Consider the following 57,671-nt stretch of genomic DNA (forward strand, 5'->3'; position numbering starts at 1 on the left):
AATTTAGAACGTTGTGTTGAAACCGATTCAATTGCTGTATTGATTTTTGTAATAGCATCACTTGCCACAGTAGTATCACTTACAGCGATACCATCTATTCCTAATTTTGCAGAATCCATACTACCAATTGTTAGTGTAATCGCTTGACCGGAGTTTGCACCGATATGGAATGTTTTATCTTTGAATGAGCCGTCTAATAAATTTTGCGTATTAAATTCCGTATTTGCGGCGATACGGTCAATCTCAGATGTTAGAGCAGTTAGTTCCTCTTGGATAGATGTACGGTCAGCTGTAACGTTTGTATCGTTTGCTGCTTGAACTGCTAGTTCACGCATACGTTGAAGGATTGAATGTGTTTCGTTTAGTGCACCTTCAGCTGTCTGGATCAAAGAGATACCGTCTTGCGCATTTTTTGCTGCCATATCCAAACCACGGATTTGACCACGCATTTTTTCAGAGATCGCTAGACCTGCAGCGTCATCCCCTGCACGGTTAATTTTATAACCTGAAGAAAGTTTTTCTAGGTTTTTTGAAGCATTTGCATTGTTGAAAGATAGTTGGCGGTGCGTATTGAGTGCCGCGATGTTGTGATTAATTCTCATGTTCAATTTCCTCCTTGAGTGTATGTAGTTCACATCCGTGTGAACCAAATATAGTTTGTTGTTTGCGGAGCAAAGTGCCGACCGAACACCCTACTACCACTTACATCCTTAATATCGGACTAGAGAGTGAAGTCTTTAGCTTTTAGTTAAAACTTTTTAGTTTTTCTTTGTAAGTTGTGAAAACAACGTCGCATCTAATGATGTTGCTTCCGCATTCGTTTCTGAAATAGAAAGTACGAGTTCGCCGCGTAAAATATCAACAGACTTTGGTGCCTCAATACCGATACGTACCGTGTCTCCTTTTACCTCGAGTACGCGGATTTCGATATCGTCACCGATTTTAATCGTTTCGTTTACTTTTCGGGAAAGTACGAGCATATTAGATGCCCCCTTTTTCGGCTGTTTGTGTACCGATTGGGTGGCGTAACGAGAACTTTTTGTCATTTAGGATCATCTGTCTGGCTTTTTTTGTTTTTGCCTGAAAAATGAGTGGTGCTTGTAAATTGATCGTAGATGAATCGAATGGTTCTTTTAGTGTGATAACGCTCAGTACGAAAATGTCCTGTTCACTTTCAATACTAAGTAAGTCAATTGTTGGTTCGTCGATGTCAAAGCTGTAGTCCTCTATAAGTGTATAAGGGTTAACGACGATGAATGCGGCTGTTGGTGTTTGTGTGGATTGTAAAACCCGAAATATATCATTACCTTCAATTGGTAAGAGTATAAATTGCTTGTCGTCCTCAAAGCCTGGGATACCTTTTGGGAAGTTCCAAGTTTGGTCGGGCTCGAATGTCAGTTTGCCGTGGAATTTTGTTTGAATTTGAATTTGCATTGGGTTCTCTCCTTTTTATCGTTGTTATTGCCAAAATAACATTAAGGATTCATTAGAAGTTTAGTTTATTCAAATAGTTCATTTGAATTTGATAGACTTCTTCCCGTGGCACATACTGAATCACGCCTCTTTTAAGAAGTTGATCTACCTTATTAACCTTCTTCTTTATAATGGCTTGTACTTTCGGGTTTTTAATTTCAAATGGAATTCCATTCAATGTATATGGATCTCCTATAAAACTCTTATGAATGATATACATGTTTTGAATTAACAAGTAACTATTATAATGATTTATTTCCACATTATGTATAAAGTCTGGTCGTTTATCCGCTAGGTTACTAATCTTCCCATTTTTATCGTCATCTTTTGTAATAGGGATACAAATGAGTCCCTCTGGAAAGTTCTTGTTTTCAATGATTAAAATCAACATGGGTCTGTCTGCTTTTATAGGTATTTTATATTCTTCCCAATTGAATATTTTGTAAAACTCTTCTTTAATCATATATATCCCAAAGTTTTCAATCATATTGTATCCCTCCATTCAAAAAGAAGAGGCAAGTAATTTGCCTCTTCCTCATCTTTTCAAGTCCGTTATTTATGCGTCGCATACGGATGAGCGACAAGTTTTCAAGTCCGGTATTTATGCGTCGCATACGGATGAGCGACAAGTTATCAAGTCCGTTATTTATGCGTCGCATACGGATGAGCGACAAGTATTAAATTCCGTTATTTATGCGTCTCATAAGGATGAGCGACAAGTTTTACTTACTTTTAATTGTACCATAAATTTAACAATTAGCAAGGAAGTACTTGTTGTTAGTATATGGATATTCAGACATATGAATTGAGCATCCACGCCATACAATCACCACTTCACATCAATTTGAATAGATGGATATTGTTCCATTACGCCAGTTACTTTGCCAGGTGTGTATTGGTGTATTGGTTTGTTAATTTGGACTTCGTTTATTGCTTTTTGTGGTGTTGCTTCTATATTGGTTGTTCCTGGCTGAATAGATACTTGCACTTTTTCATAGCCACCAACGAAACGAATGCCGATTGGTGCTGGGGGTGGTGTGGCATTTTGTTTGGAAATGGCCGGAATAACATTCCCTCCATCTTCAATACGCATCAGTTGTTGTCCTTCTTGTGCACGTCTGCCAATTCCCTCTATAACTCCTTGCAATCCTAATTGTGCATGTTCTTCAATTCGTCTACGCACGCTTTTCAAATCAATTTCTGCACGTGCTTCCGTTGTGTCGACAGATAGTTGTGGGTTCGTTGTGGAAATTTCCAAGATTGCGGCAGGTTGTTGTTGGTTTAAGGTTGCCCTTGGTTGTTCAATTTCTTGAATAGGTTTTTCAATTTGTAAACCTAATATACCGCGAGTTGTTTGAATTTGAAGTTGCGGGATGTTCACTGATATCACCCTTTGATAGTTAGTGAGTGGTGTAAAAATGCGGGAGCCAGGCACCGCCACAATTCGCGGTAGAACGCGAACGGAGTCAGTGACCTGGCACCCGCGACTGAATACTGTATTTCTGCTGATACTCAGATCTTCTTTTAACGTAAGAAGTCAACTAGTGACGGTTGAATGATGCGTGCACCGACGGAGAGTGCTGCACGGTGAATCGACTCTTCGGTAATCATGTCTGTAATTACTTTTTCATAGTCGATATCTTCGTTTTCAGACATTAGTTTTTTTGAAGATAATTCCATTGAAGATAATCGATCACCTGTCATTTCCGCACGATTTTGGCGCGCTCCAATATCCGCACGTATAGTTAGGATACCATCCATTTGAGTTTGAATCTCTCCAATGGCTGCATCAAAATCTTCACGTGTCGGATTAGTTGTTATATCTTCAAATAAATCATCAATATTTTTGAATAACTCATATCCTTTTGCATTCACTGTTAATGACACACCATTGAACACTTCGATTTCAATGTCAGCCGCATATCCTGGGGGTGTTGGATTTGCAGAATCTACAGGCAAATAATTACCAGCACTATCGAAAAGTGGCTCTGAAGTTTTGGTACCGCTGAAAATATATTTATCTCCGACTTTTGTATTAGCAATATCTTGAATCTGCATTCGGAGCTGCTCTAACTCACTTTGTAATTTCTCACGATCCTCTGGTGTCATTGTATCTGTCGATGCACTAACGACTAACTCATTTGCGCGATGCAATGCCGACCCCACTTTGTCTAGCGCGTCATCCGTATTATCCATCCAGTTAGTTACTTCGCCTAAGTTCCGTTGATACTGCATGACTTTATCGACTTGCATTCGATAACCCATCCCTTTCATGACGACGACGGGGTCGTCAGAAGGACGATTCACTTTTTTACCTGTTGTAATTTGTTCTTGTAGTTTCCCCATTTTATTGTAGCTATTGGAAAGATTCCGTAGCATATTATTGGAAAGCATTGATTGCGTAACACGCATTTAAGTTCCTCCTCTACCTACTAAAGGTGATTATCTACCCACGACGCCCATGCCGTTAATGATTTTATCTAGTGTCTCATCGACTACAGTAATCATACGGGCAGATGCATTATACGCTTGTTGAAATCGAATCATATCAGTCATTTCTTCATCGAGTGACACGGAACTAATTGAGGCGCGACGGTGTTCGACTGCACCAAGTAAGGTTGCTGTGTTTTTCACCATTTTGTTTGCTTCTAGTCCATTGACTCCCAATTCCCCGATGAGTCCTTGGAAGAAGGTTTCAACTGTTGCACCACCTAGACCACCGATGGATTGGAATTGAATATCGGCAAGTTTTTGCGCATTTCTACCGTTTCCTTCTTCTCCCTGCACCGAAGAAGCCGCAAGTTGAGATGGATCGTCTATGAGAGTCTGAGTTACTTTAATAGTGCCTGCTTTCAATCCTACAGTTGTATCAAAGAAATCCAAACCAGTAGCATTCCCAGGCGGCAACCCATGTCCGCTTTGATGAGTTGTATTAAATGCTGTCGCAAATTCCTCTGCCATTTTATCCAATTCGGTAAGCATGTCCGGATACATCCCCGTACTGCCATCTTTCCCATACGCATTCATCATAGACTTCAATGCGCCTTTATCTTGGAAAACGGCATGTCCCAATGATGTATTATGGTTTGGCGGATTTGGTGGTGTCGCCCCATTAATATCTGTCCATGATTTTGAAAGACCTACAATCGGAATGTTGGCGCCAGTCGCGGGGTCAAGTAAGGGATTTGGGCCAGTAGTTAGCTGTGCAAACTCTTTCCCTACAACTAAATCCTCTACCCCATTTGCAGTCTTCAATCTTACCGTAACCGTTCCTTCAGCAATCGCTAACGCATTCCCGCCAGATTTTGTATACTCCGTTTCAATTGGAACAATTAAAGAAAGTTCGTCAAGTAGTAAATCACGCGCATCATACAAATCGTTTGGCATATAGCCGTTTGGTTCGACTTTAGCGATTTGGTCATTCAATTCGGCGATTTGTTTTAAAATGGAGTTCACATCTTTTGTTGTAATTTCAATTTCTTTTCCTAAGTTCGTTTGGATTTCCGTTAAAGATTTATGCATATAATTGAAGGCGTCTGCAACAGCTTCTCCTCTTCGAATAACGACCGAACGTGCACCATTATTTTCTGGATTTGTTGCAAGATCTTGAAGTGACTGCCAAAACTCACTTAATGATTTTTGCAGACCCGAAGTGGAAGGTTCGTTTAACACATCCTCCATCTGAGCAACTGCTTTAGAAGTCGTATCCCAATACCCCAGCTTAGTAGATTCCTGTCTATACTGATGATCAACAAACGAATCCCTAATCCGCTGAATAGATCCCGCTTGAACACCCGTCCCAAGGAAACCAGGCATTGTCCCAGAGTTTAGACCGATGCCGGGAAAGCCTGCTGTTGCCTCCATATTGACGCGTTGGCGTGAGTAGCCGAGTGTGTTGGCGTTACTGATGTTATGTCCTGTTGTGTAAAGTGCGGATTGCTGTGTGAACAGGCCGCGTTTACTTGTTTCTAATCCCATAAATGATGAACGCATGGTGTTCCTCCTTAAGCTTGTGAGTCAAAAGAGACTTGCTCTTTTGATGCTTTTTTTCCGCTGATTTCGGTTTTTGAGTAGTTGGTCGTTTCTGGGCGTGGTCGGGCCATATCCAGCGACAGATTCACGAACTGAAGGGACTGGTAGGTCAGCTTCTGGTTCAAGTCGTTTTGCCATTTCAAGTCATGAATCGCGTGCAGGAGACGGTCCCTCGCCTCCACAAGGCTTTGCTTGTCCGCTTCTGGCGTGACATCGAGTAAGTCAGCGACAGTTGGATTCGCTGGTACTGATCGTCCTTGATCAGTTAAGTATTGCGCGACGTCTCGTTGACGTAGACCTTCCATTTGCATGATGCCTGCCAAATGGGCTTGCTCGTCTTTTAGCAATTGGTCGAGTCCTTCCATGTCCCCGCCTTTGATGGCTGCTGTCTTGTCGTATGCAATCCGTAATAGACTTCTATGCAGCTTTTCCAGATTGTCGAGTGACGTCAAGATTGTTGTAATGGACATTTTTTTGACCTGCTTTCATTCTTTTTTACGCTTTGTAGTAATTCACTAAGTTGGAAGCGAGTTGTTCAGCATCTATTTTGTATGTGCCTGATTCGATTTTCGCCTTTAGTTGCTCAACACGCTCATTGCGTTGGATGGTAACTGGTGAAACTTCGGACAGCTGCTTTGCTTCTGATGAAATTTCAAGTTTATCCGACTGCATCTTCGCTTTTTGTGCTAGCTGCTCTGTCTTCGCTTGGTTCGCTTTGTATGGATTGATTGCTGGAATGTTAATTTTCGAGATTTTCATATACTCTCGCTCCTTTCGTTTGGTGCTTCGCTTATGATTTTTGTAGTAGTCTATTCTTTATTTCGGCATAAGATCGTGAAGGTTTAGGGTCTTTCGTATGAAATACTAAAAATGCAGAACAGACGAGTGCCAGTCACCGGCTTTCTTTTTTATGGATTTCCCTTGGTCCCAGTGAGTATCTTTTTCGCAAGAGAATGGTAACAGGCACTCGGTACCACTTCAAACCAGTGTCCAGTTACCGACACCATTCGCGTCCTTCCGCGAATTGAGGCGGCAGCTGGCACATTCAACGGAGTGAAAATGCATTAGCGGCACCACGTTTAGAACTGCTCTGCAGAACAGGCGAGCGCTTCACTATCGTCTTGGTCTGCGGTCAGAAAGATAGGTTGCCTTTTCTTGGTCTACGATCGATTGCCTAAATTCTTTCACAGCCTCAAACTGGTTCAGGTCGTTTTGGATATCTGCCGTACAGCTGTCACACAGCTTCCCTTTAGTTGTCAACTTGCCACATTTATCACAAGGATAGCCTAGATTCGGGAACATTGCAGGCTGTAATCGTCCTCTTCGCACCCATTTATAGAGCAATGATTCAGTAACGCCTGTTTCTTCGACAATTCGTTCGACTGTCGCCGCACGGTTTTCCCGCTTTCTTAAGAAACGATATACCTCTTCATACTTTTTTTCTTCGTTCATGGCGCACTTCGCGCATACTTCGCGTATTCCTGTATAGTTAAAAAAATCTCCACATGATGGGCATTCTCTTAGTTCAGCCATTTTTTCCATCTCCTCTATCATTATGTTTAGGCCCGAATGAGTGTTATCGCTTCCACTCTTGTTGCACCCGCTTGCTTTAAAACAGTACCCGCGTGACGGAGCGTCGTACCCGTCGTGTAAATATCGTCTACTAGTATGTATGTGCTCGGTCGAATAATCGTTCCCTCTTTTATTGCAAATAAAGGTTTCATCGCAAGACGTTGCGCTTTCGTTTTTTCACCCATTGCCTCTGAATTAAGCTTGTCGAGTACATGCGTGTACGGAATACGTGCACTCTTCAATAGTTCATCGACCTGGGCGAAGGTTCGTTGAATCTTTTTTTCAGGGTGCATCGGAATGGGTACGATAATCGCATTTGTCGGTAGATGGCTGCGCAATTCATGCGAAAAGACGTCTGCTAGTTGAACGTCTTGCAGAAATTTAAATTGGTGTAAATAGTCATGCATCGCTTCGTTATAGCTATATAGCGATGTGACTTGGTCGAGCACGTCACACTTATCCTTATTATCGGCACGTTGGAACTTTTTTGAACAATCTTGGCAAATGTTAGATTGTTTGTGCAATCCGAGCAATGTTTGCCACGACGGTGCAGAGATGATGGATTGCGCACAAAGAAGGCATTCATTCATAGTTATTGACCTCCTTTGTTGAGCTGAATAATGTCATTCTTCGCTGCGTCCATGGCATACGTAATACCGTGATGGAAGAGCACAAAATCGCCTGTCGGACATTGTGCTGAACGTCCGACACGACCACCAATTTGAATGAGTGCACCTTTGTTAAAAATCTGCTGTTCCGCCCCAACGACGGCGACTTGGACGTTCGGAATCGTAATGCCACGTTCTAAAATAGTCGTTGTCAGCAGACCTGGTATTTCCTTGTCACGTAGCGCCTGAACATGCTTTTTACGGTCAGTGTGCGCAGCATGGACCGCGCGAATGCGTGTATCTAACTGCTGGAATAAAGGCTCCGCCTGTTCCATAAGTCCAATATGATGAAAAAAGATGAGGAACGGCTGTTGTTGCTCAAGTCGTTCCGTTGTCCAGGTGATGAGTTTTTTGGGTAGCTTATCTTTTTGAATATGCTTGCTGTAGTTCCATAGGGCATCGTAGCGCGGGACTGGTAATGGATGTCCGTGATAGCGATGGTTAATCGTAGAAATGTGACCTTTTTTCTTTATTTCCGCTAGTAGTTTATCAGACGGCGTTGCTGTGACGAAATGGATCGGAGCATGTCGTTTTGCGGCTTTTCGAACAGCTCTGCGCAAGGTTTCATCTGCCGTATAAGGAAAAGCATCGGCTTCGTCGACGAAGATGGCATCGAATGCGTGTCGGAAGCGATAGAGCTGATGCGTTGTGGCGAGTATGAGCTGTGGGGCTGCCGTTGTCGATTTTGCACCGCCATATAGTGCATCGATAGCCGTTTGCGGGAATGCTGCGCGCAGTCGTGGTTCGAGTTCGAGAATAACGTCGACACGTGGAGCTGCGATGCAAACACGTTTACCTTCTAGTAATAGTTTATGAATCGGTTCAAATAGCATTTCTGTTTTCCCCGATCCACAAACCGCGTGAATGAGATGCGGAATGCCTTTGCTGGAGCTTGCGGTGAGTTCGTCAGATGCTTGCTTTTGTCGTGGGGTCAGTGTGCCTTGCCAAGCGAGTGAGTGCGTTGTTGGATATGTTGTTCGTTCCCCGTTCCAAATGATGAGCTCGGTGCAGGATGAAACACGCCCCATTTTGAGACAGTGTCGGCAATAGGTACAGGGGCCTTGGCATTTTGCACAATTAAAGGTCGTGAAGCGTATTGGGTTATCGTTTTCACAGCGATTGCAGAAATGACGGGTACGTTTAGTGAGTGTCTTGGTGGATGTGGTGCCTGGAATGGTTTGGATATGCCCGGATGCGATATGCGCATCTATTACTTCGGATTGAAATGGGGTGTGCAGTCGCAGCCAAATACGACCAGCCAGAAAATCTCTGACTGCCGTGTCGAATGTAGTCGTCAAATGCAACACCTCCGGGCCTGCACGATGCAGGTTATGCAGCTGTTGCCACAGGACGTGGCGTTCTTAAGCTGCCTTCTATATTATACTTGTCGTTTCACCCAACCAAGTCCCATTGCACCTTCACCTAGATGAGTACCGATGACGGGTCCGAAATGGCTAATGGTAAATTGGACGTCTGGTAGTTGCTCCGTTAATTCGGTGAGCCAAGCTTCGGCTTCTTCGGGTTGATTCCCATGAATAATTACTGCTTCAAGTGGCAGAGAAGCCGCGTCTTCCGCTAGTAAATCTGCGATGCGCTTCATTGCTTTTTTACGTGTCCGGACCTTTTCGAAGGGGACAATCACTTTTTCGTGGAAATGAAGTAGCGGCTTAACTTGGAGTAATCCACCGATGAGTGCCTGCGCACTAGATAATCTACCGCCTCGCTGGAGATGTGTGAGATCGTCTACCATGAAATAGGCGCGTAATGTTTGTTTCATCGTCGCGAGTTCCGTAAGGATAGCATCCGGCGTTACACCTTGCTGGGCCAATTGCGCCGCACGCAATACGTAAAATCCTTGTGGGTAACACGAAATTTCCGAATCGAATGTGTGGACTTTAATCCCTTCCACCATCTGTCCCGCTTGTTCCGCCCCTGCGTATGTGCCGCTAATACCGCTCGATAAATGAATGGAAATGACTTCATCATGCGTCGCTTTTAACGACTCATATAATTCGACAAATTTTCCAATTGGCGGCTGGGATGTCTTCGGTAACGGACCATCGCCGCGTACTTTATCGTAAAAGTCGGTTGTCGTAAGATCGATTTCCTCCTCAAACGCTTCGCCGTCTAACGTTACCGTCAAAGGAATCATATGAATATCTAGTTCTTTTAATAGATGTGCAGGTAAATATGCCGTGCTATCAGTCACAATTGCTGTTTTCAATTTATTATCAACTCCTGCCTTCTATTCTACCTAAAATAAGGAGAAATGGGAATTGTGAAGTTTTTAGGAATAGGGAGGGGAACTGGGCTACCTTTTGGCCGAACTGAGCTACCTATCCCGAAACTCGACTACGGATTTGCTGAACTGGACTACCTCGGGGAAACTGGGCTACCTTTTGGTCGAACTGAGCTACCTATTCCGGAAACTCGACTACGAATTTGCTGAACTGGACTACCTCGGGGAAACTGGGCTACCTTTTGGTCGAACTGAGCTACCTATCCCGGATACTCGACTACGCATTTGGTGAACTGGACTACCTCGGGGGAACTGGGATACCTTTTGACCGAACTGAGCTACCTATTCCGGAAAGTCGACTACGAATTTAGAGAACTGGACTACCTCGGGGAAACTGGGCTACCCTTTGGCCGAACTGAGCTACCTTTTCCCGAAACTCGACTACGAATTTGCTGAACTGGACGACCTCGGGGAAACTGGGCTACCTTTTGGTCGAACTGAGCTACCTATCCCGGATACTCGACTACGCATTTGGTGAACTGGACTACCTCGGGGGACCTGGGATACCTTTTGACCGAACTGAGCTACCTCTTCCGGAAAGTCGACTACGAATTTAGAGACCTGGACTACCTCGGGGAAACTGGGCTACCCTTTGGCCGAACTGAGCTACCTTTTCCCGAAACTCGACTACGTATTTGCTGAACTGGACTACCTCGGGGGACCTGGGATACCTTTTGACCGAACTGAGCTACCTATCCCGGAAACTCGACTACGCATTTGGTGAACTGGACTACCTCGGGGGAACTGGGATACCTTTTGACCGAACTGAGCTACCTATTCCGGACAGTCGAGTACGAATTGAGAGAACTGGACTACCTGGGGGAAACTGGGCTACCTATGTACAGAACTGAGCTACCTAGTCCGGAAAGTCGACTACGAATTTACAGAACTGGACTACCTGGGGGAAACTGGGCTACCTATGTACAGAACTGAGCTACCTAGTCCGGAAAGTCGACTACGAATTTACAGAACTGGACTACCTGGGGGAAACTGGGCTACCTATGTACAGAACTGAGCTACCTAGTCCGGAAAGTCGACTACGAATTTACAGAACTGGACTACCTCGGGGAAACTGGGCTACCCTTTGGCCGAACTGAGCTACCTTTTCCCGAAACTCGACTACGAATTTGGAGAACTGGACTACCTCGGGGAAACTGGGCTACCTTTGGACAGAACTGAGCTACCTATTCTGGATACTCGACTACGAATCTCGTGAACTGGACTACCCTACACAAACCGCCCATCCTGATATTTCCAAGATGGGCGGTTATTTGTCAGTCTATATGTTGTACCCAACGGTGTGCTTCTAAGGAATAGGCGCTAAGCTGGGCTTTGTCGATGCCAATTTCTCCGGCGAGCTGTTCCATTCGCTCCCAGTCAAGACATTCGATTGCCTTGGCCAGTTGGAGCGATGCTGTGATTTCGGTTTGTTCACCTTTTAAAGTACGAACGACGATGTCAGTTAAGGGTATCAGTTCTAAAATATCATCCCAATTACGTTTCATGATGACATTGATGAGCGAAAACATCCCTGCGAGAAAATACTCTTCTGCATTGCTCTTTCCTTTGTGCTCGGCTAGAAGCTCACACATTTTCGCCCGCGTTAATGAATAGTCGACAAGGGCTTTAATACGCCCTTTCCCTACACCTTCACCCATTTCATGTAGCGCGAGGACGTGCATCCATTTTTTCGTTTCCCTTAAGCCGATAATTACGATGGCTTGTTTAATAGAACTAATACGTTTCGGCACTCCGAATGCAAGCGTGTTCATAAATCGCAGTAATTTGTAAGAGAGTGACACATCACGCATAATGAGGTCAGCCACTATGTCGATATCTGGTGATTTCATATTAAGCTGCTCGATAATTTGAAAGTGAAGACTAACATTTGTTGGAATTTCTATACCTGTAATGATTTCTGGTTCAGCAAAAAAATAGCCTTGAAATAGTTTGTAGCCTACTTTTTCAGCTTGTTTAAATTGTTGCTCTGTTTCAATCTTTTCAGCTAGTAGTATTATGTTGGGATATTTCTTTATAAAGGCTTCAATTTCTACACGTTCAGCCATCGTCGTATTGACAAAGTCCACCTTAACAATGTCTACAATTTCGAATAATTCCTTATGTACCATATATTGTTTTTGCAGGATAAAGTCATCTAAAGCTATCTTGAACCCATCTGCTTTCAATAATTTCATTTTAGTAAGAAGAGATGGTGTAATTTCGACATCCTCCAAAATTTCAATGACGACTTTTTCAGGCCTTAGGCTCGTAAAAATATCTTGTGCAAGCAGCTCACCCGAGAAGTTGATAAACGCCACACTTTTCTCTGCAACTCTTTCTATTCCAATCGAAAGAAACGTATTGACAAGCAACCCAATCGTCGCCTTGTCTGAATCAATCCCCGGAAAGAAATTATCTTTACTGTTTCTATACAGTAATTCATAGGCATAAATATCACCTTCCCGATTTAAAATCGGCTGCCTACCTACAAAAATATCTATTCCTGCCACTTACTCCACCTCACTTTCAGTAGTATATCAAATAAGTACCAATTTACCAAATTACCGAAAGAAGACTCTCACTTCAATCATGTAAAGGGTGTAGCCCAGTGATAAGCAGGAGATGAATTTCGGTTGGGCGATAGCTCAAAAGTAGCTTTAATAGAACGTGTATTCTATACCAGGATTAAAGTTCTTTTGAAAAGAGGTGGAAATCAATGATCATCAACAAAGCCTATAAATTCCGCATCTATCCAAACAAAGACCAACAAGTCCTTATTGCTAAAACAATCGGCTGCAGCCGCTTTGTCTTTAATCACTTCTTAGATAAATGGAATCACACCTATAAAGAAACAGGCAAAGGATTAGCATTTGGCACTTGTTCAGCTGGCCTTCCCTTGTTGAAAAACGAATTAGCTTGGTTAAAAGAAGTGGACAGCATCGCCCTTCAATCGTCTGTTCGTAACCTTGCAGACTCATTCGATCGTTTTTTTAAGAAGCAAAATAATCCACCCCGTTTTAAGTCAAAACGTAATCATGTCCAATCCTACACAACGAAACAGACAAACGGTAATATTGCTGTTATCGACAATGCCATCAAATTGCCTAAGCTGGGGCTTGTTAAACTTGCCAAAAGCCGTGAAATCTCAGGACGTATCTTGAATGCGACCATCAGGCGGAATCCGAGTGGGAAATATTTTGTTTCGATTCTTGTTGAAACAGCAGTTTGTGAGCTTCCTAAAACCAATACTTCTATCGGTATTGATGTAGGTCTAAAGGACTTTGCGATCCTTTCAGATAAAACTGTCTTTGAAAACCCAAAATACTTTCATCAATTGGAAAAGAAACTAGCCAAAGCACAACGAGTTCTTTCAAGAAGAAAAGAACAAGCAATACGCCAAAAGAAACCTTTGTCTGAGGCGAAGAACTATCAAAAACAACGATCAATAGTCGCTTTTATTCATGAAGAAATCGCGCATAAAAGAAATGATTACTTGCATAAAGTCTCCACCGAAATCATCACAAACCACGATGTCATCGGACTTGAGGATTTGCAGGTATCAAACATGTTGAAAACTCACAACTTAGCTAAAGCAATTAGTGAAGTAAGCTGGTCACGGTTCCGCACAATGCTTGAATACAAGGCGAAGTGGTACGGAAAGACAGTCATCGCTGTAGCTAAAAACTTTCCATCCAGTCAGCTCTGTTCAAGTTGTGGCTATCGGCATAAAGACGTTAAGAATCTCGCATTACGCGAATGGGTGTGTCCAGTATGCCATTCTCACCACGACCGAGACTATAACGCAAGTATCAATCTTGAAAAAGAAGCCATCAGACTTCTAACCGCAGGGACTGCGGGGATAGCCTAATCAAAACTTTCGGTTACGAAGGTGTTCTTAGGAATCTCCCACCTCTAAACGTAGTAAAGGTGGGGGTAGTTCAAAACTGTTAACACTATAATAACAAATTTTTTAGGATGCATTCAGTCTTGTAAAATGGTATGTTTTAGTTACACGTACGTTTTATCTTAGGAGGTTTTATTAATGGAAACCATTCACTATAAACAGACAGGCAATACTACTTTTATTACGCTAGATCGACCGGGAGCTATGAATGCGTTCAACTACGATATGCTCGTCGAATTGGGACAGATTACGGAATCCATTCGCATTAATCCAGACATCCGAGTTGTCATTTTTACAGGTGCTGGCGATCGAGCATTTAGTGTAGGAGCTGATTTAAAGGAACGTAAAACACTAACGGATTGGCAAGTGAAACGTAATATTTACAAAATCGGTGATGTCTTTACGGCGATTGAAAACTTGCCGCAGCCGACGATTGCAATGATGAATGGCTATGCTTTTGGTGGTGGAATGGAGCTGGCACTGGCTTGTGATTTTCGAATTGCGGCTGACAATGCGCTAATGGGTCTTACGGAAACTGGACTGGCTATTATTCCAGGAGCCGGCGGGACGCAGCGGTTGCCACGATTGATCGGCGAAGCGAGGGCACTTGAATTGATTTTAACCGCTCGAAAGTTGACGACTGCCGAAGCACTTGCCTATGGTGTCGTGACAAAAATGGCGCCAACAGAAGACTTGCTTCAAGAAACAACGGCATTTGCTGATTCAATACTTGCCAATGGGCCAATCGCTTTACAGCAAGCAAAATTTGCGATTAAATACGGCATGAATGTCGATTTGCAAACGGGTCTTGCTATCGAGCGGAAAGCGTATGAAATGACGATTCCTACAGAGGATCGGATTGAGGCTTTGACGGCATTTGCGGAGAAACGTAAACCAGTATTTAAGGGGAAATGAATAATAGGAGGAGGCGATGATGCCTTCTCCTTTTTATTTAATTCATAAAACAAGCAATAATAATGCCCATAACCGTTAACGAAACGATGTGGTAGCCTGAGCTGATGAAAAAGAGTGTGTACTTTCTTCCTTCAAAAAAGGTTGGAGACAGTTCACGTGCACTCGCAATCCCTGCGCCTGCCAAAAATCCAATCAATGCGCCTCCGCCGATTGTGACTGAGTCTAGCATCGACATAAATAATGATAAAATAATAGCTGTAAGAATGCCTGCAAGTGTTGTCAATCCATATCCAATATTAGCATTGCTCTTATGTAGTTCTTCCGCTGTTTTGCCTAGACTTTTCATCCAAATGTTAGCAAAGAGTACAGGCGAATACCAAAGTGCGCCGATAATCATATTGGCAATAACCGCGAGCACAATTGCTAATAAACTAATTTGTGATATGTCCATCATTCATCTCTCCCTTCTATAATAGAGTGATTGAATTGTATCATAAAAGTTGGAAATCAAGATCATGATTTGGAGATTTCGCACTGACAACGGGGACTCTGAGAGACAATTCCTGCTGCCTTCGTCACAATTAGCATGATATTCGTAACCCCTTGCCTATCCGCTGTATACGGTGCACGCACATATGGACGATGCTCCATCTGAACGATATAGCGAGGTGGCAAATTATTAAGCGCTATCGCCTTAATATCGTCTAAACAACGGTCACATCCGCAAGTCAATTGTAAATCCCCCTTGTGTTTAATGAGCACTTCTCCTACAATTTCTTCCATAACATTATGTATAGTCACTGTTCTACCTCCCCAATCCCTAGTAGTCTAAACATTTTCCTTTGTTATCCATTGTACTCGTATATTTATTTTTTTCATACAAAAATGAAGATGAAGGCGTGGATGCCTATTCTATTTTATTCAAAAAACGAGCCCTCCCTCTCACCAGGAATGACTCGCCTTACTCCTTACTTATTTGGGCTCACAACAGCTCTTTCTGAATTTCAAGTACCTGTTTTTCATCAAGTTCTGTTATTTCCACTACGACGCCCACATCCATCCCCTTCATCAAAAGTTTTCGAGCTGTTTCTACTGTCCGCTCCTGCAATTCCTCCTGTGCTTTCTGCCATTCTTTCCTTTCCGCCTGCCTCTCATTCTTTACATTCTCCAATTCCGCTTGTTTTTGTTCCAAAAGTTCCTTATCCCGTTCCCACAGTTCCTTATTTTGCTCCCACAATTCCTTATCTTGCTTCCATAGTTCCTTATCCTGTTCCCATAGTTCCTTATCCTGTTCCCACAATTCCTTATCACGCGCAACAGATGCTTCGTCCAAAATCTGCTTCATTCGCCCCTCATAAGCAATCCTTTGCTCACGTGTTCCACTTAACGCTTCCCACGTCTGAAAGGCTTCGTTGAGCCGTTCATCCTTCATCGCAATCTCCTCCAACTCTTTGAATATATCCTCATATACCTTGCCATTGCGTCGATCCACCATGCCAAGTAGCAACAACCACCGTGCCAACACATCATTCCACGGGTCCAGTTTGTCGGCCTGCCAATCACGGATTAACTGAGTAATTTCAATAAAATGAAATTCCACGACATCCGTTAACCTGAAATTTTCCACATCTTCATACAAATGATAACTCGTATGAAAACGCTTCGTTTGGCTGAACATATCGAAGTTTAAAATATTAATCGCAATGACGGGGCTCAATTCTTTATAACTCATATTTTTCCCTAACGAGTCGCGATAAACCCCCGCCCAATAATAAATCGAACGCTTCACCATATCATATTTATTGTTAAATTGAATTTCAATATTAACCCATTCACCGGCATTCGTAACGACTAGTAAATCAAGTCGAGATTGCTTATCTTCCTCGTACTCTCCGCCTGCATTCGTATTATTGAATAAAATATCAGCAATACGATTGCTGCCCGTCCGCTGTAAAATCGCGTTAAGAAACGTAATTGTAATCCGCTTGTTTTTCTCCACACCGAATAGTTGTTTAAAGGCGAAGTCCACCTTTAAATCCATTAATTTGTCAATCGAAAGTCGTTTCAAAACCTTCGTTCGTTTCATGTCTTCACCTTACTTTCCTTAGTATATCTCATTTTCAGATAATTAAGGAGTAGGACGTCCGTTCCTATAAATAGCTTATAATAGGCTTGCAGTTCTGTAAATTGTACCGGAAAACCAAATATTGAATTTGGCTCCTTTTCGGCTCTTAAAATCGACATTTGAGCTATGATACTTATAGGGAGATCAGCCGCAAACCCATGTGAACAATGATTTTCTTCAATAACCGAATATCCTTCAAAATTAAATTTTAGACCTGAAAATGCCCTCTTTGCTCATTCACCTTAAAAAGCACACCATATATATAAAAAACGAGCCCTCCCTCTCACCAGGAATGACTCGCCTTACTTTTCACTTATTCTCGCTCCATACTCTTCACTCTTCACCTTTCACCGCAACATGCTTTCCACCATCGGCAGTAACCCGTATGTCATAAAATTTCTTTACCAGCTCATTCTCATGTTGTAAATCCATTTCAACAAGACGTCTTTTTCCGAAACGCCTGTCGAATAAAGAGATTGCGCGCATGAAAGGGTGCTTATGTGCAATTGCTTCCTCAAACGGTATGTGAATATATTCGAAGAGGAGTCGCTTTATTTCCCATCCTGGGAATTCACCACGATTCTCCACTTCCACCTCGGCATCATCATGGGCTCGATGGTATGCTTGATAGTCTTCTGATTCCTCTAACTCCTGCCAAGGAAGATGCCACGGAAATGGTTTCAACTCACGCTCACTTCGGAGTTCGTCACTGCGCAAATTTATCGCCGCATTATAAGGTATATCCGATGCCCGAAAAACTTCGACACCATCAAGGGTTACTCGAAAACTACCCGTCTGATCATGACTTTTTCGATGCACAATCGCCTGGTAATGCACACGACCTTTCAACGAGTCACATAGCAAATCTTCCGCCAGCACCTTCACTTTCGACCATCTCATTCTGACTTTTGAGCCTCCCACTCCTCACGCAAAACCCCCATCCGAATCGAGTCATAGTACACACCGTTCCAAAAACGGACTTTGCGTAATCGTGCTTCCATCGTCATACCAAGCTTCTCGCCGACCTTAATCATCCGCGCATTGCCAGACCATGTTGTATAGCCAACGCGCACTAATGGCATTTCATTGAATAAATGATTGATCCACATCGTGAGTGCCTGTGTTCCGAAGCCGCCGCTCCAATATTGCGGCTCATAAATGACGATGCCCATTTCAAGCCAAAGGGACGGTTTATGCTCCCAGTAATAACTAACCATGCCGATTAATTCGCCAGCGACTTCGATACCCCAATAATCATTTTGAGCAACGATTTTGTCCTTCCGTTCCAAAAAAACTTCGTAGGACACTGGCTTATGCTCATAATAGGGCGCATCCCACTTTTTCCACTCGGGGTTTTCATCTTTGAAACTCAATTCCCACATACGCCGTAAATCTTGTTCTGTAATTGGGCGTATTGAGACACCTTCATTCGTATAAATCAATCCATTTCCTCCGATTCAAATACGCCGGGGTTTTTAAACCCCGACTGAATAAAATTATAGATATTTCGCGAACCAGCCGGTAATCTCGTCGAGCCTTCCAACTCGCAAGTTCGGCGTACCGGTGCGCGATAAGTTATGGTCTGCATCTGGGAAGCGCACAAACTCAGTCACTTTGCCCATGCTTTTTAATGTAATATATAGCTGCTCTGCCTGTTCAATCGGGCAACGGAAGTCTTTTTCACTGTGAAGGATAAGCAATGGTGTTTCCACTTGTTTGACATATTTCAACGGTGAATGCTTCCAAAGCTTTTCGACATCTGCCATATCGGCACCAATTTGCCAATCGCTGAAATAGTAACCGATGTCAGACACGCCGAAGAAGCTAATCCAATTGGAAATTGAGCGCTGAGTAACTGCCGCTTTGAATCGATTCGTATGACCTACAATCCAGTTCGTCATGAAGCCACCATAGCTGCCGCCTGTAACACCAAGACGCTCTGTGTCAATCCAATCGTTTTCCCCGATTACATAGTCCAGTCCAGCTATAATATCCTCATAATCCCCACCACCATAATCGCCGCGTACCGCGTCTACAAATTCCTGGCTATAACCATGGCTACCACGTGGATTGACATATAACACACCATAGCCTTGTGCCGCCAATAGCTGCAATTCATGGAAAAACGTATTGCCATACATCGCATGTGGTCCGCCATGGATTTCGACGATGAGCGGGTATTTCTTACCTTCCTCGTAGCCCGCCGGTTTCATGAGCCAACCGTGGACGTCCCAATTTGCCGCACCTTTATAGACGATTGCTTCTGGTTCAACAAGTTCTACTTCTTCTAAATAGGATGCATTGAATGAAGTGAGCGCTTGGCGATCACCCGTTGTAATACTTTGCTTATACAGTTCTCCAGGGTTCACCGCATTGCTGACCGCAACCAACGCAAACTCACCATTTGCAGAAATGTCATAGCCATAGACGTGTTCATTGTCGGGTGAAGCAGGGTATAGCTCCCCTTCAAGCGTCGCAAAATACAGTTGGACATCGCCCATCGTCGACAATTGGAAATAAAGTTGGTTGCCTTGCGTCCAAACTACTGCTGGTGCACCTGCCCCTTGCTGATGATCTGCCACTGAATAATCCCCAACCGGAGCATCAATACTTTCGGTTACATTCATTAGCGTACTGTCTTGCGTATGATAGACATACAAGTCGTTATGCGTTGCATTTTGATAGGTGCGATCTGAGCCAACGAATGCGATGTATTGGTCATCGTATGAAAACTGAGCGCCGCCGTAATAGCCTTCTTCTTCAATCAACACCGTCTCTTCTTTCGTCTCAATATCGACGATCAATATTGGCTGACGGAATTCATAATCTAAATTGTCCTGTCTATTGACGCTCATCACAAGTTTCTTGCCATCATGTGATATCGCTTGCAACCCATGCTGGTAATTGCCGTCTGTGAACTGTGTCACATCGCCCGTTTCAATATCTACAACACCAATTTGCCTGAACGTATCTTGTGGCAGAAGTCCTGCTCCGTCCATCTGATACTTCATCGTTGTCACACGGTAGGGCTCCGGCTTTTTCTTGTCATCCTTTTTCTCAGTGTCCGTAAAGGTCTGGTCTTCTTTGACAGCTCCATTGACCCAAATTTTTTGGCCACATGGCGACCATAGGAAACTTGAAACGCCTTTGTCAAACGCCATCAGCTTCTTCGCTTCTCCACCTCTTGCTGACAAGATGAACACTTGGTTCTTATCTTCACGATCCGATAAAAAGGCAATTTGCTTGCCATCAGACGACCATTTCGGCGACGATACAGTCCCTTTGCCATGCGTCCACTGCGTCACTTCATTCGACACCAAATCCACGTGAAATAAATTCGAAACGTACTTATTATCCTCTTCCTCAATATGCGTCTTCACAAACACCGCTTCCTTGCCATTCGGTGCTAGCAGCGGATCCGTCACGGATTGTAATTCGAACAAATCATCGACTGCTACTTTGCGTTTTTCCATCATCTATTCCCCCTCTTTTTCCCTGTCTACTTACTTCGACGTTCGTAGTAGTTTTCCTTTTTTCGTGGGTTTTCCAGAAAAATAAAAAGCCTCTCCGAGATGAAAATGGAGAGGAGTTTCGTATGTAACAATTTTTCTACTTAATCTTTTATCCTTGATGAGGATTTCATATAGTTCTTCAAATCCTCGTAAAAGTTTTCACGCGTCCCAGCCAAAATAATGAGCAATAAATCTCCGTTCTCCAATCTCTTAACACGGTAGGCCAGTTCATAGTTAGTTTTATTGTGCCGAATATCTAATGAAGAAATTCCAGCTAAATCCCCTTTTTTTGAATCGCCTAAAGTAGGATCTAGCCGGAGACTTTCTATTGCATTTCGAAATTTCACTTGCAATACCTTATCGTTTTTTATCGATTTTAAAAACTTTTTTGCACCAGGTAAGACTTCAAGATTTAACAGCTCACTTCTATTCATCAGCATCCAAGTCCTTAAAAAGATCTTCCGTACTTGTATACACTTTTCCATCACGACTTTCAGCAATCATTTGCTCCAACGCTGGCTTAATCTGTGATTTTCGGTACGTAAACTCCTTCACCATCTCTTCGCCGGATTCATAACCTTCTTGAATTAAATCACGCAAAATATACTCGCTGAAATCCACAGCTTCTCCGATAGGTTTTATCACAAGACTGCCATCCACTACTTCACAAATCACTTCATCATCTATCTGAAGTTGATCGTAGAATTCCTTTGGAATGGTTATTTGCCGTTTTCCTGACACAGATATTTTTTTAGCATTTGGCATGTTTACTTCCTCCTGTGAGAACTTCTCTACATTCACCATAGTATATGCCTCCTTCTTCACTTACTATACTCATTTCTAGGAACCCACTTCTTGGCTCCTTTCATTATACCAGTTTTGCAAGTTTTGTTAAACGTTTTGCAAAGGAATTCCCGTTAGGGGTTATTTGCTATACTTGGAAGTACAATGTGATTTATTAAAAAAAGAAAGGAGTTAAAAAATTATGAAACTGCGTCATAGCGTATTTTTTGTATGTAGCATTCTTCTTTTATCGGCCTGCCAAGAGGAAACAACAAAACAGCAGATAGAAAATGATATTCCTACTTTAGAAGAAGATGAGCAGCAGGTTGAGCAAGAAACGACACCTATTGAAACAATAAAAGAAGAAGCGCTTTATTCGTGGGAAGTACAGGATGGAGAACAGACAGCGGAGCTTTACCTCGTAGCCGATGGTGGCACAATGGAAGAAGAGGGTAAGCAATATAATGGAAATCTAGCATTCTACTTAGCAGATGGTGCACATGGCGTCCTGCAAGATCATTTAGCTGCAAGCCTTGAAGCCATTAGCATTAATCTAGAAGAGCTACCATTCCGAAATGATACATTGGGCGATCAAACAATGATTACATGGATTGCAGGTGATGAAGCGGATGACGGCACACTGACGATGTGGAGCTATACGAATGGACAGATGCAAGCAGTCACTTTTGAGGGAGAACCTCAGCTTATGATTACAGGTAATCAAATTAAATTCATTGAAAATCACTATTTACAAAGCTATCTTTATAATGATGGTAGTGACGAAAGCAAAGGGGTCGGCTGGTTTTATACGACTTGGCAGTGGAATGCGGCTGCACATGAATTTACAACCTATCATACGACACAGTATATACAGGATAATATGTATGGGTGGGAATCAGGTGAATACAATACACAATTATGGCATGAACATGAGGCTGAATATATTTCATTTCCCCATATTACTTTGACCGATGCATTCGCGGAGTTAGTCGAAAAAGGAATGCTTCTCGATAATTCCATTCACTTGGGCGATTCCATTGACAGAGTACTGGAGGAATTCCCCGATTATCTTCATCATGATTATTATGAGGGCGGGTATTATTATGCCTATCCCGGCGGCAGTAGCTATTTTTATGATGAGTCGACACGGGAAATCACCTATATCACGCTAGATGGCACCTTAATTACTAACAATCTCTCTTCCCTTATTTCCATCTTGGGCGAGCCTGTGGAAAGTGGTAAGGATGAAATCGGAGATACAAATTATATGATATTTCACATTGGGGAATATCAATTGAAAGTGGACGGTAACGAATCTGGTCAAGTTAACGGATTTTGGTTTACCGTACAATAAGACTAAGAAACTCCGGTTGCGTCTTCTAACGAAAGATTTGACCGGAGTTCTTTAATTCATTATTAAATTTCTACAAGCTGGAAGGGCAAGCCACGAAACTGTCATGGCAATGCTTCAAACTCTAAGGGCAAGCCAAGAAACTGTAAGGGCAACCCGGCAAACTAGCACGGCTTGCCATCTTCAATCCACCCATTCCCCTATATACACGGACTGCGGGCGGAAAATGGTGTTGTCACTTAACTGCTCTATCGCATGCGCCGTCCAACCAACAATTCTTGCCACGCTAAATGTCGGTGTAAAAAGTGCTGGTGGCATATCAATGGAGCGCATAATGGCAGCGGCATAATATTCGACATTGGTGTACAATTTCCTTCCTGGCTTGTAGATGTCCAATAAAGCAATAATTTCTTTTTCAGCAGCTGTTGCTAAATCTAACCATTCGTCCTTCCCCGACATACTGGCGCATTTCTCTCTCAATAAAATCGACCGCGGATCTTCGGTTTTATAAATGCGGTGGCCGAATCCCATGATTCGTTCACCATCCTTCATTTTCTTTTCAATAACTGGACGGATATTTTCTGGTGTTTTGATTTCCTCTAATAATTCAATGACAGCCGAGGGTGCGCCGCCGTGTAACGGACCTTTCATTGTACCAATGGCCGATGTGACAGCGGATGTGATATCCGATTCAGTTGAAATGGTGACGCGCGCCGCAAATGTCGAGGCGTTCAAACCATGCTCCATCGTCAATTTCAAATACGTTTCGAGTGCCTCGATTTGCACTTCATTCGGAATAACGCCCGTTAGCATCCACAAATAATTTGCCGTATGGGATAATGCTGGATTGGCCTCCACAATCGGTTTGCCCTGCTGATTTCGGTAATGGCGTGCGATGATTACGGGGTGTGCTGCCGTCAGCGTAATCGCCTGATCTTCGATGGTTTGCTCGTTAAAACGTGTATGTGCATAGGCTGACACTGCTGTCCGCATGGCATCCATCAATGGCATACTACGAGGGAACGCATCAATGATTGCGATTATATGTGGAGGAAGCGTTCTTCCTGTCATCATTTTTTCATTCACTTTTCTTCGCTCATCTTCACTTGCCATTTTGCCATGCCATAGGTAGTAGGCGACTTCCTCAAATGAATGGGATGCTATCAGCTCGCCAACTAACACGCCGCGATACCGCAATTCCCCCTTCACCCCATCGACAGACGCAATTTTCGTATGAACTGCCACAACATCTTTCAATCCTTTTTGAAACATCATAATTCCTCCTTCTTTTCTTTAGTATAAAGCGGAGGTATGATTATAGAAATTGAATGTTCTTTATTAAAACAATTACTATTATTAATCAAGGAGGAGCTGTCCTATGGATTATCAATGGCTGAAAACGTTCACGATTGCTGCTGAAACCCTGAATTTCCGCAAAGCTTCCGAGAAATTACTGTTATCCCAACCAAGTGTCACTGTCCATATCCGCCTGCTTGAGGAGCAATTAAGCACGAAGCTGTTCGACCGTGTGAACAATCGTGTCACTTTGACGGATGCGGGTAAAGTTTTTTATCCAGAAGCAGTTCGGCTCACCAACGATGTCGATGCGAGTGTCCATCGCATGCATGCATTTTCGCAAGGCTACCGCCGGAATTGGACTATCGCCATTTCACCATTAATGGCCGAAACGATTTTACCTTATTTTTTGCGAACATTCATCGAGCGTCACGAGGACATCGAAATCTCCATTCGCATCGAAGAATCTGACACAATCGAACAGCTTGTTGACAACGGAGATGTCCATTTAGGTATCTCCGCACTCAATAGCAAATTTAAAAATATCGAATCCATTCATATGTATGAGGATCCGATTGTCTTCATCATACCTACTGATCAATATGATGAAGAAAGTGGCCCTCCCATTCATGTCCCGGATGTTCTTCGGAGGAATCATTTATTGACACATCATCACCCCGTCTTTTGGGATGACTTGCTCGTGGCACTTCACAAACAGATTCCAGGTATTCGTACGATGAAAGTAACGCAAGCGCATATCGCAAAACGCTTCATCCAGGAAGGGCTCGGCGTCTCTTTTCTGCCTCATTCCATCGTGCGGCGCGAATTAATGGAAGGTAGACTGATGCAGCCATATTTCGATCTATTCGACCTACCTACCGTCTCGACCTATATCCTTGTGAAAAAGAAGGGCGAGCTTGAAGAGGAGTTTATAGATGAGATTACGAAATATTACTTTGGGTAAATTTCCCTGAACGTCACATAGAAATCAGACACTTCGACAGATAATTTTGGTATAGTAAGAAGACTAGATAAGGGAGTGATTTTTTTGCATGATGAAATCTTCCAACAGGCTCGTACATTTATAACAGAGCATTTAGATCCCGCTTTTATCATCGTTTTTGGCTCGTATGCAAAAGGAACGACACATAGCGAAAGTGATATTGATATCGCCTTTTATCGTGAGGACAAATCATTTTCCGCCTATGAATTATTCATGTTTGCCCAGCAATTAGCGGATATCATCGACATTGAAGTTGACCTTGTCGATTTAAAAGAAGCTTCTACTGTTTTTGCAGCACAAATTTTTTCAACCGGTGAAGTGATTTATTCTAAGAACGACAACCTACGGATGGAATTGCATATGCGCACTTACAGCATGTATGCACGGCTTAACGAAGAACGTCAGCCCATTATTGATAAATTTATTGAAACGGGGTCAGTCTTCGGGAAGGACTTTTATTAATCAAGCCCAAAACCCTCTCCTCCATGGAAAGGGTTTTTGACTACTCTAATGTGTCTAATTGACTTCTTATATAATTCCCCCGCGCTTCAATATACGCACAGATATACGCCGGCTCTTTATCAAACACTTCCAGATTATTCTTTTCATAAGGGTCTTTTTCAACATAAGGTCTAATAAGAGTATGCATTTCTTTAATTTTAGGCTTCAAATAATCTACAGTGAATTTGTTCGTTAAAATATCTTCTAGCAGGCTTTTATAGCGAGTGCGAAACGTTTTCACATCCAATATTCGTGCCGTAAGCGTATTAAACCCTTGGATTCTCAAATAGTCTTCTTCCATGACTTCCCCATCGACATCTCTTCCCCATGTCGCATCGTAATCCCACGGAATCACTTCGAACAAACCTGTTTCCCTGTTGCAATATAGCGCATAATTATGGACAAAACCGTCAAAATTTTGGGTAAAAACAACCCCAGCAAGCCAGCGAAGGTATTGCTCGACATTGAGATACTTGACGATTTCAGTTTCAAATTCATCTTTGGTGAGCGTATTAATCATAAAAATCAGCTCTTGTAAATAAACCTCTTCCTGCTCTGTGCCATACTTTTTTTCATAACCCAGGCTGAGTGATTCTTTCACCTTTTTATCAAGGTCACTCATTAGTGAAAAGTTGGCATCCCCATCCACTGCATAGAAAATAGCTCCTTTTGGCAAATGGCGATTGGCTAGAAAATATTCATCTACAGATTCTATTTCTAGGTAAAGTCCCTCATTTCCCCCGTTTATCTTCAAAAAAACGAAGCGTGATTTTGGGGATATGCACCCAATTTCGTTGAAAAAATCAAAGGATAATTTGTTTCTTAGTAATGAAGGATCTTTAAACTCCGCATTCCAATGAACTTCCTTTGCCTGCCGATACATACCCGGTTTGTAAAAACTGACATGATACGATTTTTTGCGTAGATCACGAATATGCGAGCCACGATAGGCTAGATCGATGGCGTATTTTTTCTTGTGAATTGTTAGCTTTGCAGCCACTGGATCATCCTGCCAAATATCTCTTCGCAGTTCGCTTTTATTTGATGGATGAATAAAGAGCTGATATTCGGGGATTTGCATACGCACTCTTCCTTTTGTTGTTTACTGTATGGGTATGAACAATAGGCGAAGGATGCTACCCCTTAATTTATTGATAATGAGTAAGCGATTGTCTCTATCTTAGATTGGACAGCCACGTACCTTAGAGAAGGGGAGGTATTCGCGCTTCCTAAAAAAGAAAGGGGGGGAGGATATGTCTAATTTCTCTATGGATCATATACAGCGAGCAGTCGATAGTGCTAGACACACTGGGTTAAGTGATTTCTTTTTTCAAGAGCCTACGAGTAACCGAGGACGTTCCAATCGTTGTGGATGTGATGAAAATCGACGTCGCACAAGCAGGAGACGGCGGACTTCTTGCAATCGAAGACCTTCGAATATAAGCCGTTGTACTTGTTGCGTTGAAGGACATTCGAATTCAAATCGATGCACTTGTCGCGTTTTAGGACGGTCGCGTTCGAATCGTTGCACTTCTCGTAACCAAAGGCGAACCGACCGGAGACGACGTACTTGTCACAATAAAAGATCATCCAATCGCTGTAACCAGCGCTGCTGCGGCGGTGGATTCCGGCGTAATAGGTGGTAATTAATAAACACAAATGAGGGTGAGCAGGTAAGTTAGTATTTAATGACTTACCTTGCAGCCCTTTTATTTTCAAAATAATTCACATCATCGGACTAAACCCATTTGGTTTAGTTGTATACTAACCCTATCCTACGCCCATATGAAAAGCTTTCCTCGCATAATCGAGGAAAGCTCTTTAACTTACTGTGTCACTTGCTCTTTCAATGACCGCCTCAAGATTTTACCTGTTGTGTTTTTTGGCAGTTCATCTAAAAATTCAATGCGCTTCGGTACTTTATATTTGGCTAGATGCACTGCACAATAGGCTGTAATGGATGCTTCATCAGCTGTTGATCCTTCTTTTAAGACGACGAAGGCATGGACAGCTTCGCCGAAATCAACATCTGGCAAGCCGATGACAGCTGCTTCGACAATGTCACGATGCGCGAACAATACTTCTTCGACCTCTCGGGGGTAAACGTTGTAGCCACCAACGATGACCAAATCTTTTTTGCGGTCAACGATGTAGAAATAGCCATTTTCATCACGTTTCGCCATATCGCCAGTATACAACCAGCCGTCACGAATCGTAACTTCCGTTTCCTCTGGCATTTTGTAGTAGCCTTTCATGACGTTCGGTCCGCGTACAATCAGCTCGCCGACTTCACCATCTGGCACTTCTTCCCCAAGCTCATTGACGATTTTGTTTTCTACATTGATAATCGATGTTCCAATTGATCCGGGAATCCGCTCGCGATCGAGTGGATTAAAACAGGTAACCGGCGATGCTTCGGACAAGCCGTACCCCTCCGATATGCGCACATCGAATTTCTCCTCGAAATTATGAAGCAAGGCGACAGGTAATGATGAACCACCTGAGATGGCAATGCGAACCGATTTGAAATCTTCGGGGCTGCTATCTGGATATTGATATAAAAAATTGTACATTGTCGGAACAGCTGCAAATATCGTCGCTTGCTTTTCTTTCACAAGACTGAATACATCTGCTGGCGAGAATCGTGGTGCGAGTAAAATGGTTGCCCCTTTTACGAGTGGCGCATTGACCACTACCGTTAAAGCGAACACATGGAATACCGGTAATGTAGCCACGATGCGATCATTTTCCGAGTAACCAAGGTAATCTGCGACATCACGTGCATTGGAGTACAAGTTCCCATGTGTCAGCATAGCACCTTTCGGACGCCCTGTTGTCCCAGACGTATACAAAATGACAGCGGTTTCATTTTCATCCACAGCAACGGGCTTGACGTTTGGCTTTCCTGTTGCAATGAGTTGTGTGAATGAAAGTACTTTCGCTTTCACTGCTTCAGGTAGCGCAGCAATCTTCGCTGGTGTTTCAGGAACCGTTTCGCAAATTACATAGTGTTCAATCGTCGGGAAAGCCCCCGCCGCCTGTTCCACAAGTGGTAATAAAAGATCGAGTGCAATCACTGCCTTCGCGTCGCTGTTATGTAGGATGTATGAAATTTCATCTGGCGTGTAAATCGGATTGACTGGCACTGCTGTCGCCCCAATTCGCATTGTCGCATATAACGCGATTAAAAAATGCGGTGTGTTACCAAGTAAAAATGCGATATTATCACCTTTTTCAACGCCAAGATTTTGCAACGCTGAAGCGAACATCGAAACCGACTGGTCAAACTCGGCATACGATGTATCTTTTCCCATAAAGTGATAAGCAATTTTTTCGGGTTGTGTCGATGCCGTCTCATGCACACGTAAAACTAAATTCATGTAGTCATCCCCTCTTCAAATTGAATGAATAACCATTCATTAATCTATCGTAATCATTATATAAGAAAAGTTCTGATAATACAATACTAGATAAATAGAACTTATCTTTATCGCACCATCCCTAGTAAGGCGCCCAGCATTGTTGACAGGATTTTTTATTTCAATATATGGATAGAACAAAGTAAAGCACCAAGGATTACCCCGGTGCTTTAATATGCGCAAGGTAGCGCCAACGTATTAAATAAAAATAACAAATTTGCATGAGTGTAAAGCCAACCATAACGATTACCAATTCTTTAACAATCGAAATTTCTGCAAGTTCATCCCAAATCACTTGTAGCGATAGAAATGCAAACGAACTATGCACAAAAGCCACGCCCCATGGGAAAAAGAACTGAGGAATTAATTGACGATTGACGATTTTCTTAAATTCCTGATCTGTGATTCCCATACGTCTGAGTACATCAAACTGTTTTCGGTCACGCTCAAGAGAGGTATACAATCTGAAATATATAAAGCTACCCGCCGCCAAGAAAAATACCGCTGCTAATAGCAACCCGATGAATAACAACAATGAAAAAGTTGTGCGGATGACTGAGTAATTCAAGCCGGGATTGATGAACGAGTACGATAACGGAGCAGATTCACCTGAGAGAAATGGTTCTGTATTCGCAGCGTCAATGGATAGCCCAATCTCCTTTGTTTGTTGCCACTCAGGCACATTGAAGGCATAATATGCGAAACTCTCTAGCCCCTCCGTCATCACTGTTTCAAATACTTTATCATAATCTACATCATTTAAAATAATGGCATTTTGGGCAATCGAATAGGATGAAAATATATGATAAGGGTATGCTCCGTCAACCTTGACCCTCACATCACTTTCCTCCAGAGTCGTTCTTACCATCCGGCCATTTAGCTGGTCATAGGAGGATACGGACGGTGGAAGGAATAAAGCCTCTCCTTCTGTCAACACCATCGGGGGATAGTCAAATGATTGCGCAAGCATATTGACGTTGGAAAGCCTCAAAATGGAAACAGGTGTTGCACTGAATGAAGATGTCTGTTGCAATACTTGGAAACGAATAAGTGAGTAATCGATACGATCGTCTTTCAATTCGTTTACTAGCTGCTCGATATGCTGACGCTCTAGCGCATTGTCTTGCTCGCTTTTATATACCAGTCCAAGTGGATGCATTTCTCGGTATTGTGAGGCGAATGAGGTTAATGAAGCCAACATGCCTACTGACATGAACGCAATGGTGGACACAATCGTCACGATGAAAAACATGCGTGCATTTTCACGTAATCGGACAACTCCCTCCGATATCGACAGGAGCCAAAAATGATGCCAATATATTCGTTTTCGCTTACGAATTTTATGTAACAATAGTGGTAAGGAATCTGTAAAAAAGTAAAAGGTACCGATTGTCGCCAGTGGTGGTAAGAAAAACGACAAACCGATGACGACTGAATTCGTTGTAGCTGCCGCCATTGCGTACGCCGCACCTAAAAACGCAAGCCCCAAATAACCACGGCTCTTCGAATAACCATACGCCCCTTGGTTTCCCGTCTCTCCTTGGATTAAGTCAGCTACTTCCCCCGTTCGAATAAACACCGGAGCAATAAATGAAATAAGGATGAATAAACTTGTAAATGCGCCAATCGTCAGCGCAAACGGCTGCCATGAAAAATAGAGTGGTAAAGACGGTAAAAGCACAATTTCCCGAACAATCATAAAGAAAAACTTTGAAAACATATAGCCTAGAAACGTCCCTGCGGCAATCGATGCTACGCCGATCAACATCGTTTCAGTAAAGATGAGGCGATTTAGTTGACGCTTAGCCATTCCTAAATGGAGTAAAATACCGAACTCTTTAGACCGAGCCTGTAAAAATGCCCGCATTGAATAAAATAAGAAAAACACCGTAAAAATATACAAAATAATTTCCGCGGCACCCATTCCTGTAATGGCGATTTCCTGTATAAATCTATCCTCAATGGAAGGATGAAACAGGAGCATCGAATACAAGAAAAACACCATGACAGAAAAAACACTCGCCATGAAAAAAGCGGCGTAAATGCGTCGATTACGAACGACGTTACGGTAAGCGAACTGACGAAAGGTCATTGACATTTCCTCCGAGAAGCGACAAGACGTTCAAAATACGTTGGAAAAACGTCTGACGTCTTTCATCTTTATAAATTTCATTGAAAAATTCGCCGTCTTTTATGAACAGCACCCGGTCACAATAACTAGCCGCGATTGGATCATGTGTAACCATGATGACAGTTGTACGCTCCGTTTTATTAATTTGGCTAAGCAATTCAAGGACATCCTTTGCCGATTTCGAATCCAGATTTCCTGTTGGCTCATCCGCAAGAATAATTTTCGGTCTATGAATTAAAGCGCGTCCAATCGCCGTTCGCTGCGCTTGTCCTCCTGATAACTCATCCGGTCGTCTATTCAAAATGTCCGTCAAATGAAGGCGTTTTGAAAATTCCACAATTCGTTTTTCCATTTCCTTCACAGAAATGCCATCCAATGTTAGCGGCAATACAAGATTTTCTTCTACCGTCAGCATTTGCAGCAGGTTAATATCTTGAAATACAAAGCCTAAATTGCGTCTTCTGAATAAAGCTAAATCATTTTGTCCTAACGCTTCCGGCTCAATGCCACTAATAGTCAAGCGTCCATAGGTCGGCACGGTAATTGTTGAAATTAAATTCAACAGCGTTGTTTTACCACTGCCAGATGGGCCCATCACCGCAACAAATTCTCCTTCCTCGACTTCAAAATCGAGGCGGTTCAATGCTCGGTGCATCACTTTCCCTTCATAAATCTTCGTCACTTCCGTCAATTCCACGATCGTATTCCGCGTCATCTATTTCACCCGCCTCTTCATTCTTAAAGAGGACTGTCACTGTCGTCCCCTTGCCAAGCTCCGATTCAATCGCCAGCCGATGCCCTAATCTGCCACACACTTCCGATGCAATATACAGCCCCATTCCCGTCGATTCACCCGTCAGCCGCCCATTTTCACCAGTGAAAAATGCTTTTGTCACACGGTTCAAGTCTGAAGAAGGGATACCGATGCCTTCATCACGAATCACGAGCTCTATCCCTTGCTCTGTATGAGTTGCTGTTAAATGGACTTTTTTTCCTTGCTCGAACGTATATTTCACCGCATTGGTAATGAACTGCCCAATGACGATATTCAACCACTTCACATCTGTGGCAACCGAAAATTTCTCGTCGATTGAAATAACGGGAAACACACCATTGGTGATAAATAACCGCTTATGCTCTGTAATAATTTCCTGCACAACCGTTTTTAACACAACTCGCTCAATTTGCATATCCTGCTCAAACGTTTCAAGACGTGCATTGACAAGCACCGAATCGAGGCCGCGTCGTAATTTGTCAATTTCTTCATTGAGGCTATCACGATCCAAGTCATCCTGTTCTTGCAACAGCAATCCAATGACTGAGATGGGCGTTTTCATCTGATGGACCCATTGGTTCATAAAATGGAGCTGACGATGTTGAGATGCATATAACTGCTGTACCTCATTTTGGTACAGCCTGTACAAATGACGTGTAAAGTCCGCCGTTTGTTTATGCTCCGGCGCCTGCGCATGACGGATTAAAGCGTCCTCCATCTTGTCCGGCTTTAGCGTAATGGCCGCGTAAAAGGACCGCCTCATGATAAATTTACCGACCAAATACCCCGCGGTTAACAGCAGGCTCATACTAATGGCGTAAACAGCCGTATTAAGGTTACGAAAGCCGTCTAGCCAGTACAACAGTAAGATGAATAGTACGAGTAATAGTTGAAAAAGCAGAAACGAAAGATGCTCTTTTAAAAAAAACGTGAATTTTTTCATGATTCCTCCGGTGCTAATATGAAACGATATCCTGCACCACGCACAGTTTCAATGGACGATTGAATATCGTAATCAGCCAATTTTTTACGCACACGCGTCATGTTTACATTCAATGTGTTTTCATCAACGAAGGATTGATCATCCCATAGTTCTTCCAATAGCTTTTCGCGTGAGACGACTTTAGGCGCCGCCTCTATCAGTAACTCCAAAATGACACATTCTTTTTTCTGTAAAGGTACAATGTTGTTGCGCACTTGTAATTCCATCCGTTCGATGTATAAATTTAACACGCCAGCCTTCACAGTTCGCTCGGATTGGTTCGGTGCGTATTCGCCAAACGTCCTGCGTAAATGACTTCTTATTTTTGCAAGGACGATTTCATAGTGAAAAGGTTTCGTGATGAAATCATCGCCGCCATTTTCCAGTGCGAATACCTGGTCCATGTCACCAGATCGCGCGGAGATGAATAAGATAGGACATGTGGTATTCTGACGAAGCTGACGACACCAATAATAACCGTCATAAGAAGGCAGGTTGATGTCGAGTAAAATGAGGTGTGGGTCGAATGCCATGCACTCTTCTGTAACGCGTTCAAAATCTTCAACAATGGCAACGTCATATTGATATTTCCTTAATGTATCCGCTAGCAGTTGTGCAATTTTCCGATCATCTTCAACAATAAAAATACGGTGGTTTACCATCTGTTCAGTCCCCCTTCACAGTTATTTTTAGTATAACGCAGAATCCACTGTTACGCTCGGGAAGCGAAGCTCACAACATTTGCAGTGAACTACTCCCGATGTTGGACACTTGGACGAAATGGTTGTACGCTTTTCCACTTTGGTTGCACACTTGCCCGTTTTCGTTGCACACTTCGAGGATTTTGTTGCACACTTCTCCCGATGTTGGACACTTGGACGAAATGGTTGTACGCTTTTCCACTTTGGTTGCACACTTGCCCGTTTTCGTTGCACACTTCGAGGATTTTGTTGCACACTTCTCCCGATGTTGGACACTTGGACGAAATGGTTGCACACTTGCACACTTTGGTTGCACACTTTGAGGTTTTTGTTGGACACTTCTCTCGATGTTGCACACTTGGACGAAATGGTTGCAAACTTGCTCACTTTGGTTGTACACTTCAGGTTTTCGTTGCACACCACGAGGATTTTGTTGGACACTCCTCCCAATGTTGCACACTTGGACGAAATGGTTGCACACTTGTCCGCTTTGGTTGCACACTTCAAGGTTTTCGTTGCACACTTCTCTCGATGTTGCACACTAAACAACGTTCACTCTCAATCCCCAATAAAAAGAAGCCTAACACGTAGTCAGGCTCCTCCCTTATTTCTTAGTAAATCAATTGCAAAAACTCTTCTTTCGTAATGCCGCCAAGATAGGTTGGAATATCAAGTGTAGCCAATGCCTCACTCATGGATTGTCTATCGTACTGGATACCTCTCAAACTTTCCTCGATGACAGCTACTTCTCCAACACCGAAGAAATCGCCGAAAATATTAACGTTTTCGATGATGCCTTTATTAACATCCAGTCGAACATCTAAGCCTCCCACTGGGAAACGATGCGAATGCTGCATGTTGAATTTCGGTGATTTTCCATAGTTCCAATCCCAGTTCGCATAGCGTTCTGCAGATAACGCATGAATATTGGCCCAATCGTCATCTGTCAGCTCCAAATACTGGATCTTTTCTTCGCCACCAAAAATCGATTTCAATATATTCAAGCGAAACTGCTCAATCGACATTGGCTCTGTGAGAAACTCCGTAATATTAGCTACACGGCTACGAATCGATTTAATGCCCTTCGATTCAATCTTGTCTTTCCGTACTTTAAGCGCCGATACGACTCGTTCGATTTCTGTGTCAAACATCAGGGTCCCATGACTGAACATGCGACCATTCGTTGAGAACTGTGCATTTCCAGAAATTTTGCGCCCTTCGACCAAAATATCATTACGTCCAAGAAGTTCTGCCTTGACGCCCATTTCAGCAAGCGCTTGGACGACAGGCTCCGTAAACTTCTTAAAATTACGGAATGATTCACCATCATCTTTTGTAATGAAGCTGAAATTTAAATTGCCAAGATCATGGTAGACAGCTCCCCCACCAGATAGACGGCGGACGACATGAATACCATTCGCTTCCACGTATTCTGTATCAATCTCCTCAACCGTGTTCTGATTTTTTCCAATGATGATGGAAGGCTCGTTGATATAGAACAGTAAAAAAGATTCTTTTTCGATATCCATATTTTTCAGTGCATATTCCTCAATCGCGAGGTTAATGCGTGGGTCAGTAATCCCTTTGTTATCAATGAAATACATGTAAATCGCTCCTAACTAAAATAGACTCTTATTTATTTTATCTGAAAAGTACAGAAATGTGTTGACATTTGATTGACTGTTATAATACACTACTAATAATAAATCTAGTACTAGTACAAATTGAAAGGGGAGAATGAATGATGATTGAAAACGTTATCGAGTTTTTTAAAAACCTACCTGCCAAAGTTTGTACGTCTTGTGGGAAAGAAATTGAAGAACAGCATGAATGCTACGGCAACAAATGCGACTCTTGTAATATAGTGTGATTTTTTTTCGCAACGCCTGTACTATTACAAACAACATTCAGTAACTTAGTACTACTACAACTTAAGTGAGGTGAATGAGCTATGATCGAAAATGTCATTGAGTTTTTTAAAAATCTTCCTGCTAAAGTATGTACGTCTTGCGGAAAAGAAATTGATGAGCAGCATGAATGCTACGGCAACAAATGCGACTCTTGCAATATTTTATGATGCTAGACATATAAAACAGCCGCAAAATCTGCTGCGGCTGTTTTTTACATTCATCTGTATCATGCTGTTTTCGTTCAGTCAAAACAGTTCATCCATAATCTCCCGCACTGCAGCCCTTCCCTGATCAATACAGTCAGGTAAGCCAACACCGTTATAAGAAGCACCCGCCAATTTCACTTGTGGAAACTTCGCTCGTAATTCCAGACGCGCGGCCTCAATACGTTGTTTGTGCCCGACCCGGTACTGCGGTCTGTCTTTTTTCCAACGCGTCACAATTGTGAAATCTGGCTTCCCCGTAATGTTAATAATTTTACTAAGATCGGCAAGAACGATTTTTTCAATTTCAGCATCTGATAAGTCCACAATTGCCTCATCGCCTACCCGCCCAACAAATGCGCGGATGAGTACTTTTCCTTCTGGTGTTGAAGTAGGCCATTTACGATGTGTCCACGTACATGCTGTAATCGAATAATCACTATTTCTTGAAACAAGAAAACCAGTGCCTTCCTTATCCTGCACAACAGACTCCTCTGGAAATGCGAGTGCGACTGTTGCAACAGATGTGGTCGGTATTTGCCCAAGGTCCTGCAACAGACCATGCGGTGCAAATAAGCGGCTGGCCATTTCATGACCTGTCGTCAAAATAACAGCGTCCGCTTCTATTTTTCGTCCGTCACTTAGTTCTATCATCGTTTTATCGCCATCGGACTCAATCGCCTCGGTTCGTGCGCCTTTGATAACTGATCCAGGATCGAGTTGCTTTTCAATCGCTTCGACTACCGTTTCAAGTCCATTACGAAAAGTATGGAAGACACCTTCCTTTTTCGTACTGTGACTATTCTTTTGTGGCAATTGTTTAGGTGTCGCTTTTTTCATTCCCAAAATGAGACTACGATGCTTTTTCTCCACTTCATAAAACTGTGGAAATGTCGATTGCAAGCTCATTTGATCGATATCCCCTGCATAGACGCCTGACAATAATGGCTCAATTAGATTGTCCACGATTTCTCCGCCAAAACGTCGACGGAAAAAACCACCCAATGACTGATCTCCTTGAATCGCAGAACGTGGGAGAACGAAATCCCCTGCTGCACGAATTTTACCCGCCCAAGAAAATAACCCTGTTTTCAAAAACGGAGTGATTTCTGTTGGTATTCCCATGACCGAGCCACCAGGAATCGGATGCAATACACCATTGACGAATACGTAGGCCTGTCCTGTCGCATTTTTCACGAGTTGGTCTTCAATACCGAGGTCTTTCGCTAACAGTCCCATACTTTTTTTACGGATTAAAAATGAATCCGGACCACGTTCAATGACAAAACCGTCACGTCGCACTGTCTGGATTTTACCACCAAGACGATTCGACGCTTCAATCAGAAGTACATCGAGTGGAAGTCCCTTTTCACGCGCTTCTTTTTGCATGTAAAACGCCGCAGAGAGGCCCGTAATCCCTCCCCCAACGATAACGACCTTTTTGTTTTGTTCGACCATAGCCCATCATCACTTTCTCGTACGATTTTTATGCTTCTTTCATTTTATCAAATACAGCATCTACCATTGCGTCAACGAATAGTCCATCGACATTCGGCATAGCTGGACGATAATAAGAAGCTCCAATATCATCACATACAACTTTGCACTCGTAATCATTGTCATATAACACTTCAAGATGATCAGAAACGAAGCCAACTGGCGTATAGACGAATGTCGAATAACCTTTTGCTGTATGCAAATCACGTGTCAAATCTTGAACATCCGGTCCAAGCCAAGGTTCAGGCGTCTGCCCTGCACTTTGCCAGCCCACTTCGTAATTTTTTACGCCTGCTGCTGTTGCAATCAAATCTGCTGTTTCATTCAATTGGTCTGCATACGGATCACCATTCGCTAAAATCTTTTCAGGTAATGAGTGTGCTGAAACGATTAGGCATGCAGCTGCCCGTTGTTCTTCAGTCATGCTGTCGAACGTGCTCCGAACTTGACCAGCCCAAAAATCGATAAACTTCGGCTGCTTGTACCAGCTTTCCACCGATGTAACGGTCATGCCATGCTTGTCAGCTTCTTCTTGTACACGCCCGTTATACGACTTGACTGAAAATGTTGAGAAATGCGGTGCCAATACGATTGACACAGCCTCTTTAATGCCATCTGTATGCATTTTTTCTACCGCATCTTCGATAAACGGCGCGATATGCTTTAATCCGATATACACCTTGAATTCAACGTCGTCCTGCACTTCATTCAAACGATTACAAAGCGCATTGGCCTGGTCTTCAGTAATTTTAGCAAGTGGTGAAATCCCACCAATTGCCGCATAACGGTTGCGTAGATCCTCCAATTGCTCTGGTGCTGGCGGGCGACCGTGGCGGATATGTGTATAGTACGATTCGATATCCTCTTCCTTATTAGGTGTCCCGTAGGCCATTACTAAAAGTCCCATTTGTTTCTTTGTCATCAAGTTCACCTCATCAGTTTCAGTTTATTTACGTAGTTGTGCACTATAGCTATGAATAAATTCAGTAAGCTTTTTCAATGTTGCCGGTTTAACATCTGGGAAGACGCCGTGACCCAAGTTAAAGATATGGCTACCATGCTCTACACCTTGCTCAATAATGACCTTCGCACGCTCTTCAATAATATTCCAATCCGCCAACAGCATAGACGGGTCCAGGTTCCCTTGCACTGGCTTCGTAATGCCACGCGCTCCGGCTTCCTGAATAGATAAACGCCAGTCAAGTCCCACAACGTCCACCGGCAGGTCATGCCATTCATTAGCCAAGTGGCTTGCACCTACACCGAATGTAATAAGAGGAACATTCAATTTACGTAGCTCTGTGAAAATACGTGTCATCACTGGTTTGATGAAAATGCGGTAATCGGCAACATTCAAAGCGCCTACCCACGAATCAAAAATTTGAATCGCTTTCGCACCTGCTGCTACTTGTGCAGTAATATACGTAATTGTCATATCTGCTAGTTTATCCATCAAAGCAAACCATGCCTCTGGCTCAGATACCATGAAAGATTTCGTCAGATTATAGCTTTTCGAAGGTCCACCTTCAATCATATAGCTCGCAAGCGTGAACGGTGCTCCGGCAAAACCGATAAGTGGTACGTTCAATTGCTCTTTCGTCAACATTTTTATCGTTTCCAAAACAAATGGAATATCGTCCTCAGGTGATAAATCACCGAGATTATGGACATCTTGAACAGTACGGATTGGGTTAGAAATCACCGGTCCAACGCCTGCTTTGATTTTCACGTCAACACCCAGTCCTGGTAAAGGTGTCACGATGTCTTTATAGAGAATTGCTGCATCGACGTTATATTGGTCAACCGGAAGTTTCGTTACATAGGCACAAAGCTCAGGCTGGTGCGTAATTTCTTCTAATGAATATTTTTCTTTAATTTTCAAGTATTCGGGCTGTGAACGCCCTGCCTGTCTCATGTACCAAACAGGTGTATGTTCAATTTTTTCACCACGTGCGGCACGGAGTAGTGTATCGTTAAATTGTGTCATTTCGCTGTCCCTACTTTCTTATATGTTTGTATTTACCTGTTACATATCCATACTCAAATATAGACGTTTCGCTAGGCTAAGTATAGCGTTTAGCCCGACTTGTCATCAAATTGTGCGTCTTTTTTCATGCATCGCCATCATTTCGTCAATGTTTGTTGACCTGCGACTTCCCGAAATACGCCGAGACGGAATTGATTAACTTTCTGTAAAGAGGGAAAATGTATAGTTAGATTGAACGAGACCATTTTGGCGAATAAAGTTCATTTAAAATTCAAAGGAGGCTTTGCCATGTATATTTTCACGACATCTGGTACAACCACATTTATGGAGTCCTTGAGGGATAAGCATCCACATGAAAGAATGATTGCCATGCAAGCTGGTGCGAACTCATTGTTATTGCATGAAACGGCTGGTAAAACTGTTTTCCAAACCCCGCGCCGCTATGAAGTCATCGGCTCTTCCGGTGCACTCAATGATGTTGGCTATTTTGTATGGAATCATATTCCTGTCACGGATGAAGGACGTCCTATTTTTGAGCATCACTTTAAAGAGCGTACGCATACGCTCGATACGGAGCCTGGCTTTATTGCGTTCCGTCTGCTACGACCACTTAATTCTGACACATATATCGTCATGACGGAATGGGCTGCTAACACCTATTATACGAGGTGGAAAAATGCAGCCCCCCATCACGAAGAGTATTTATCGGGACATGCAATCGCAGGTGTCGACAGCAACCCCCATATTTTCACAAGTGCAGCTTCCGTCACAAGCTATATCGCTAAGTCGAAGGAGGACGATGTATAACCTTCCTTAACCGTCCATTGCTCCCTAATAGATGTTTGATATAATAGAAGAAAACATGTAAGGGGCTGTCTGGTATGAAGGAGCAACTTTTCGAAAAGTTGGATAGTGCGTTTGAGGATATGGTCGTAATACGCCGCCATCTTCATATGCATCCCGAGTTGTCTTTTAAAGAGGAAAAGACTGCGCAATACATTTATGATTTCTATGCCAATCTTGGCGTAGACGCGCAAATGGGCGTTGGGGGTAACGGCGTTGTTGCACGTGTCAAAGGTGGCAGGCCTGGTAAAACGGTTGCGTTGCGTGCTGATTTCGACGCACTACCGATTCAAGATGACAAAGACGTACCTTATAAATCAACCGTCCCCGGCGTTATGCATGCCTGCGGTCATGATGGACACACCGCGACGCTACTCCAAGTGGCAAAAGCGATTCACGAATTACAAGAAATTCTTGCTGGCGAGTATGTTTTCATCCACCAGCATGCAGAAGAATATGCGCCAGGTGGTGCTATTTCGATGATTGCAGATGGCTGTCTCGATGGGGTGGATGTCATTTTTGGTACCCATCTTTGGTCATTGACACCTTCTGGAACGATTGAATATTTGGCAGGACCTGTTATGGCGGCTGCGGATCGTTTTACGATTGCGATTCAGGGTGCCGGCGGTCATGGGGCAGCCCCTCACCAAACAAAAGATGCTGTCGTCATCGGTGCTCAGCTCGTTATGAACTTGCAGCAGCTTGTCGCCCGTCGTGTCAATCCGATTGACTCCGCAGTGTTATCCATTGGCTCATTTATGGCGGACAACGCATTTAATGTCATTGCAGATTCTGCAACACTCGGCGGCACAGTCCGATCATTCAACCCAAAGGTACGTGACCTCATGGAGCTTGAGATGAAGCGTGTCGTTGATGGAACTGCACTTGCTCATGATTGTGCGATTGACTTTCACTACTATCGTGGCTATCCTGCTGTTGTAAATCATGCCACTGAAACTGACTTTCTAAAAACAGTCGCTGAAACCGTTCCAGGTGTTCAAGCTGTTGTCGAATCAACCCCGCAAATGGGTGGTGAGGATTTTTCTTATTATCTTGAAAAAGTACCTGGTACATTTTTCTTTACAGGAGCAAAGCCTGCCGAACCATATCCGCATCACCATCCGAAATTCGATTTCGATGAAAATGCCATGCTGGTTGCAGCGAAAACACTTGGTGCCGCTGCCCTAGATTATCAGCACTAACATAACAACCTTCCCTCCTTATCCGAGCGGAAGGTTTTTTAGTTATTCCCACAATGCAACGCTGTTCTAACCGCGAAAAAAGACCCTGTTTAAATAATGGTTATAATTATCCATTTAAAAGGTTGCATTATTAATTTTCTGATTTATAATAATAATTGTACAATACAAGAATTGGAGGTATAAGTATGAAGAATAGGAAATCAATCCCAAATTATGTTATCTCTTTCGACACATTTATGCTGCAACCGGTTACTGTAGGTGAGACAATCTCAACCCTTGTCATTGAACGAAATCGCGAATTTCTTGTCCCCCAAAGACCCATTCACATTGTTAGAAAATCCTGTAACTATTATGGGAACCCTTTGCAAAACTCGGTGAACTTTGCAAAAATCGCATTGGGGAATCACCATAAAATGCCGATTATTGTGGCTCATGATTTTGGCATACCTTATATCTTTCTACCTACAATGTCGCCAACATCCGAACAAAATGTCTGGATTTCCTACCATGCAATTACTCGAATAGAACCCGATGACTTAGGATGTGTGATTCATTTTGAAAATAATCGTTCCTATAGAGTAAATATTTCAGCTCCAACGATGTATCGGCAAATTTCATTTTGTAATCTTCTTGAAAAAGACTTTGCTAAAAAGCAAAAGCAACTAAACAGACCTTCCCCCTATGCCGATTACGATTCCGATGACGAATGATATTGCTCGTTATCCAGCCATTGCAAAATAGACACTTAATAATTCTTCTGTCCGATTACGTAAACGAACGTTCAAATAACGCCTATGCTCCTCATAGCCACCGTACATAAACACATACTCTGTAAATGTATCGTCTGTCTGGCTACGTACAACCTTCATATTATGGCGTTGTAAATAAATGTTTGTATCCTTCAGCTCAGCACGTATAAGCTTCGTTGCCTGATTGACAAGCTTAACGTAAGGTCCTTTCAATTTGAAAGGGCCTTTTTCAAATGAATTCCGATCCCTTTCTAAAATAATAATCAGCATCGGCAAGTAGATCATATTCTCATAATGTGGCAATGCCTCTGTAGGTATTAAAGGCATAATCATCCCTCCTCCGAAATAGAACACTAGTTCTATTCAGTGTATGCCTAACCACCACATTTATCAACCTCCAAATTATAGAAATGAAATATTAACAGCACACCTGCCTACAGATTAAACAAACATACTTAATTAAACACTAGACGCCCCATGTTCAATCGCTTTTAACTCGCTTTGGATTGAAGGACATCTATACAATAACTGTGTTATTTATATGTATAGGGAATGGAGGGCTTTTTAACTGGAGAGGACCGCCAAAGATACAATTTTGGCGGTCTAAGTTTTCACCATGGTCTTTTCCATTTTTATTTTAGGTAATGTCACTTTCTATAAAGTAGGGCACTTTGTACAACGTGTAAAAGTGCCCGAAATTGCATCTTCGGGCACTTACACTCTTTGAAGGAGGTCATCTATTCTTTTCTTTCCAAGCAACTGCATTTTTCACTTGAACATTGTAGGTATGCGACAAGCAATTATTCATAATAAGATTACCAAAAGAGTGTATTTAGAAATGACTTCGTCATTTCTAAATACACTCACTCCTCGGTAATTGTGTCATGAATAATTTCGCCGAAAGCAAACCGGAAATAGTCAAGTAAAAATAAATGGTTAACCCGCAGACATCTAGTAACAACCATCAAAAAAGACTTCCAGCCATCTTAGCTAGAAGTCTCACATTAAATTATTCTTTAGGTCCATCGGGGATATGGTGGACAGACGTTATTTTCCACTCTCCATCTTCTTTTGCGAACACAGTCACTTGTCGACCACTCGGCTTCGTTTCAAGACCCGTAGATAGTTGCTTATAGGACATCTTCATATTTGAAAATACCTGAGCTTCCTCAGCCGAATACTTTACGATTGTGACATTGGATACTTCGTAATTCAAACTGTACTCACTAAATTGTTCTTCCATAAAAACACGTTCTTCCTCTAGATCATAAGCATCCTTCGACAGTATAGCTAAATGCGCATCTATCTCCTGCTCATTCAACGTTGTGATATACGTCTCGAATGCAGCCAGAAGCTGCTTCTTCTCTTCTGCCGGTATGTCAGCCGCCTCTTCTATTTCGCCACCTGACATATTAAAGCCCACCTGCTTATCGTCTACACCATGATCGATTGCCCCATACCCCGCTGTCGCTTCACCATCATCGACTGATCCTGTGTTAGAAGGAGATGCTCCTTCATCCTTATTACACGCTCCTAGTATCAACAGCATTGACATCACCGCAAAAAGAACTATTTTCTTCATTTTCTTCCTCCTTAGAAAAATACAGAACGAAAGGGCTCCTCCAAGATGGAGGGCCCTTTCAGCTGAATTTAGCCGGAGGCCCCGGCTAAATTCAGCTGAAGCCTCCGGCGGATGTCACGGATTTCTCAAGGTACCTTTTCGAGCAAGCTCGAAAAAACTCCGGACGCAATCACGCCGAGGCCTGATTGATTTAAATTATTTGAATTACTTCACTTCAACCCAGCCATTTTTAATCGCTGTGACAACTGCTTGTGTTCTGTCATTGACAGCCATCTTTTGTAAGATACTTGACACATGGTTTTTAACCGTTTTTTCAGAAATGAACAATGTCTCCCCGATTGTCCGGTTACTCTGTCCATCTGTCAGCAGCTGCAGCACTTCACACTCACGTTTTGTTAGCAAGTGGAAAGGACGACGAATATCATTTTGTTGGAATGACCCTTTATGTTCACGTTCGCTCAAACGGCGAAATTCGCTTACAAGATTATGTGTCACTTTCGGGTGAAGGTACGAGCCACCTGCTGCGACTACTTTAATCGCTTGGACAATTGCATCCGCATCCATCTCTTTAAGCATATATCCAAGTGCCCCTGTTTTTAGTGCGTGAGACACGTAAGACTCATCATCATGAATCGACAGCATAATTACTTTGGCATCTGGGAAATCTTTAATCAATTCTTCTGTCGCTTCGACACCGTTCATGCGTGGCATGTTAATATCCATCAGAACGACATCAGGCTTGAATTGCTCATAAAGCCCTTTTACTTCGCTTCCGTCATCGCCTTCTGCAACGACTTCAAAAGAATTTTCAAAATCAAGAATTCGTTTTACCCCTTCACGGAATAACTGGTGGTCATCTACAATTAAAATTTTTGTCATATTCATTTCCTCCCATTTATGTCTAATCAGCGATTATTTCTTCTCGCAGTGGAATCCGGAAATAGATAATTGTCCCATTTCCAATTGTTGAAGTAATTGACATCTCACCTTTTAGTAATTCTATCCGTTCTCGCATTCCAATCAAGCCAAACGACTTATCTTTCACTTCATTTTGGTCGAACCCTTGTCCACTATCCTTGATGATAATATTCATTATATCGCGAAGCCATTCGATTTTCACCCAAATATCCTTCGACTTTCCATGTTTTAATGCATTTGACACGGATTCTTGTACAAGTCGGAAAATCGACACTTCAAAATCGGTCTTAAAACGTAGCTCTCGACCCGTATTTTGAAAGTGAATTTCAACGCCACTCTCATATTCCTCAACTGTCGATAAGTACTTTCTCAGCGTCGGAATCAACCCAAGATCGTCAAGGGCCATCGGACGAAGATCATAAATGATACGACGGACCTCATAAAGTGCCCCCCTTACCATCTCTTTCAAGTCTGTCAGTTCAAGCAAGGCCAACTCTGGTCCTTTTTCGACAAATGTTTTTTCAATCAAGCCTGAACGGATCATTACATTAGCCAACATTTGCGCAGGACCATCATGAATATCACGTGAAATCCTTTTACGTTCATCTTCTTGAGCCTGAATAATACGAATGCCAAATTCCTGTTTGTGTCTAGCTGTTTCCAGCGCCTCTCCAACATCCTTCAAATCCATATTCAAGTAATTAATGACTGTTGTCACTTGACCGACAAGGTGATTAGCCCGTTCAATCGTCTCCAGAAGTGCGTTCAAGCGCCTGTCCAACTCATCCCTACGAATGCGCAACTGTTTCTCTTCCATTTGGTTAATGGACAACTTGACCAATAAATCATTCGCTACCTCATACGCTTCTCTAACTTGTGCCTCTGAATAATTAGTGAAATTTTTTGAAACGTCGGCAAGTCTTAAACGAGAATGGCGGGTCATACTTTCCAAATAATCGCCTTCAGTTATTACCCGGGAAATATCAACCTTGACTTCAGCTAACTCTTTTTGCATGTCTTCAAAGTTTTTACGACTCTGTTCACTTATAATGAAAATATCATTCTTCGATTGATCCATTACCCGGACCATACTGTTGAAGATTGTTTCAAGCGTTTGGATATCGACTGTATTTTCCTTCACTTACATTTCCTCCCGCCTGGAAAGTCATACAATACCATGTGAAGTGTTGTAAGTACAATGAATACCTTACACACTTCATTTAGTATATCATCATAATAGCTATTAAATATTATAATTGTATTACAAGTGATGGAGGTGTCGCAAATGCGAGCAGATTATTACACAGTAAAAGAATACGGGGAGAGCGAATTGGTCATCCAAAAGTCCAAATTCCTCACCTATGTGAAGCGGGTAGAAACTGAGCAGGAAGCCATTGACTTCATTCAAGACATCAAAAAGATGCATCATACAGCAAGCCATAATTGTTCGGCCTATATGATTGGCGAGCATGATAATATCCAAAAGGCGAATGACGACGGCGAGCCGTCTGGCACAGCAGGTGTCCCCATGCTGGAAGTATTAAAAAAACAAGGCTTGAAGGATACGGTTGTCGTCGTGACACGCTATTTCGGAGGTATCAAGCTAGGCGGCGGTGGGCTCATTCGTGCATACGGTCGTGCAACGACAGAAGGGATTACCTCTACAGGCACAGTCTTGCGAAAATTACACGAGCTCATGAAAGTAACAATTGACTATACATGGCTCGGTAAGGTCGAGAACGAGGTTAGACAATCTCCCTACCCACTAAAAGAAATTAGCTATGCAGATGGTGTCGATCTTTTTATGTATGTCCCTCATATGGAAATTGAGCAATTCACAACTTGGATGACTGAGTTAACAAACGGACAGGCTACTATTTCGTCATCTTCTAGCGAATTTCTCGAATTCGATATTTGAAATAGTATACGTTTTACGAGGATGATAGTATAATGGAAAAGGTTGTAGTTTTTTGTCTACTCATACTTCGCATCCCGTGGCTTTGTCATATTTTCCAACGAATGACAACGAGCTGTAACCTATATGATTAGCTATGATAATAAGTGATTGCATAGCCAATTCCGGAGGAACATTGAAATGAAAAGAAAAGACTATAAAAAACAGAGAAAATCGTCGAATAAATATCTAGTCATTAAAGTCCTAGTTATACTGACATTTTCACTTTTCGTAGTTGTCGTAGCTTATGGCGCCTCACTACAAAAAAAAGCTTTATACGCGGCTGATCAAGCATTCGAGCCCGTTCCTGACAGACCAAAATCTGTTATCCGTGAAGAAAATGTCGAACCAGCCCAAGATAATGTATCTATCTTATTTATCGGGGTGGATGATAGTGAACAGCGAAAACAAGGCGATAGCAATAGTCGGTCCGATGCGTTACTTTTCGCTACATTAAACAAAGAAGATAAATCGGTAAAACTCATAAGCATCCCGCGTGATTCTTATGTCCACATCCCTAAAGTAGGGTACCGCGATAAAATTACACATGCACATGCATTTGGTGGAACGAGCGCAACGATTGACACGATTGAAGAATTATTTGATGTTCCAGTCGATTATTATGTAAAAATGAATTTTAACGCTTTTATTGATGTTGTCGATGCACTCGGCGGCATTGAGGCTGAAGTCCCTTACAACCGAACTGAAAAGGACGAAAATGATAAGAATACAATCTACCTTAAAAAAGGCTTGCAGCATCTAGACGGTAAGCACGCTTTAGCATTAGCCCGAACGCGCAAACTCGATTCGGATGTCGAACGTGGTAAACGTCAGCAAATGATTTTACAGGCGATTATGAAACAGGCTGTATCCGTCAAGTCGATTACGAAGTATGGCGATGTGATTGAAGCAGTCGGTGATAATATGAAGACAGATATGACATTCGACGAAATGAAATCATTTTTGGAATATGCCAAAGGTGGTATGCCGCAAGTTGACACGATTAGCTTGAAAGGCTTTGACGATATGTCGACAGGTACTTATTATTGGAAGCTCGATGAAACCTATTTAGACGAAGTGAAACAGCAGCTACAAACGCATTTGGAGCTCACTCCTAATTCTTCCAGCCTCACTGTCAATCGATCCAACTTGACCGAATCGGCGGATAAAGCTTCCGAAGACTCTTATAACGACTAATATGAAAATGCTAGGCTACATTGCCTAGCATTTTTTTTATGGATTTTTGAAATCTGCCGATCAAAAAAATTGTTTTCAGAACAAACATATTTGCTGAATGAAGATAAAAAATCCGACCATACTACCTAAGTTAACTTAGGTAGTGGCCGGATTTTAACTTGATTCTCAAGTTAAGCCTCCTGGCGGATGTCACAACTTTTGAGGGGAGTCAATTGCGTAAACGCAATTCAAAAGTTGGACGCAATTACGCCAAGGCGTAATTGATTTTTATCTGCCAATCATGCGTACGAGGTTTAATAACGGTCGATAATTTGTACCCGCAAGTCCAATCACTTCAACAAATAGCTCAATGGCAATGAGCATCACGATGATGAGTAAGATTGCGCCCCATACTGTCGCCTGTGAAAAGAGGATTGCCGCAACTCCAAATAGAACGGCCAGTCCATAAATGACGAGAACTGTTTGTCTATGAGAAAATCCTACGCGTAGCAGACAATGGTGTAAATGCGATTTATCTGGAGCCATAATGGGCTGCTTTGTACGTATACGACGGACAATCGCAAAAAATGTATCAGAAATTGGAACACCGAGCAAAATAATTGGGATAATAAGGGAAACAACGGTGATATTTTTAAATCCTAATAAAGCTAAGACTGAAATCATAAATCCAAGGAACAGTGATCCCGTATCACCCATAAAAATTTTCGCTGGATGAAAATTATAAAACAAAAATCCAAGTGAACTTGCTGCAAGAATTGCTGCTGTTGCGATAACGAAAACGTCTCCCATAATGACTGCCATGACTGTCATTGTAATAAGCGCAATCGTGGAAACACCCGCTGCAAGTCCATCCAATCCATCAATTAGATTGATGGCATTCGTAATGCCGATAATCCAAATAATTGTAATTGGGATACTGAAATAACCAAAGTCGAACTGGCCGATAAACGGCAAGTTAATGAAATCAATTTGTAGACCGCCCCAAGTAACGACAACAATCGCCGCTGTTAGTTGACCGGCAAGTTTTATTTTAGCAGTAATTTCAAACATATCATCCAAAAATCCAGTGACAATAATAATGAGAGCGCCAATGAGAATGGCAGTAGCGTGTTCATCTACCGGCCTCAATATGAAGTAACCAATTAGGAATGCACCAAATATTGCAAGACCACCAATACGCGGCATGGCAGATGCATGTACTTTCCGGTAGTTTGGATGATCGACCGCTCCGATTCGGAATGCTAATTTTATAACAAGCGGAGTAAGTAATACAGAGGCTACAAGAGCAGCAGCCATCGCAAGGAATAACATGTCCTTCCTCCCTAAGTAAATCGATAATTTATCAAATCAACAGTATTATAGCATGTTTTAGTTAGAAAAGCATACTACTAGACAATTAATTCAGCCTTCAGCTTCTCTTCTCTATTACTTTTCCCCTTTCCTCCACACCCTATCCCGTCAAATTCCTTCCTTATATATGTAGATATTAGCTTAAGGTAGTCATTTACCATACTTTTTGATAAAATGGGGTCAGGTCCTTTCAAGGATAAGAAAAAAGGAGCGTTCATTCATGTTATCGATTTTCAAACGTTCAAATCAAACGAGCGAAAGACAACTCCGTAAATACAGGAAGATTGTCCAACAAATAAATAAATTAGAACCCACATACGAAGTGATGTCGGACAAACAACTTACCAATATGACAGAAATATTTAAAGAGCGTATCCAATCTGGCGAATCGATTCACTCCATTACTCCAGATGCATTTGCTGTTGTTCGCGAGGCGTCTAAACGAGTGCTAGAAATGCGTCATTTTGACGTTCAACTTATCGGCGGACTCGTACTAACAGAAGGAAATATTGCTGAGATGCCGACTGGTGAAGGTAAAACACTTGTTGCTTCCCTCCCCTCCTATGTTCGTGCACTGGAAGGTAAAGGTGTCCACGTCATTACAGTGAACGACTACCTTGCCAAAAGGGATTATGAACAAATTGGACAAATCCATCGTTTTCTTGGTCTCACAGTAGGACTTAACCTCCCTATGATGCAAGTCCATGAAAAGCAGGCGGCCTATCATGCCGATATTACATATGGAGTCGGAACTGAATTTGGTTTCGACTATTTACGGGATAACATGGCACACCAAATGACCGAACATGTTCAACGTCCATACCATTTCGCAATTATTGATGAAGTGGATAGTATTCTCGTTGACGAGGCAAAAACACCGCTGATTGTAGCCGGTAAAATGCAGGCAGATGCTGATCTCCATCTCATTGCCGCACGTCTAGCCAAACGTTTCAAAAAAGGGATAGATTTCGATTTTGATGATGAAACGAAAGCTACCTCACTGACAGACACTGGCATTGAAAAGGTCGAAAAATCATTCGGAATAGATAACTTGTACGATTTAGAGCATCAAACGCTTTACCATTATGTCATCCAAGCAGTCCGCGCTTATGTTATCTTTGAGCGCGATGTAGATTATATTGTACGTGATGAAAAAATTGAGCTTGTTGATATGTTCACGGGACGGATTATGGAAGGCCGCACACTTTCCGACGGACTTCATCAGGCAATTGAAGCCAAAGAAGGATTACCGATTACCGAGGAAAACAAAGCGCAGGCACAAATTACAATCCAAAACTATTTCCGTATGTATCCACAGCTTTGCGGGATGACAGGTACGGCTAAAACGCAAGAAAAAGAATTTAACGAAGTATATGGGATGACCGTTATTCAAATTCCGACAAACCGCCCTACTTTACGCGTAGATTCTTCTGATAAGGTCTACAAAACAATCGATCAAAAATATAAGGCGATGGCGCAAGAAGTCGCTGAACGCAATAAAAAAGGACAACCCGTTCTGGTGGGTACGACATCTATTTTACAATCGGAAAAGGTTGCCAAATACTTGAATCAGCACAAACTAAACTTCAACTTACTAAACGCTAAAAGTGTTGAACAAGAAGTTGAACTAATCTCTCAAGCAGGACAGCTCGGCCAAATCACTGTTGCGACAAATATGGCAGGACGTGGTACGGACATTGTACTTGGTGAAGGTGTTGAAGCACTGGGTGGACTATTTGTCCTTGGTACTGAAAAACATGAAAGCCGTCGTATCGACAACCAGCTTCGAGGTCGCTCAGGGCGACAAGGCGATCACGGTGAAAGTCGTTTCTTTTTGTCTCTTGAAGATGATATGTTCAAACGCTTCGCCAAGGATGACCTTGAAAAGTTCCTGAAAAAAGTAACTGCAAACGAAGATGGACTCGTCACAAATCCTGAAGTCGATGAACTAACAGAACGGACACAGCGTATTGTCGAAGGTGCCCACTACTCCATGCGCGAGTATAACTTGAAATTGGATGATGTCATTAGTGATCAACGTAAAGTTGTCTACTCACTTCGCGATAAAGTGATTGAGCACGATGGCATTCTCGAACAGCTGAAAACAATGTTAGCTGAGACTGTAGAATTTGTTATTTATGATAGTTGTGCGGAAGAGGACACTCCAAGCAACTGGGACTTCGAACGGATTGAAAGAACTATCAATGATTTACTGTTGGAGCCAGTTTCACTTCCAACCACACTTGAAAAAACAGCCGATATTCTAAATTTATATAAAACATCACTTGATGATTTATTTACTTTCATTGATTCATTCGAGGATGATGAGCAAGTGAATCAGATGCTGCCACAGGCAATGCTTTCTTATATCGACGTAATGTGGACCAAGCATCTAGAAGTAATGACACGCCTCAAGGAAGGAATCGGGTTACGCTCTTACGGACAAGAGGACCCAATGCGAATTTACCAGCGTGAAGGGCTCGAATTATTCGGTCGGAACTACCAGAAATTGCGTCGCAATATCGCTTCCGAAGTAATCGGCTTTATGAAACTTATCGCACAGCAAAAGGAGGCACAACAATGAAACTTTTTTCATTTTTTAAACAAACCGAAAAGACCGGATCTGAAAGCGCGATTGATTCTGAAGAAATCATTGATGGTCTAGATACATCTAGCCATACAGATGATGTCGAAACCACACTCTCCCTTCATCCAGAATGGGACGTGCCACAGGAGCAAGACTATGTGTTTCGGTTCTTATCTAATGAGCTTGAACCACTTAAAGCAAATCAAATTTCTTTATCTGGAATTGACATTGATGTTGAAACGGCTAACGGTAGCTGGCTTGTTAAAGCATTTTTCCGTTCCTCACTCGATCAACAAATCTCTGTCGGTCCCGTTGAATTATTGCTCCTTGACGATGAGGATAAAGTGCTCGCTTCAAATGAATTCGATTTAACGGAGCTCGGAGAAATCCCAGCTCGCAGTGCTAGACCATGGGTATTTGTATTTCCGAAGAATACTACCCACGTAGAGCATCCTCCTACAGAAAACTGGAAACTGGCATTCAATGTTCAATCATTAGTGCCCCATAGACTTGACCTAGAACAAGCATGGGAAGACGGCTTGACAGACGAGCAAAAAGAAGGCCTTGCAACAGTTGTCCAAGGTCTTCCAAAATTGAATTCGCGCGAAGTAAATATTAGTGGATTCCAAGTGATGCAGCAGGAGGACGGCAGTATAGTAACTTCCGTTTTCATCCGGAATGGTCACTCCAAGCAAATTGATATTGAGCAGCTACCGCTTGAACTCATTGACGCAACAGGTGATCTCGTAGCCAAAGGTTCTTTTGAGCTTGCTCCACTATCTGTAAAAGCAAACACATCTAAACCATGGACGTTTATCTATCCAAAGGAATTAATCCAAAAGGCAGAGCCAGACCTGTCACGTTGGACAGTTCGTGTACCACAACAAAATGCGGAATGAGTAAAAGCTGCCTAGCGAAGTTGAAAACTTTACTAGGCAGCTTCTTTATGTTCTACCATAAAAGCACCGCATATCCAGTCAGGATATGCGGTGCTGTTTGTTTTATGAAATTAGTTAAGTGAAGCAACTGCATCGAAGTTTGTGACGCGCTTAGCACCAATATAGCGACTTCCCCAATAGTAAGGATCGTTTAGCTTATCGATGCGGACACCTCTTGAAGTAGATGCGTGTGCAAATTGACCATTACCTATGTATATACCAACATGTGAAACGCCTTTTCCAGTTGTGTTAAAAAATACGAGGTCACCAGCTTCCAAGTTTGCCTTAGTAACTGCCTTCCCTGATGCATACAAACTAGAAGATGTGCGTGAAACTTTAATGTCATGTGCTTTAAAAACATAATTAATAAATCCTGAACAGTCAAATCCTTTTGTAGATGAACCACCATAGCTATACTTAACACCGATTAAACTTTTTGCTGTTTTTGTAAGATCAGTTGCGGCTGCCGCTTCTGCTTGTCCAGTGAAAGGAGCTATAAATAACAGTAGTGCCATTACAACGATTACAGCTGACTTTTGTAACTTAACTATATTCTTCATATGTTCCCCCAATGAATTTATTTATCTGAAAACTAACTAAAATAACTTTAACATGTTTGATTAAGCCTAAACATTACATTCGTGTAACAAATCCATTACATATCATGTCATTTATTTCTCTTTCGAAACATAATTGTCTTAATAGATGGTTTAAAGTGATAGAGAGCGGGAATACAAGGGAGAGGACATATTAAAATGGAGGCGGGTGAAGTGAAAGAAGTCTTTCATGAAATATACGGCATGACCGGATTGATAACAAATGGTCATTTTGAAGCTTTTAGTGAATGGAAAAATCCACAACACCGTTACTTCAAAAATGACGACCGTGATCCAGCCGCAGGAGATTACGAGCCTATCCAAAGGGACAAACAAAGAACCTTAATGGAAGTGAAGCAGCGTGCAGAGATACTTGTTCCGATGCGCGGGGCGCGTGAAAAAACGGATCACAATCCGCAATAAGCACATGATCACTATACTTCTACATTATACAAAACCGCATTCCACCTCGGAATGCGGTTTTCTTTATGTTTAAGATTATGTCGGAACTATGAAGAGGAGGTGAACAAAATGTGAAACATTTCTACTTTCCTCTTCAGATAGGGACTTCCCTAATTCCCGTATTTCACCATTTGACTATGATAAAAGTATGACATGCAACTTCATCACGAAGAGGAGGTGTAACAATGGGAAACAAAAATCCAAAGCAACAACAGTCCAATTCTACTGAAATGGATGCCGAAGTTAGTTTAAAAGGAACTTTTATCTCTGTTATGTTAGTCGGTATTTTTATTCTAATTTCTTGGTTCGGGCTGTACGCACTATTTCTATCTAGATAATGATAACGTCAGGAGGGTAAACGTATGCATTTGCACAAGTATGAAAAAATTTGGCTCACTCTTGGGGTAGGGTCACTCGCATTATTTCTAGTCATCATAGGATTTGCTGCATTTTGGAAAGGTACACATCCGCAAAGTCATATTGAAATTATTGATCCACAAAATGTGGAGGCTCACGATTCATTTAAACAAGAAAATCTTGGACTGCGTGAGGTGGCCGACGGAAAATATATCGTCAACATTCTCGCTTCTGCATTCAACTATGATATGGGAAAAGACGCGGACGGTAACCCTGTGAAAACAATTCGCGTACCAAAAGGCTCTACCGTTCTTTATCAAATTACGACAACAGACGTTGTCCACGGCTTCAACGTTGCTGGAACAAACGTCAATATGATGGTCGAACCCGGTCACATCAGTCGGTATGAGACCGTTATGAAAAACGCTGGGGAGTTTACAATCGTTTGTAATGAGTACTGTGGTATCGGTCACCACATTATGTATGGAACAGTGGAGGTGTATGAATAATGGCTACGAATGAACTTTCAATATCAAAAAAAGAATCCAAGTTATACATGTCATTTATGTACGTTACATACGTAGCGTTGCTTATCGGTGGTTTGATGGGGCTATTACAAACACTCGTCCGTTCTGGTAAATATACACTACCATTCAACATCGATTATTATACGATTTTAACAGTACATGGTGTTATTCTCGGACTTGTCTTGACGACATTTTTCATCATCGGCTTCCAATTTTCACTGATGGGAAAAACAGTTGGCATTACTGATAAACAGAGAAAAGTTGCTTGGATTGCTTTCTGGGTAATGGTCATTGGAACGACTATGACTGCCATTACGATTCTCGTAGGTGAGGCATCTGTTCTTTACACATTTTACGCACCACTTCGAGCACATCCGGCCTTTTACTTTGGATTAGCACTCGTTATCATTGGTAGCTGGATTGCTGCATTCGTTAACTTCCGTCAACTGTATGTATGGAAGAAAGCACATAAAGGTGAAAAATCACCGTTACTCGCATTCATGGTCGTCATCAATATGATCATGTGGTTCATCGCATCACTGGGGGTTGCTTCTGCAGTAATCATTCAGTTCATTCCCTGGTCACTTGGTTATGCCGAGACGATTAACGTTCTGCTAAGCCGTACATTATTTTGGTATTTCGGTCATCCACTTGTTTATTTCTGGTTGCTTCCTGCTTATATGGCTTGGTATGCAATCATCCCGAAAATCATCGGTGGAAAATTATTCAGTGATTCACTTGCTCGATTAGCTTTCATTTTACTGTTGATGTTCTCGATTCCTGTAGGCTTCCACCATCAGCTAACAGAGCCTGGTATTGATCCAACATGGAAGTTCATTCAAGTCGTCTTGACGTTCATGGTTATTATTCCATCACTCATGACTGCATTCTCTATTTTTGCTACGTTTGAAGAAGCAGGTCGTAGAAAAGGCTATAAGAGTCTATTTGGCTGGTTTAAGAAGTTGCCATGGAAAGATGTTCGTTTCCTCGCTCCATTTATCGGTATGGTAGCATTCATCCCTGGGGGTGCGGGCGGTATTATTAACGCGTCCTATCAAATGAACGCGCTTGTGCATAATACGATTTATATTACTGGGCATTTCCATTTAACTGCTGCGACAACCGTTATTTTAACCTTCTTCGGAATTACGTATTGGCTTGTTCCACATTTAACTGGCCGAAGATTGACGCCGAAGTTGAATAAGCTTGGATTGATTCAGACATATATTTGGACGATTGGTATGGCCATTATGTCTGGCTCCATGCACATTCAAGGGTTACTAGGTGGACCGCGTCGTTCGAATTTCTCTGAGTACGCTGGCGGCGATCAAGTAGCGACATGGATTAGTTACCAAATTGCACAAGCTGTCGGTGGAACAATTCTGTTCATCGGGATTATTCTAATGGTGTATATTTTCATCCAATTGACCTTCTTTGCACCACGTGGCGTGGAGGAATTCCCAATTGCAGAGGAAGCTACAAACGCACAGCCGACGCCTAAGTTTCTTGAAAACTGGTATTTATGGGTTGGTATTACGATTGCGCTTATCCTATTTGCCTATACAATTCCAGTGTTCGATATTTTGAAACACTCACCACCAGGCTCAATTCCATTTGATTGGCCGATTGGTAGATAATAAGAAAAGCGTAGGGAGCGGCTGGTGCTCAAAGCCTAGACAATAATCAAAGTAGCCATACAGCTGGGAAAATTCCAGTCGTATGGCTTTTTTTGCTTCACTAGTTTATAATCTTTTCTTCACTTCTATTGATCAACCACTTACTTAGAGTTATAACTAGCAAGCAAGAACCAGAAAACGTCCTGTTTACTGGACATATCCGGTTTACTTTCGGCAATGGATGGACGTTAGAATAACCGCAACACCTTTCTCGCTTATCCTATTGTGGATCATTGCCTGTCGCAAACCTCCAATGCTCAAATGAAGAATATAGGTACTTGGAAAGAAAAGAATAGATGACATTGTCAAAGTATGTAAGTTCCCGAAGATACAATTTCGGGAACTATTGGACATTGAATAAAGTTTTTACTTTTTCATGTTGCGAAACATTTTAGAAGAAAGTGATAGAGTTTAAAATAATAATGGTAGAAATGATGGAGATAGCAGTAGCCGCCAAAATTGTATCTTTGGCGGCTTTTATAAAGTTAGAATACCTCTATTCTTTTATTCCCCAAAAATATTGATGCTTTATGTAGTATTTTCTTTGGATAGCGCCGTATGGACAGTTGCCATACGATTACCGAAAGAAATGATTGGGGATGTGATGCAGTCACATCCCCAATCATAAAAACAGCTCGGATATTGCATCGTAGCCGTCCATTCCAAAGCGTTCCAAGAGGTATAAGATACACTAAGTCCCAACAATCTAATTCAGTTATTTTTTATTTTATCTAAAATCATATCTTTTCTTATTGTTCCTCGATCGCGAATCGTTTGACAGATGCTTCTAGCTGGTCGGCTAGTGTGGAGAGTTCTGTCACGCCTGCTCTCATTGCTTCTACTTGGTGTGATGAGTGCTCTGCTGATGCTGTTGTTTGCTGAACGCCTGCGGCTGATTCCTCTGCGATAGAGGCGACTTCCGTCACACCTTCTGTCAATTTACCACCAATCTCCTCAAGGTGACGCAAATCTTGAGACATGACATTCGTCTGTTCATTCATCGTTGTCGCAAGCTCTGAAATCTCCTCGAATACAACACCTGTATCCAGTACTTTTTGTTTACCATCTTCTACACTCGTATAGCCGCTTTCAAGTGCTTTGACGGCACTTGACGATCCTTCTTGCACTGTGTTAACGATGGTCGTAATCTCGCTGACAGATTCAGCAACCTGTTCCGCAAGCTTTTTCACTTCATCCGCCACAACAGCAAATCCTTTGCCGTGTTCACCAGCACGTGCCGCTTCAATTGCGGCATTGAGTGCGAGTAAATTCGTTTGCTCAGCAATGTCACTAATAACTGTAACGAGTGTTGAAATTTCTTTCGTCTGATTATCCAATTGCTTAATCGTTGCGACAGAGTCATTGACTACTGTATAAATGGTATTCATCTGTTGGACAGAGCTATCCATCATTTCATTTCCACTTATTGTCCGCTCTAAGATTGCTTGTGAGGAGGACATAATTTGCGTACCAGCCTCATTCGCATGTTGAATATCTTCAAAAACAGTCCCTACCATTTCAGCCATATTAGAAGCTGTATTCGCCTGTGCTTCAGATCCAGCAGCAAGCTGTTCCATCGTAGCGGCAATTTGGTTCGTTGAATCGCTTACTACAACGGACGTTTCAGTCAACTCCGTACTTCTACCATTTACTTGACGAGAAATCGCCAATGTATCAGTTAAAATTCTTTGAAT

Annotated in this window: 59 protein-coding genes (1 of these 59 running past the window's edge); 19 read left to right on the forward strand and 40 right to left on the reverse strand. The window is 42.4% G+C overall.

The window, feature by feature from the left end:
- From R2B77_RS09930 to R2B77_RS09995, 14 genes are all read right to left on the reverse strand, one after another.
- Window positions 1–602 (reverse strand): flagellin N-terminal helical domain-containing protein (locus tag R2B77_RS09930; RefSeq protein WP_322555686.1); only part of this gene is annotated, 602 nt, incomplete at its 3' end.
- A gap of 156 nt (window positions 603–758) precedes the next feature.
- Entirely contained in the window at window positions 759–980 is a 222-nt protein-coding gene (gene csrA, locus R2B77_RS09935) for a carbon storage regulator CsrA (RefSeq protein ID WP_203245945.1), read from the reverse strand.
- Window position 981: 1 nt separating this feature from the next.
- On the reverse strand, window positions 982–1,434 hold the full coding sequence (gene fliW, locus R2B77_RS09940; protein WP_203245944.1) for a flagellar assembly protein FliW: 453 nt from the start codon (window positions 1,432–1,434) through the stop codon (window positions 982–984).
- A gap of 52 nt (window positions 1,435–1,486) precedes the next feature.
- A complete protein-coding gene (locus tag R2B77_RS09945; protein WP_203245943.1) occupies window positions 1,487–1,960 on the reverse strand; it encodes a hypothetical protein in 474 nt (157 codons plus the stop codon).
- Between the two features lie 339 nt (window positions 1,961–2,299).
- Window positions 2,300–2,854 carry a DUF6470 family protein gene (locus tag R2B77_RS09950; RefSeq protein ID WP_203245942.1) on the reverse strand — a complete coding sequence of 185 codons (555 nt, stop codon included), beginning with the start codon at window positions 2,852–2,854 and terminating at the stop codon, window positions 2,300–2,302.
- Between the two features lie 143 nt (window positions 2,855–2,997).
- Window positions 2,998–3,885, reverse strand: coding sequence for a flagellar hook-associated protein FlgL (gene flgL / locus R2B77_RS09955; RefSeq protein WP_203245941.1), 888 nt, complete (start codon window positions 3,883–3,885; stop codon window positions 2,998–3,000).
- Window positions 3,886–3,915: 30 nt separating this feature from the next.
- On the reverse strand, window positions 3,916–5,466 hold the full coding sequence (gene flgK / locus R2B77_RS09960; RefSeq protein WP_203245940.1) for a flagellar hook-associated protein FlgK: 1,551 nt from the start codon (window positions 5,464–5,466) through the stop codon (window positions 3,916–3,918).
- An 11-nt stretch (window positions 5,467–5,477) separates the two neighbouring features.
- Complete coding sequence (locus R2B77_RS09965) at window positions 5,478–5,975, reverse strand: flagellar protein FlgN (protein ID WP_203245939.1); 498 nt, start codon at window positions 5,973–5,975, stop codon at window positions 5,478–5,480.
- 25 nt (window positions 5,976–6,000) lie between these two features.
- Complete coding sequence (gene flgM, locus R2B77_RS09970) at window positions 6,001–6,264, reverse strand: flagellar biosynthesis anti-sigma factor FlgM (protein ID WP_203245938.1); 264 nt, start codon at window positions 6,262–6,264, stop codon at window positions 6,001–6,003.
- Window positions 6,265–6,618: 354 nt separating this feature from the next.
- The gene (locus R2B77_RS09975; RefSeq protein ID WP_203245937.1) at window positions 6,619–7,038 is read right to left on the reverse strand and encodes a TIGR03826 family flagellar region protein; all 420 of its coding nucleotides are present in this window, start codon (window positions 7,036–7,038) and stop codon (window positions 6,619–6,621) included.
- Window positions 7,039–7,064: 26 nt separating this feature from the next.
- On the reverse strand, window positions 7,065–7,667 hold the full coding sequence (locus tag R2B77_RS09980; RefSeq protein WP_203245936.1) for a ComF family protein: 603 nt from the start codon (window positions 7,665–7,667) through the stop codon (window positions 7,065–7,067).
- Window positions 7,668–7,669: 2 nt separating this feature from the next.
- Window positions 7,670–9,043, reverse strand: a complete 1,374-nt coding sequence (locus tag R2B77_RS09985; RefSeq protein ID WP_203245935.1) for a DEAD/DEAH box helicase — start codon at window positions 9,041–9,043, stop codon at window positions 7,670–7,672.
- 80 nt (window positions 9,044–9,123) lie between these two features.
- On the reverse strand, window positions 9,124–9,969 hold the full coding sequence (locus R2B77_RS09990; protein ID WP_203245934.1) for a DegV family protein: 846 nt from the start codon (window positions 9,967–9,969) through the stop codon (window positions 9,124–9,126).
- Between the two features lie 1,349 nt (window positions 9,970–11,318).
- Window positions 11,319–12,554, reverse strand: coding sequence for an EAL and HDOD domain-containing protein (locus R2B77_RS09995; RefSeq protein ID WP_203245933.1), 1,236 nt, complete (start codon window positions 12,552–12,554; stop codon window positions 11,319–11,321).
- A gap of 206 nt (window positions 12,555–12,760) precedes the next feature.
- Between R2B77_RS09995 and tnpB the strand changes: the two genes are divergently transcribed.
- Both tnpB and R2B77_RS10005 read left to right on the forward strand, forming a co-directional pair.
- Window positions 12,761–13,912, forward strand: a complete 1,152-nt coding sequence (gene tnpB / locus R2B77_RS10000; RefSeq protein WP_322555687.1) for an IS200/IS605 family element RNA-guided endonuclease TnpB — start codon at window positions 12,761–12,763, stop codon at window positions 13,910–13,912.
- A 174-nt stretch (window positions 13,913–14,086) separates the two neighbouring features.
- Complete coding sequence (locus R2B77_RS10005; protein WP_203245931.1) at window positions 14,087–14,863, forward strand: enoyl-CoA hydratase-related protein; 777 nt, start codon at window positions 14,087–14,089, stop codon at window positions 14,861–14,863.
- A gap of 37 nt (window positions 14,864–14,900) precedes the next feature.
- On the opposite strand, the gene R2B77_RS10010 is transcribed toward R2B77_RS10005, so the two are convergent.
- The 8 genes from R2B77_RS10010 to R2B77_RS10045 form a co-directional block, all read right to left on the reverse strand.
- Window positions 14,901–15,314 carry a DUF1761 domain-containing protein gene (locus R2B77_RS10010; RefSeq protein WP_203245930.1) on the reverse strand — a complete coding sequence of 138 codons (414 nt, stop codon included), beginning with the start codon at window positions 15,312–15,314 and terminating at the stop codon, window positions 14,901–14,903.
- A 62-nt stretch (window positions 15,315–15,376) separates the two neighbouring features.
- Complete coding sequence (locus tag R2B77_RS10015; protein ID WP_203245929.1) at window positions 15,377–15,664, reverse strand: late competence development ComFB family protein; 288 nt, start codon at window positions 15,662–15,664, stop codon at window positions 15,377–15,379.
- Window positions 15,665–15,845: 181 nt separating this feature from the next.
- A complete protein-coding gene (locus R2B77_RS10020; protein WP_203245928.1) occupies window positions 15,846–16,949 on the reverse strand; it encodes an Rpn family recombination-promoting nuclease/putative transposase in 1,104 nt (367 codons plus the stop codon).
- A gap of 372 nt (window positions 16,950–17,321) precedes the next feature.
- On the reverse strand, window positions 17,322–17,888 hold the full coding sequence (locus tag R2B77_RS10025; RefSeq protein ID WP_203245927.1) for an SF0329 family protein: 567 nt from the start codon (window positions 17,886–17,888) through the stop codon (window positions 17,322–17,324).
- The gene (locus tag R2B77_RS10030) at window positions 17,885–18,427 is read right to left on the reverse strand and encodes a GNAT family N-acetyltransferase (protein ID WP_322555689.1); all 543 of its coding nucleotides are present in this window, start codon (window positions 18,425–18,427) and stop codon (window positions 17,885–17,887) included. Before R2B77_RS10030 ends, R2B77_RS10025 begins: the two co-directional genes overlap by 4 nt.
- Window positions 18,428–18,484: 57 nt before the next feature.
- Window positions 18,485–20,461: a S9 family peptidase gene (locus tag R2B77_RS10035; protein WP_203245925.1), complete on the reverse strand. Its 1,977-nt coding sequence runs from the start codon at window positions 20,459–20,461 to the stop codon at window positions 18,485–18,487.
- 140 nt (window positions 20,462–20,601) lie between these two features.
- Entirely contained in the window at window positions 20,602–20,934 is a 333-nt protein-coding gene (locus R2B77_RS10040; RefSeq protein ID WP_203245924.1) for a type II toxin-antitoxin system RelE/ParE family toxin, read from the reverse strand.
- Entirely contained in the window at window positions 20,927–21,265 is a 339-nt protein-coding gene (locus R2B77_RS10045; protein ID WP_203245923.1) for an AbrB/MazE/SpoVT family DNA-binding domain-containing protein, read from the reverse strand. Before R2B77_RS10045 ends, R2B77_RS10040 begins: the two co-directional genes overlap by 8 nt.
- A gap of 220 nt (window positions 21,266–21,485) precedes the next feature.
- On the opposite strand from R2B77_RS10045, the gene R2B77_RS10050 reads away from it, so the two are divergent.
- Window positions 21,486–22,637: a hypothetical protein gene (locus R2B77_RS10050; RefSeq protein ID WP_203245922.1), complete on the forward strand. Its 1,152-nt coding sequence runs from the start codon at window positions 21,486–21,488 to the stop codon at window positions 22,635–22,637.
- Window positions 22,638–22,817: 180 nt separating this feature from the next.
- On the opposite strand, the gene R2B77_RS10055 is transcribed toward R2B77_RS10050, so the two are convergent.
- Window positions 22,818–23,906, reverse strand: coding sequence for a citrate synthase/methylcitrate synthase (locus R2B77_RS10055; protein ID WP_203245921.1), 1,089 nt, complete (start codon window positions 23,904–23,906; stop codon window positions 22,818–22,820).
- A gap of 106 nt (window positions 23,907–24,012) precedes the next feature.
- On the opposite strand from R2B77_RS10055, the gene R2B77_RS10060 reads away from it, so the two are divergent.
- Together R2B77_RS10060 and mntA are read left to right on the forward strand one after the other, a co-directional pair.
- The gene (locus tag R2B77_RS10060) at window positions 24,013–24,894 is read left to right on the forward strand and encodes a LysR family transcriptional regulator (protein WP_203245920.1); all 882 of its coding nucleotides are present in this window, start codon (window positions 24,013–24,015) and stop codon (window positions 24,892–24,894) included.
- Window positions 24,895–24,978: 84 nt separating this feature from the next.
- Window positions 24,979–25,395 (forward strand): type VII toxin-antitoxin system MntA family adenylyltransferase antitoxin, encoded by a 417-nt coding sequence (gene mntA / locus R2B77_RS10065; protein ID WP_203245919.1) that lies wholly within the window; start codon window positions 24,979–24,981, stop codon window positions 25,393–25,395.
- A gap of 40 nt (window positions 25,396–25,435) precedes the next feature.
- Here the strand turns inward: mntA and R2B77_RS10070 are convergent, their stop codons facing one another.
- Window positions 25,436–26,515 (reverse strand): CotH kinase family protein, encoded by a 1,080-nt coding sequence (locus R2B77_RS10070; RefSeq protein ID WP_203245918.1) that lies wholly within the window; start codon window positions 26,513–26,515, stop codon window positions 25,436–25,438.
- Between the two features lie 187 nt (window positions 26,516–26,702).
- Here R2B77_RS10070 and R2B77_RS17980 point away from each other — a divergent pair, with 187 nt between their 5' ends.
- Window positions 26,703–27,080, forward strand: a complete 378-nt coding sequence (locus tag R2B77_RS17980; protein ID WP_404830751.1) for a CotG/ExsB N-terminal domain-containing protein — start codon at window positions 26,703–26,705, stop codon at window positions 27,078–27,080.
- Between the two features lie 180 nt (window positions 27,081–27,260).
- On the opposite strand, the gene R2B77_RS10075 is transcribed toward R2B77_RS17980, so the two are convergent.
- The 6 genes from R2B77_RS10075 to R2B77_RS10100 all read right to left on the reverse strand — a co-directional run bounded on the left by R2B77_RS10075 (window position 27,261) and on the right by R2B77_RS10100 (window position 35,046).
- Window positions 27,261–28,814 (reverse strand): fatty acid--CoA ligase family protein, encoded by a 1,554-nt coding sequence (locus R2B77_RS10075; RefSeq protein ID WP_203245917.1) that lies wholly within the window; start codon window positions 28,812–28,814, stop codon window positions 27,261–27,263.
- Window positions 28,815–29,010: 196 nt separating this feature from the next.
- Window positions 29,011–30,945 carry an FtsX-like permease family protein gene (locus R2B77_RS10080; RefSeq protein ID WP_203245916.1) on the reverse strand — a complete coding sequence of 645 codons (1,935 nt, stop codon included), beginning with the start codon at window positions 30,943–30,945 and terminating at the stop codon, window positions 29,011–29,013.
- Entirely contained in the window at window positions 30,917–31,699 is a 783-nt protein-coding gene (locus R2B77_RS10085; protein ID WP_203245915.1) for an ABC transporter ATP-binding protein, read from the reverse strand. Before R2B77_RS10085 ends, R2B77_RS10080 begins: the two co-directional genes overlap by 29 nt.
- A complete protein-coding gene (locus R2B77_RS10090; RefSeq protein WP_203245914.1) occupies window positions 31,650–32,702 on the reverse strand; it encodes a sensor histidine kinase in 1,053 nt (350 codons plus the stop codon). Before R2B77_RS10090 ends, R2B77_RS10085 begins: the two co-directional genes overlap by 50 nt.
- Window positions 32,699–33,403 (reverse strand): response regulator transcription factor, encoded by a 705-nt coding sequence (locus R2B77_RS10095; RefSeq protein WP_203245913.1) that lies wholly within the window; start codon window positions 33,401–33,403, stop codon window positions 32,699–32,701. Before R2B77_RS10095 ends, R2B77_RS10090 begins: the two co-directional genes overlap by 4 nt.
- A 650-nt stretch (window positions 33,404–34,053) precedes the next feature.
- On the reverse strand, window positions 34,054–35,046 hold the full coding sequence (locus R2B77_RS10100; protein WP_203245912.1) for a lipoate--protein ligase: 993 nt from the start codon (window positions 35,044–35,046) through the stop codon (window positions 34,054–34,056).
- A 140-nt stretch (window positions 35,047–35,186) separates the two neighbouring features.
- Here R2B77_RS10100 and yhfH (R2B77_RS10105) point away from each other — a divergent pair, with 140 nt between their 5' ends.
- A complete protein-coding gene (yhfH, locus tag R2B77_RS10105; RefSeq protein WP_203245911.1) occupies window positions 35,187–35,312 on the forward strand; it encodes a protein YhfH in 126 nt (41 codons plus the stop codon).
- Between the two features lie 81 nt (window positions 35,313–35,393).
- A complete protein-coding gene (gene yhfH, locus R2B77_RS10110; protein ID WP_203245910.1) occupies window positions 35,394–35,519 on the forward strand; it encodes a protein YhfH in 126 nt (41 codons plus the stop codon).
- Window positions 35,520–35,597: 78 nt separating this feature from the next.
- Here yhfH (R2B77_RS10110) and hemY read toward each other — a convergent pair whose 3' ends face one another.
- From hemY to hemE, 3 genes are read right to left on the reverse strand one after another with little or no spacing between them, the layout of a single operon-like run.
- On the reverse strand, window positions 35,598–37,013 hold the full coding sequence (hemY, locus tag R2B77_RS10115) for a protoporphyrinogen oxidase (protein ID WP_203245909.1): 1,416 nt from the start codon (window positions 37,011–37,013) through the stop codon (window positions 35,598–35,600).
- 28 nt (window positions 37,014–37,041) lie between these two features.
- Entirely contained in the window at window positions 37,042–37,974 is a 933-nt protein-coding gene (gene hemH / locus R2B77_RS10120) for a ferrochelatase (protein WP_203245908.1), read from the reverse strand.
- A 24-nt stretch (window positions 37,975–37,998) separates the two neighbouring features.
- Entirely contained in the window at window positions 37,999–39,039 is a 1,041-nt protein-coding gene (gene hemE, locus R2B77_RS10125; protein ID WP_203245907.1) for a uroporphyrinogen decarboxylase, read from the reverse strand.
- 288 nt (window positions 39,040–39,327) lie between these two features.
- Between hemE and R2B77_RS10130 the strand changes: the two genes are divergently transcribed.
- The 3 genes from R2B77_RS10130 to R2B77_RS10140 all read left to right on the forward strand — a co-directional run bounded on the left by R2B77_RS10130 (window position 39,328) and on the right by R2B77_RS10140 (window position 41,794).
- Window positions 39,328–39,846 carry an antibiotic biosynthesis monooxygenase family protein gene (locus tag R2B77_RS10130; RefSeq protein WP_203245906.1) on the forward strand — a complete coding sequence of 173 codons (519 nt, stop codon included), beginning with the start codon at window positions 39,328–39,330 and terminating at the stop codon, window positions 39,844–39,846.
- A 74-nt stretch (window positions 39,847–39,920) separates the two neighbouring features.
- On the forward strand, window positions 39,921–41,084 hold the full coding sequence (locus tag R2B77_RS10135) for an amidohydrolase (RefSeq protein ID WP_203245905.1): 1,164 nt from the start codon (window positions 39,921–39,923) through the stop codon (window positions 41,082–41,084).
- A 185-nt stretch (window positions 41,085–41,269) separates the two neighbouring features.
- Complete coding sequence (locus R2B77_RS10140) at window positions 41,270–41,794, forward strand: competence protein ComK (protein WP_203245904.1); 525 nt, start codon at window positions 41,270–41,272, stop codon at window positions 41,792–41,794.
- 9 nt (window positions 41,795–41,803) lie between these two features.
- On the opposite strand, the gene R2B77_RS10145 is transcribed toward R2B77_RS10140, so the two are convergent.
- The 4 genes from R2B77_RS10145 to R2B77_RS10160 form a co-directional block, all read right to left on the reverse strand.
- A complete protein-coding gene (locus tag R2B77_RS10145; protein ID WP_203245903.1) occupies window positions 41,804–42,160 on the reverse strand; it encodes a hypothetical protein in 357 nt (118 codons plus the stop codon).
- Window positions 42,161–42,842: 682 nt separating this feature from the next.
- Window positions 42,843–43,415 (reverse strand): nuclear transport factor 2 family protein, encoded by a 573-nt coding sequence (locus R2B77_RS10150; protein WP_203245902.1) that lies wholly within the window; start codon window positions 43,413–43,415, stop codon window positions 42,843–42,845.
- A gap of 204 nt (window positions 43,416–43,619) precedes the next feature.
- Entirely contained in the window at window positions 43,620–44,294 is a 675-nt protein-coding gene (locus R2B77_RS10155) for a response regulator transcription factor (protein WP_212391045.1), read from the reverse strand.
- Between the two features lie 22 nt (window positions 44,295–44,316).
- Window positions 44,317–45,474 (reverse strand): sensor histidine kinase, encoded by a 1,158-nt coding sequence (locus R2B77_RS10160; RefSeq protein ID WP_203245900.1) that lies wholly within the window; start codon window positions 45,472–45,474, stop codon window positions 44,317–44,319.
- A 144-nt stretch (window positions 45,475–45,618) separates the two neighbouring features.
- Between R2B77_RS10160 and R2B77_RS10165 the strand changes: the two genes are divergently transcribed.
- Window positions 45,619–46,251, forward strand: a complete 633-nt coding sequence (locus R2B77_RS10165; RefSeq protein ID WP_203245899.1) for a YigZ family protein — start codon at window positions 45,619–45,621, stop codon at window positions 46,249–46,251.
- Window positions 46,252–46,428: 177 nt separating this feature from the next.
- Window positions 46,429–47,484: an LCP family protein gene (locus R2B77_RS10170; RefSeq protein WP_203245898.1), complete on the forward strand. Its 1,056-nt coding sequence runs from the start codon at window positions 46,429–46,431 to the stop codon at window positions 47,482–47,484.
- A gap of 267 nt (window positions 47,485–47,751) precedes the next feature.
- On the opposite strand, the gene R2B77_RS10175 is transcribed toward R2B77_RS10170, so the two are convergent.
- Entirely contained in the window at window positions 47,752–48,795 is a 1,044-nt protein-coding gene (locus tag R2B77_RS10175) for a glycosyltransferase family 4 protein (RefSeq protein WP_203245897.1), read from the reverse strand.
- Between the two features lie 259 nt (window positions 48,796–49,054).
- Here R2B77_RS10175 and secA2 point away from each other — a divergent pair, with 259 nt between their 5' ends.
- Window positions 49,055–51,418: an accessory Sec system translocase SecA2 gene (secA2, locus tag R2B77_RS10180; RefSeq protein ID WP_203245896.1), complete on the forward strand. Its 2,364-nt coding sequence runs from the start codon at window positions 49,055–49,057 to the stop codon at window positions 51,416–51,418.
- On the forward strand, window positions 51,415–52,320 hold the full coding sequence (locus tag R2B77_RS10185) for an accessory Sec system S-layer assembly protein (RefSeq protein ID WP_203245895.1): 906 nt from the start codon (window positions 51,415–51,417) through the stop codon (window positions 52,318–52,320). The genes secA2 and R2B77_RS10185 overlap by 4 nt, the downstream gene beginning before the upstream one ends.
- Before the next feature lie 110 nt (window positions 52,321–52,430).
- Here the strand turns inward: R2B77_RS10185 and R2B77_RS10190 are convergent, their stop codons facing one another.
- Window positions 52,431–52,919 (reverse strand): C40 family peptidase, encoded by a 489-nt coding sequence (locus R2B77_RS10190; protein WP_203245894.1) that lies wholly within the window; start codon window positions 52,917–52,919, stop codon window positions 52,431–52,433.
- Between the two features lie 210 nt (window positions 52,920–53,129).
- On the opposite strand from R2B77_RS10190, the gene R2B77_RS10195 reads away from it, so the two are divergent.
- From R2B77_RS10195 to R2B77_RS10210, 4 genes are all read left to right on the forward strand, one after another.
- Window positions 53,130–53,378, forward strand: a complete 249-nt coding sequence (locus R2B77_RS10195) for a hypothetical protein (RefSeq protein ID WP_203245893.1) — start codon at window positions 53,130–53,132, stop codon at window positions 53,376–53,378.
- Between the two features lie 224 nt (window positions 53,379–53,602).
- Window positions 53,603–53,755, forward strand: a complete 153-nt coding sequence (locus tag R2B77_RS10200) for a cytochrome c oxidase subunit 2A (protein ID WP_203245892.1) — start codon at window positions 53,603–53,605, stop codon at window positions 53,753–53,755.
- A 24-nt stretch (window positions 53,756–53,779) separates the two neighbouring features.
- The gene (locus tag R2B77_RS10205) at window positions 53,780–54,283 is read left to right on the forward strand and encodes a cupredoxin domain-containing protein (RefSeq protein WP_203245891.1); all 504 of its coding nucleotides are present in this window, start codon (window positions 53,780–53,782) and stop codon (window positions 54,281–54,283) included.
- Window positions 54,283–55,938 carry a b(o/a)3-type cytochrome-c oxidase subunit 1 gene (locus R2B77_RS10210; protein WP_203245890.1) on the forward strand — a complete coding sequence of 552 codons (1,656 nt, stop codon included), beginning with the start codon at window positions 54,283–54,285 and terminating at the stop codon, window positions 55,936–55,938. Before R2B77_RS10205 ends, R2B77_RS10210 begins: the two co-directional genes overlap by 1 nt.
- 788 nt (window positions 55,939–56,726) lie before the next feature.
- Here the strand turns inward: R2B77_RS10210 and R2B77_RS10215 are convergent.
- Window positions 56,727–57,671: the 3' portion of a methyl-accepting chemotaxis protein gene (locus tag R2B77_RS10215; protein ID WP_203245889.1), read on the reverse strand. It continues 744 nt past the right edge of the window; the window shows 945 of its 1,689 coding nt (coding positions 745–1,689); its start codon lies beyond the right edge, outside the window; its stop codon occupies window positions 56,727–56,729.

It is taken from the genome of Sporosarcina beigongshangi (assembly GCF_033485195.1).
Lineage (GTDB): Bacteria > Bacillota > Bacilli > Bacillales_A > Planococcaceae > Sporosarcina > Sporosarcina beigongshangi.

Coding starts and splice junctions, on each gene's coding strand:
- csrA (WP_203245945.1), bottom strand. CDS start 980: ATGCTCGTACTTTCCCGAAAAGTAAACGAAACGATTAAAATCGGTGAC.
- fliW (WP_203245944.1), bottom strand. CDS start 1,434: ATGCAAATTCAAATTCAAACAAAATTCCACGGCAAACTGACATTCGAG.
- R2B77_RS09945 (WP_203245943.1), bottom strand. CDS start 1,960: ATGATTGAAAACTTTGGGATATATATGATTAAAGAAGAGTTTTACAAA.
- flgL (WP_203245941.1), bottom strand. CDS start 3,885: ATGCGTGTTACGCAATCAATGCTTTCCAATAATATGCTACGGAATCTT.
- flgK (WP_203245940.1), bottom strand. CDS start 5,466: ATGCGTTCATCATTTATGGGATTAGAAACAAGTAAACGCGGCCTGTTC.
- R2B77_RS09965 (WP_203245939.1), bottom strand. CDS start 5,975: ATGTCCATTACAACAATCTTGACGTCACTCGACAATCTGGAAAAGCTG.
- flgM (WP_203245938.1), bottom strand. CDS start 6,264: ATGAAAATCTCGAAAATTAACATTCCAGCAATCAATCCATACAAAGCG.
- R2B77_RS09975 (WP_203245937.1), bottom strand. CDS start 7,038: ATGGCTGAACTAAGAGAATGCCCATCATGTGGAGATTTTTTTAACTAT.
- R2B77_RS09980 (WP_203245936.1), bottom strand. CDS start 7,667: ATGAATGAATGCCTTCTTTGTGCGCAATCCATCATCTCTGCACCGTCG.
- tnpB (WP_322555687.1), top strand. CDS start 12,761: ATGATCATCAACAAAGCCTATAAATTCCGCATCTATCCAAACAAAGAC.
- R2B77_RS10005 (WP_203245931.1), top strand. CDS start 14,087: ATGGAAACCATTCACTATAAACAGACAGGCAATACTACTTTTATTACG.
- R2B77_RS10010 (WP_203245930.1), bottom strand. CDS start 15,314: ATGGACATATCACAAATTAGTTTATTAGCAATTGTGCTCGCGGTTATT.
- R2B77_RS10020 (WP_203245928.1), bottom strand. CDS start 16,949: ATGAAACGAACGAAGGTTTTGAAACGACTTTCGATTGACAAATTAATG.
- R2B77_RS10025 (WP_203245927.1), bottom strand. CDS start 17,888: ATGAGATGGTCGAAAGTGAAGGTGCTGGCGGAAGATTTGCTATGTGAC.
- R2B77_RS10035 (WP_203245925.1), bottom strand. CDS start 20,461: ATGGAAAAACGCAAAGTAGCAGTCGATGATTTGTTCGAATTACAATCC.
- R2B77_RS10040 (WP_203245924.1), bottom strand. CDS start 20,934: ATGAATAGAAGTGAGCTGTTAAATCTTGAAGTCTTACCTGGTGCAAAA.
- R2B77_RS10045 (WP_203245923.1), bottom strand. CDS start 21,265: ATGCCAAATGCTAAAAAAATATCTGTGTCAGGAAAACGGCAAATAACC.
- R2B77_RS10050 (WP_203245922.1), top strand. CDS start 21,486: ATGAAACTGCGTCATAGCGTATTTTTTGTATGTAGCATTCTTCTTTTA.
- R2B77_RS10055 (WP_203245921.1), bottom strand. CDS start 23,906: ATGTTTCAAAAAGGATTGAAAGATGTTGTGGCAGTTCATACGAAAATT.
- R2B77_RS10060 (WP_203245920.1), top strand. CDS start 24,013: ATGGATTATCAATGGCTGAAAACGTTCACGATTGCTGCTGAAACCCTG.
- R2B77_RS10070 (WP_203245918.1), bottom strand. CDS start 26,515: ATGCAAATCCCCGAATATCAGCTCTTTATTCATCCATCAAATAAAAGC.
- R2B77_RS17980 (WP_404830751.1), top strand. CDS start 26,703: ATGGATCATATACAGCGAGCAGTCGATAGTGCTAGACACACTGGGTTA.
- R2B77_RS10075 (WP_203245917.1), bottom strand. CDS start 28,814: ATGAATTTAGTTTTACGTGTGCATGAGACGGCATCGACACAACCCGAA.
- R2B77_RS10080 (WP_203245916.1), bottom strand. CDS start 30,945: ATGACCTTTCGTCAGTTCGCTTACCGTAACGTCGTTCGTAATCGACGC.
- R2B77_RS10085 (WP_203245915.1), bottom strand. CDS start 31,699: ATGACGCGGAATACGATCGTGGAATTGACGGAAGTGACGAAGATTTAT.
- R2B77_RS10090 (WP_203245914.1), bottom strand. CDS start 32,702: ATGAAAAAATTCACGTTTTTTTTAAAAGAGCATCTTTCGTTTCTGCTT.
- R2B77_RS10095 (WP_203245913.1), bottom strand. CDS start 33,403: ATGGTAAACCACCGTATTTTTATTGTTGAAGATGATCGGAAAATTGCA.
- R2B77_RS10100 (WP_203245912.1), bottom strand. CDS start 35,046: ATGTATTTCATTGATAACAAAGGGATTACTGACCCACGCATTAACCTC.
- yhfH (WP_203245911.1), top strand. CDS start 35,187: ATGATTGAAAACGTTATCGAGTTTTTTAAAAACCTACCTGCCAAAGTT.
- yhfH (WP_203245910.1), top strand. CDS start 35,394: ATGATCGAAAATGTCATTGAGTTTTTTAAAAATCTTCCTGCTAAAGTA.
- hemY (WP_203245909.1), bottom strand. CDS start 37,013: ATGGTCGAACAAAACAAAAAGGTCGTTATCGTTGGGGGAGGGATTACG.
- hemH (WP_203245908.1), bottom strand. CDS start 37,974: ATGACAAAGAAACAAATGGGACTTTTAGTAATGGCCTACGGGACACCT.
- hemE (WP_203245907.1), bottom strand. CDS start 39,039: ATGACACAATTTAACGATACACTACTCCGTGCCGCACGTGGTGAAAAA.
- R2B77_RS10130 (WP_203245906.1), top strand. CDS start 39,328: ATGTATATTTTCACGACATCTGGTACAACCACATTTATGGAGTCCTTG.
- R2B77_RS10135 (WP_203245905.1), top strand. CDS start 39,921: ATGAAGGAGCAACTTTTCGAAAAGTTGGATAGTGCGTTTGAGGATATG.
- R2B77_RS10140 (WP_203245904.1), top strand. CDS start 41,270: ATGAAGAATAGGAAATCAATCCCAAATTATGTTATCTCTTTCGACACA.
- R2B77_RS10145 (WP_203245903.1), bottom strand. CDS start 42,160: ATGCCTTTAATACCTACAGAGGCATTGCCACATTATGAGAATATGATC.
- R2B77_RS10150 (WP_203245902.1), bottom strand. CDS start 43,415: ATGAAGAAAATAGTTCTTTTTGCGGTGATGTCAATGCTGTTGATACTA.
- R2B77_RS10155 (WP_212391045.1), bottom strand. CDS start 44,294: ATGACAAAAATTTTAATTGTAGATGACCACCAGTTATTCCGTGAAGGG.
- R2B77_RS10165 (WP_203245899.1), top strand. CDS start 45,619: ATGCGAGCAGATTATTACACAGTAAAAGAATACGGGGAGAGCGAATTG.
- R2B77_RS10170 (WP_203245898.1), top strand. CDS start 46,429: ATGAAAAGAAAAGACTATAAAAAACAGAGAAAATCGTCGAATAAATAT.
- R2B77_RS10175 (WP_203245897.1), bottom strand. CDS start 48,795: ATGTTATTCCTTGCGATGGCTGCTGCTCTTGTAGCCTCTGTATTACTT.
- secA2 (WP_203245896.1), top strand. CDS start 49,055: ATGTTATCGATTTTCAAACGTTCAAATCAAACGAGCGAAAGACAACTC.
- R2B77_RS10185 (WP_203245895.1), top strand. CDS start 51,415: ATGAAACTTTTTTCATTTTTTAAACAAACCGAAAAGACCGGATCTGAA.
- R2B77_RS10190 (WP_203245894.1), bottom strand. CDS start 52,919: ATGAAGAATATAGTTAAGTTACAAAAGTCAGCTGTAATCGTTGTAATG.
- R2B77_RS10200 (WP_203245892.1), top strand. CDS start 53,603: ATGGGAAACAAAAATCCAAAGCAACAACAGTCCAATTCTACTGAAATG.
- R2B77_RS10205 (WP_203245891.1), top strand. CDS start 53,780: ATGCATTTGCACAAGTATGAAAAAATTTGGCTCACTCTTGGGGTAGGG.
- R2B77_RS10210 (WP_203245890.1), top strand. CDS start 54,283: ATGGCTACGAATGAACTTTCAATATCAAAAAAAGAATCCAAGTTATAC.